This is a genomic window from Gilliamella apis, from assembly GCF_002142155.1.
In the GTDB taxonomy this organism is placed as follows: domain Bacteria; phylum Pseudomonadota; class Gammaproteobacteria; order Enterobacterales; family Orbaceae; genus Gilliamella; species Gilliamella apis.
This window is the reverse complement of the sequence record NZ_NASD01000001.1, coordinates 1-57,671: the sequence shown is the minus strand read 5'-3', so window position 1 is coordinate 57,671 and position 57,671 is coordinate 1. Positions and strand designations below refer to the sequence as shown.

Sequence of the window (57,671 nt, the reverse complement as noted above, 5' to 3'; positions counted from 1 at the left end):
CTGGCACACCAATTTTAGCGCTTGACGTTTGGGAACACGCTTATTATTTAAAATATCAAAACCGTCGTGCTGATTACATCGGTGCATTTTGGAATGTTATTAACTGGGATAAAGTAGCTGAATTATACGCAGAAGCGAAAAAATAAGCTCATTTAAAAATATCACATTATAAAATGACGCAATACGCGTCATTTTTTATTTATTATTCATTTACATTATTATCAATGATGTAAACAAATTGGTAATTGCTAAGTTATACTTAAATCCGTTACAATGTAGGATTAATTAAAAAACTTAAAAAATTAACAAAACAGCATAATATGTTTGAAATTAATCCTATCAAATCGAAAATAGCCGAATTAACCGAGCGAACAGATGTGATTCGGGGGTATCTTTGACTACGATCTCAAGAAAGAACGTCTTGAGGAAGTCAATGCTGAATTAGAACAATCGGAAGTTTGGGCAGATCCAGAAAAAGCACAAGCATTAGGTAAAGAACGAGTAATGCTTGAAGAGATCATCAATACCATTAATTCATTAGATCAAGGACTTGATGATGTTGAAGGCTTGCTTGAACTTGCTGTTGAAGCTGAAGATCAAGATACTTTCGATGAAGCAAGTCTAGAACTAGAACAATTAGAAAAAAAACTAGCTGGTTTAGAGTTCCGTCGAATGTTCTCAGGTGATTATGATAGTGCTGATTGTTATTTAGATATCCAATCTGGATCTGGTGGCACTGAAGCACAAGATTGGGCGGAAATGCTACTTAGAATGTATCTCCGTTGGGCTGAATCAAAAGGATTTAGTACCGAAGTGATGGAAGTATCAGATGGTGATGTAGCCGGCATAAAATCGGCCACCATTAAGGTATCTGGTGATTATGCTTATGGTTGGTTACGTACCGAAACTGGCGTTCATCGCTTAGTACGCAAAAGTCCATTTGATTCAGGTAACCGACGTCATACATCATTTGCATCAGTATTTGTCTATCCAGAAATTGATGATAATATTGATATTGATATCAACCCTGCCGATCTACGTATTGATGTTTATCGCGCATCTGGTGCAGGTGGTCAGCATGTTAATAAAACTGAATCTGCTGTTCGTATTACCCATGTGCCAACAGGGATTGTGACTCAATGTCAAAACAATCGCTCTCAACATAGTAATAAAGATCAAGCGATGAAGCAGCTCAAAGCGAAACTTTATGAGCTGGAAATTCAGAAAAAGAATGCCGAAAAACAGCAGATGGAAGAAAATAAATCCGATATTGGTTGGGGTAGTCAAATCCGTTCATATGTACTTGACGACTCAAGAATTAAAGATTTACGTACCGGCGTCGAAACCCGTAATACTCAAGCCGTTTTAGATGGTGATTTAGATCAATTTATTGAAGAAAGCTTAAAAGCAGGTTTATAACCCTGTTTGGTGATAAATAAAAGGTAATATTATGTCAACACAGCAAGAGCAACAAAACCATATTGAAGAGTTAAACAACGAGCTTACAATACGTCGTGAAAAGCTAGCTGCAATTCGCGAACAAGGCATTGCTTTCCCAAACGATTTTCGTCGTGACGCAATTTCAAGCGATCTTCATAAATTGTATGATGATAAAACTAACGAAGAGCTAATCGAAAATAAAATTATCGTTACTGTTGCTGGTCGCATGATGATGCGCCGTATTATGGGAAAAGCATCATTTGTATCACTACAAGATGTGACTGGACAAATCCAACTTTATGTCACTCGTGATGATCTACCAGAAAATTATTATAACGAACAGTTTAAAAAATGGGATCTTGGTGATATTGTTGGTGCTAAAGGTTATTTATTCAAAACCAAAACAGGTGAGCTTTCAATTCATTGTCAAGAAATTCGCTTATTAACAAAAGCACTACGTCCATTACCAGATAAGTTCCATGGCTTAGCCGATCAAGAAATGCGTTATCGTCAACGTTACCTTGATTTAATTACTAATCAACAATCACGCGATACCTTTATTGCTCGCTCTAAAGTGGTAACTGAAATTCGCAACTTTATGCTTGAAAACCACTTTATGGAAGTCGAAACACCAATGATGCAAGTTATCCCTGGTGGGGCATCAGCTAAACCATTTATCACTCATCACAATGCGCTTGATCTAGATATGTACTTACGTATTGCGCCAGAACTTTACTTAAAACGTTTAGTTGTTGGTGGATTTGAGCGTGTTTTTGAAATCAACCGGAATTTCCGAAACGAAGGCGTATCACCAAGACATAATCCAGAATTCACAATGATGGAAATGTACATGGCTTATGCCGATTATAAAGATTTGATCGTATTAACCGAAGCATTATTCCGCCGTTTAGCTATCGCAGTAACGGGTGATGCAGTTGTACAGTATGGCGAGCATACATTTGATTTTGGAAAACCATTTATCAAAATGACAATGCGTGAAGCAATTTGTCATTATCGTCCAGAAACGAATAATGCCGATTTAGATGATTTTGATAAAGCATGTGCAATTGCCAAAGATGTGGGTATCAAAGTAGAAAAAGGCTGGGGATTAGGTCGAGTTGTAACTGAAATTTTCGAAGAAGTTGCTGAAGCTAACTTAATACAACCAACTTTTATCACCGAATATCCAGCTGAAGTATCACCACTGGCTCGTCGTAATGATGAAAACCCATTTGTCACTGACCGCTTTGAATTTTTCATCGGTGGACGAGAAATTGGTAATGGTTTCTCAGAACTTAATGATGCAGAAGATCAGGCGCAACGTTTTGCCGATCAAGTATCACAAAAAGATGCTGGTGACGATGAAGCAATGTTCTATGATGAAGATTACATTACTGCATTAGAACATGGTTTACCACCAACTGCAGGCCTAGGGATCGGTATTGACAGAACTGTAATGTTATTTACCAATAGTCATACTATTCGCGATGTCATTTTATTCCCAACAATGCGTCCAATTAAATAACGGTTGTTACTTACTATTAAACCAAACTCACTTATTGAGAAATAAGTGAGTTTTTTATTTTTCAAAAACCCCTTTCCTCAATTTTTTTTAAAATAGCTTTACTATTTGGAAGTTATTACTCACTTACGTTTGTAAACAACATACGGTAAATCAAATCTATTTTATTATGCAAAAATAATAGTTATTAAGTTAATCCTAACGCTTAAAATTAGAATTTGATCAATGTACTCTTAATATTTTTTATAAAAGTTAGTACTTGCTGACTAAAATAATTATTTATTAAGTAAAACGTAGAGATATTATAGAGTAGTAAAAAAAGGAAATATGATTAGCCGTTAATCGATTTCATGATTAACGGCCAGAATGTTTATCTTAGTTATTGGTTTTAGTTTGTTGCGGTAAGATTAAATTTAACACAATGGCTAGAATCCCACATAAACTAATACCCTGTAATGCATAAGAACCAAAATCGAAGATCATGCCACCAATACCAAATACTAGTACTAACGAGACGATACACATATTCCGTGATATAGAAAGATCGACTTTATGTTTAATTAAAATATTAATACCAACCGAAGCAATTGAACCAAATAACAGCACCATGATTCCACCCATTACGACAGTTGGAATTGAGCTTAAAAATGCCCCTATTTTACCAATGAAAGACATTAAGATTGCCCAGATTGCAGCCCATGTCATTACTTGTGTTTTGAAATTGCGGGTTAAGGTTACCGCACCAATTACTTCGGCATAAGTAATACATGGTGGCCCACCAAAAAATCCTGCTGTTGTAGTAGCCAATCCATCACCCAACAATGTCCGTTGTAAACCAGGTTCACGAGTATAATCTTTACCTGTTACAGCACCGATTGCCATAATATCCCCCACATGCTCAATAGTTGGAGCAATGACAATAGGAATCATATATAAAATAGCTTGCCACTGAAACTCGGGAAATGTGAAATCAGGTACTTTAAACCATGGGGCATCAATAACCGGTTGAAAATTGACAATACCAAAAGCACATGAAAGAGCATATCCAACCACAATACCGGCAATAATCGGAACCAATCTAAAAAAGCCTTTTGCCCAGATAGCAACAATTAAAGTGGTTAACAAAGAAGCCATGGAAATAATAATAAGTTGATAGTTTTCGGCTTGAAGTCCACTATCTTTACCCATAGCCATATTAACTGCAACGGGAGCTAATGATAAACCAATCACCATAATAATTGGCCCGGTCACCACCGGTGGTAAAATCCGATCGATAACTTTATTACCATTAATTTTGACCAGAAAAGCAAAAAACATAAATACCAAACCAGCAGCAACCAATCCGCCTAAAGTTGCCGGTATTCCCCATTGAGCTACACCAAAAGAAATTGGTGCAATAAAAGCAAAAGAAGAAGCTAGAAACACCGGTACTTTATTTTTGGTTGCAAGTTGAAATAACAATGTACCAACACCGGCTGTAAATAATGCTACATTTGGATTTAAACCAGTTAACAGTGGTACTAATACTAAAGCACCAAAAGCGACAAACAGCATTTGAGCACCAGTAAAAATATCTTGCCAATCAGGTTTTAATGGTGAAGTATCTTTTTTAATTTCATTATTATTAATTTTAACCACGTTTTCCTCTCTTCTTAAACTTCTTTTTGCTAATAGCAAATTAATTATTAAATAGCAGACATAAAAAAACCGGATAAACCGGTCTAAAAATTGAGATTTTATTTCGTGCCAAATATTTTGTCTCCGGCATCGCCTAGCCCAGGTAAAATATAGCCTTTATCATTTAATCTTTCATCAATTGATGCCGTATAAAGTTCAACATCAGGATGAGCTTGTTCTAATACTTTAATACCTTCTGGCGCAGCAACTAAAACCAACACTTTGATATTTTTACAACCAGCTTTCTTAAGTAGATCAATAGTTGCCACCATTGAACCACCGGTTGCTAGCATTGGATCAACAACTAACGCCATTCGTTCTTCAATATCAGAAGTGAGTTTTTGGAAATAAGGAACCGGTTCAAGTGTTTCTTCGTTACGATAAAAACCAACAACACTGATTCTTGCACTAGGTATGTGTTCTAATACGCCATCCATCATACCTAAACCAGCACGTAGAATAGGAACAACAGTAATTTTTTTACCTTTAATACGTTCTACTTGCACAGGGCCACACCAACCTTCAATGGTTACGGTTTCTGTTGGTAAGTTAGCGGTTGCTTCATAAGTTAATAAACTACCAACTTCACTGGCAAGGTTTCGGAAATCTTTTGTGCTAATATCGTGTTCACGCATTAAGCCAATTTTATGGCGAACTAGAGGGTGTTTTACTTCAACAATTTTCATGGGGGCCTCAGTGTTATTCTTTGATGATCTAATTAGTAGGTATAAATAACCACTGAGAGGCAATTTTAGCATAGATATCAAATCATGAAAACCTGAAATCCATCCAAACCGAATCTATAACTTGATAATGATATAAATTTTAGAAAATATTTTAAAATTAATTACAAACTTTCACCATCAAGATATTCAACAGGTAAATCGATGACCTTTTCAGCAATATTTTCACCATTTATACGTTTCAAGAGTAATTCCGTAGCAATTTTTCCCATTTCAATTCTTGGCGTATGAATGGAAGCTAATTTAGGATTCATATACTGGCCAATTTTATGGCCATGAAAACCAACAATCGCTATTTGTTTAGGTATTTCAATACCAATACGCTGACATTCAAGTAATACACCTAAAGCCAAATCATCATTGGTACTAAAAATACCATCAACACATGGATATTCCTTTAATATCTGATGTAAAAATCTCGCCCCTAAATCATAAGATGAGGCTTCTTTAGTGGCTAATGTTTTAGGCATTAATCCTGCCTCTTGCATGGCTTTTTCATATCCTTGTTGCCGAATGATACTACGTTGATCTTGTCTTGCACTAAAATAGACAATGTGACGTCGTCCTTTATTTATCATGCGATGAATCATATTTTTTGTAGCCGTAAAATTATCAAATCCAACCGCCATATCAATGCAAGGCGACACGCTGTCCATAATTTCCACTACTGGGACACCTGAAATTTCAATCATCTTTAAGGTAGCTGGATTATGTATCCTTTCGGTCAAAATTAATCCATCAATATTATAAGACAGCAAAGAACGGACTCGTAACTCTTCTTTATCAGCGTTATATCCGGTGTGAGTGATCATGGTTTGATAACCTTGCACATCGGAAACCATCTCAATACCTTTTAAAATATCAGCAAAAACTTGGTTAGTTAACGAGGGAAATACAACTCCAATAGCATGACTTTTGGCATTTGATAACATATCAGGAGCTTTGTTAGGAATATACCCGAGCTTATCAATAGCTGATGATATTTGTAATTGAAGTGATTCTGATACAAGCTTAGGATCTCGCAAAAAGCGACTTACTGTCATTTTGCTGATCCCAACTAAATTAGCAATTTCCTGTAAACCTGGACGGCGTTTCTTATTACTACTCATTAACTTTTTTCCGGTAATCGTGGTTGCCAATCGATAGGCGTTTTACCATGCTGTAAAATAAAATTATTGGCTTTTGAAAAGTGTTTACAACCAAAAAATCCACGATGAGCCGATAATGGTGATGGGTGTACCGCCGTTAACACATGGTGTTTTTGACGATCGATAAATTGACCTTTTTTCTGTGCAGGTGACCCCCAAAGTAAAAACACGACACCTTGTAAATGCTTATCGATCGCTTCAATAACATGATCAGTAAAGGTTTCCCAACCTATTTTGGCATGAGAGTGAGCTTGACCTGCTTCAACCGTTAATACGTTATTGAGTAATAAGACACCTTGAGTAGCCCAATAGCCTAAATAGCCATGATTAGGTATCGTGAATCCTTCAATATCAGTTGCTAACTCTTTATAGATATTTAATAACGAGGGAGGCGGTTTGATTCCGGGTAATACAGAAAAGGATAAGCCATGAGCTTGATTTGGGCCATGATAAGGATCCTGCCCTAGGATCACTACTTTAATATCACTAAATGCAGTAAAGCGAAAAGCATTAAATACATCGTGCTGGGGTGGGTAAATAATTTTACCTTGTGCACGCTGCGTTGCCACAAACTGCATTATATGTTGAAAATAGGGCTTCTCTTTTTCAGAGCCAATAACATCATTCCATGTTAATTGATTACTCATATTTGACCTTTACAATTGTTTTATCTAGTTCAACACTGGATTTATTGATGATATTAATTATACCTAAAAATACCAATAAACCTACTGATAATCAATGATGAGAAAAGTACTCTTCATTCAACAGTAAATAAGCGTTCAATGAATAAAAAGACGCATAAAAATAACTTGTTTAATATAAGATCATCAAAATATCACTTAAATTGCAAGTGACAATAAAAGATTACCTTTTAATAAATATAAAGTTATTTGCAAAAATTGAGTAAACCTATACGATCAACGGTAAAACTTATTAGATTAATAGCTTTTTTTGATTTTAATCAAATTTTGAAAGTGCTATATTACTTATAAATAGTTTAGGACAATAAGGTCCAGATCCATTAGGAGGATTTAAAAATGATTACAGGTATCCAAATTACTAAAGCAGACAATCAAGCACTACTTAACTCTTTCTGGTTGTTAGATGATTCAACAAAAGAAGCTCGTTGTGTTGCTGCAAAATCAGTTTACAAAGAAGATCAAATCGTCCCAACTGCGGAACTTGGTCAATTCGAATATCGTGAAGTTCCATTAGATGTAGCACCAACAATTAAAGTTGAAGGTGGTCAACATTTAAATGTAAACGTACTTCGTCGTGAAACATTAGAAGATGCAGTACAACATCCAGAAAAATACCCACAATTAACAATTCGTGTTTCTGGTTATGCAGTTCGTTTTAACTCACTAACTGCTGAACAACAACGTGACGTTATTGCTCGTACATTTACTACTAAAATGTAATTTACAGAGTATAAAATAGTGTAAATTAGATTAACCCAGTTTAATACTGGGTTAATTTTTTTAATAGAGATAATTTTGTTTTATCTTTTCTCTCTCGCTTTCTGTTATTTTTAACGCTTTAGTTAAATATTCCGCAATTGAGCCGAATCTTGTACGCATTTCATCAAATGCAGCTTCAAGGTAACTACTACGCGCTTCCATCATAGAATACAAAAAAGCTAATATTTCAGCATTATCGGTCTCTTTTTTATATTTCTCCATTCTACGCATATTACGCGAATACCTTAATTCACTTGTCATTGCATAATCTAATAATATAGTTTGTTCATCAACACCTAAAATAGCTAATATAATAGCTATACCGAAACCGGTTCTATCTTTACCTCCTCGACAATGTTGTACTATCGCTAAGTTTCGGCTATCTAAAATAATATCAACAAGTTCTCTATATATTTTGGCGGTTTCAGGATTACGGATAAAATCACGATTTTGTTCTTGCATAATTAGCCCAGAACCATCAATAACCATTTTGCCATTTTTGCTTTGACTTAAACTAATGAGTTCCTGTATTTTTTCATGATCATTACTAGCCTTAGCAGCTAATTCTGCTGAAGATGCATCGGGAATTAAACGAAGTGTATTTAGCTGATTATTCCACAAGCGATTGGGTTGTTTGCTGTATTCCTTTTCATTACGATAATCAATAATAGTATGAAAATTTGCGGTATTTAAATATGCGATATCCTTATCTGTCAAATTATGTAAATGATCTGAACGATAAAGATAACCCCATCTAACAGTTTTACCATCACCAGTTCTATAGCCACCAATATCACGAAAATTATTTGCACCTTCCAATGGTAGAACACGTTCAGCTGTCACATAATTTTGACCATTAATATCAAGGATAAAATAGCAACGCCTATCATCAAGAATATCTAAATCAATGCTTGATTGTGTTGTTTGGGTAAGGATAGTTTTTTCTGCATTTTTTATATCAGCACTATCACTCAAATAAATTTTTACCTCATGCGACTTTGGTGGTGATTGCCAACTTAGACGCACACGGTTTGGTAATAATCGTTCAACTGCATTAACTATAATATTATTGTGCATCTATTATTTCTCCGTTGCCGCTTGTTCAATACTAAGTTTTTGTTTATCCATGTAATGAACAAATGGAAAGTAAACTAACATAGCAACAACTAACAATACCACATGCCATATTGCCATTTGCCAACCACCAATCATAAATCCTTTAATAATTTCAGGCGTTCCAGCCGTTGGTAGAGGCATACCATTAACACGAGGAATAATACCAATTAATGTAGCAAAATAAGATAAGCCCACATTAATTGTTCCAGCAAAAATCAACGGTAAAAATAGAATTGGATTTAATACCATAGGTAAACCAAATTTATAAGGCTCACTAATACCAAAGCAACCAGGTATAAAGCCAATCTTACCTAAACTTTTCATTTGTTGGCTCTTACAGCGTACTAATAAAATAGATAATGCCAAATAACGCGGTCCTTTTTGTGCATTAATAAATGTCATTGTGACAATAAATGGTAATGCCTGACCTGCTTGAAATGCTTCTAAATTAGCGATATCAAAAGGATAGAATAAGGCATATAAGATAGCCGAAGTCGCCATTGAACCGTGAATACCAAAGAACCATAAAAATTCCGCTAAAAATACAATTAATAACGCTGCTGCTAAACTTGCACCTAAGCCTTGAAGCGGTACTTGAATTATGGAATAAATTAAATTATGTACATTATCAAATTCGGTAAGACCAACTAACGCATTAATTAGAGCAAAGACTAAGGCAATAATAAATGCGGGAATAAGACTGGAAAAAGATTTTGAGACAAAATCAGGTACTGACTCAGGCATTTTTATCGTTAGTTTACGATTAAGTAAGAAAATATAAAAACGTGTAGCAAATAATCCTACTAACATCGCAACAATCATTCCTCTTGAACCAACATACAAGAGATCAATGGCTGCAATACCGTTGGTTTTCATTGGAGTGATAAAAAGGAAAGCCATTAGCCCCATTAATGCAGCTAAAATACCATCTTTTTTATGTAATTCTGCCATCTTATACGCAATAGCCACTACGACATAGAGTGAAATCACGTTCATGGTGACTACTGAAGCAACTTTAAAAGCGGATTTCAATCCTGTTGCCACTAATACTGCCTGATAAGATTCTATATTTAAACTATTTAAAACCGCAACAATCGAGCCTACCATCATGACCGGTAATAGCATCATCATGCCACTTGAAACAGCTTGCACAGAATAGCTTGATTGAATAGAGCCAATAACTTTTTGCAATTTTGCTCTAAAACTCATTAATGTTTCTTTATTATTTATCATAATAAAATCTCTCTTATTAGCTGATTCCATTCTCTAAAATTTCTAAGGCTGTTTTTAATACCTTTTCACCATTCATCGTTCCATAGTCTAGAGAATCAATAACCACTATCGGGATGTCATACTGTTTTTTTAAGTTTTCATAGATATACTCTATTTGCGGTCCTAACATAATAATGTCCAGATCATCATATTGATCTAATTCAGTTTCGCTTACTGCATTAATATTGACATCAATACCGATCTTTTCCGCAGACTCTTTCATTTTTTTGACTAACATACTGGTAGAGAATCCACCCATACAAGCTAGCATAATGTTATAAGTCATATTAATTACCCCTTTAATTATTTATCTTTTAATATTTCTATAATTTCAATGGCTAAGTCTCGCATTGAAATTGCATTCATTAAGTGATCTTGAGCATGAATAATCAGTAACGAAACTGGAATATGATTACCCTGAATCTCGTTTTGAATTAATTCAGTCTGTGTTTTATGCGCAATAGCTAAAAATTTTTTTACTTCTTCAATTAAACTATCGGCTTGTTCAAAATTACCTTTACGAGCAGCCCTAATTGCTTTTAGGCAGCGACTTCTTGCATCACCGCTATTGGTAATTAGTTGCATTACAATCTCTTCATACTCATTCATTAATTTTTCCTCAGTTTTATATATTTCATGTAATAAATAACAGCAATAACCGTGCCAAAACAAAATAAATTAAAAATAATCAATAATTAATTTTTTAAGTTACTAATGTGTTTTTATGTGTTTTAATACACATTAAGGAATAGATTTGCTAAAACACATTAGGATGTGAAATGTTAAGAATTGAGATTATTTTCCAAAAATTACAGGAATTAACGCTAAAAAACAGTGAAGGAGTTACTACTTCTAAACTTGCCACATTACTGAATTATTCTCGGGCAAATGTTAGCCACGAATTAAATCAGCTTATTAAGCAAGGAAAAGTGGTTAAAGATAAAGGAAAACCAGTCAAATATTCTATTGCTAAATCTTCGATAAAAACCGAAAACAAACCAAATTTCAAATTTGGTGAATTCAAAAATTTTATCGAATCTAGCACCAGTTTGCATACCTTGATTGAACAAGCTAAAGCAGCTATATTTTATCCTCCTCATGGTATGAATATTTTAATTACTGGTGAGACAGGAGTTGGAAAATCACTGTTTGCCGAACTGATTTATAACTATGCTAAAAGTGTCAATAAAATTAGTCCTGATGCGCCATTTATCCACTTTAATTGTGCTGATTACGCTTCAAATCCACAATTACTTTTAACCCAATTATTCGGCTGTAAAAAAGGTGCCTATAGTGGTGCAATCGATGATCGTGAAGGTTTAGTTGAAAAGGCGCACACCGGACTGTTATTTTTAGATGAAGTTCACCGTTTACCACCAGAAGGACAAGAAATATTTTTTACTTTTATTGATAAAGGCCTTTTTAGACGACTAGGTGATACCGTAGAACGAACAGCACAAGTTCGCATTATTGCCGCAACGACAGAAGATCCGAATTCAGCATTATTGCGTACATTTACTCGTCGCTTTCCTATGAATTTAACCATTCCGCCTTTAAGAGCAAGAACTTTTGAGGAAAGATTTAATCTAATTCAAAATTTCTTTAATACCGAATCGGCACAATTAAAAGAAAAAATTGTCGTATCAAGTAATGCCCTTCGCGCTTTGTTAGGCTATAACTGCCCTAATAATATAGGGCAACTTGAAGCTGATATTCGTTTCATTTGTGCAGCCGCCTATGCCAAACATATTTCCTACAGTAATTCAGAGTATATTTATATTAATAGTGCTCTATTACCAAATCATATCAGTGAAGCATTATTGATTGAAACACAACATCGCCAAACGTGGAATAAAATCATTGGTATTAATCGAAAAAATATTATATTTCAGGGAGAAGATAATAAGATCCTATATGAAAATAATAAATCTAATGATATCTACGATATCGTAAATCGAAAAATCGCTGAATTAAAAACACAAGGTAGGGGAAATTTCGAACTCGAAGAAGAAATTGAACAAGAGATTCAGGATTATTTTTATACCTATATTTATAATAATACTAAAAAATATGATAAGAATAAGTTGAAAAATATAATTTCAACTAAAGTATTACGTTTAACTGAAGCCTTAATTGAACAGGCTGAAAACAGTTTACAGTGCAGCTTTAATAATCGTATTTATTATAGTTTAGCTAACCATATCGAACAGACATTAAAGCGAATAAATAGCAATCAAAAGATTAGTCATCCGCAATTAAATAAAATCCGAACGAATTATCCAAATCAATTTAATGCTGCACTTGATTGTCTCACAATGATTGAACACATTATGGATACGACACTGCCCATTGATGAAGCTGCTTATCTGGCCATGTTTTTTATATATGGTACTAATAATCCTATTTTACCTTCAAATAATGTGCAAATTGTCGTTATTGCTCACGGAGATAAAACCGCAACGTCAATCACGAAAACAGCACATGACTTACTTAACATTGAATATGCACTTGCTTTTGATGTGCCACTTGATGAATTGCCACAAAAAATTCTCGAAAAAATTATTAACCATATTCAATTAACTAAAAATAAATCAGACATGCTATTACTGGTTGATATGGGATCTTTGAAAAATTTTGGTGAAGAGATAGAGGCAAAATGTAATATTAAAACCAAAACAATTCAACTGGTTAGTACTTTACATGTGATTGAGGCAATTCAAAATGCAATGAATGGATATTGCTTAGAAGAAGTATATGAGAATGTCTTACAAATTCATATGCTTAATCAAGCACCATTAGTATCAGCACCGCAAGAAGAGAGTTTAGTTAATAAAAAATTAGCCATTTTAATTATTAATGTGCCGAATAAAAGTACCAATATCACCATAGATTTATTAAATAATGTACTTTCATATCGACAAAATATCTTAGACATTATTGCACTTAGTTTATCTCACGAAGATGATAAATTATTTAAAGAAATCGAAGAAATTCAGCAAAGCCATACGATTGTTGCTATAGTGAGCCCATTTAACTTTAATACTTCAATAAGCCAATTCGATTTAACATCATTAATTTATCCGGACAATATTAAGAAATTACAGCAATTAATTGATATTGAAACCATTTACTCTTTAATCGAAAAAACACTTTCGAATATTTTATCCAATATTGAACCACGCGATTTACTAACCGATATTAAGCATTTTAATGAAAATATAACCCGTAAATTTAATATTAGAGTATCAAATAATACTTTGATTGGACTGGTTATGCATATTGCTTGTATGCTTGAACAGATAATTAATGGCGAGCAGAGCAAGGTTAAATTTATTGATAAACAAAATTATATTCGTAAGTATAGGAATGAATATTCAATTATTAAAGATGAATTAGTTGTCTTCGAAGAAAAATATAAAATTACCATTCCTGAAGAGGAGATCTGCTATATATTAAAATTCTTTAACCACCTTTAGAAAAAATGGCAATATGAAGCCATACTCCTGATATGACCTGATCGATAAAGCCCGTAATATCACGGGCTGTTATGAGGTTATTTAAAAATTAGGCCTGTTTTTTGCCAACAAAAAGATGAGCAAATTAATATTAAAGATAAAGTATAGGCCAATATAGGCTTTTTTCTTTATCTTCACAAGCTGTTACCTTATAACTCACTCACATTAGAACAATAGCGTTATGTTATTGCGTATGTTCTCACAACTAAAATGTAACTTTATAGTTTTAATTAAATTTAATATAAAAAGGGATAATATAAATATTATCCCTTTTTATATCAGATTAGTAACATTTCATATTGCTAGATAAATTTAAATTTTTATTACTTTAATACATTTATTAATTCGGATATATCAGCTCGTTCCATATAATTAGCATTAACATAAGCAAAATAAACCTTTTTATCTTGCCCAATTAAATAAGTTGCTGGTATTGGTAATGTATAGCTATCATCGCCATTAAAATCCAATAAATTAGCACCTAAACTATTATATAACTCTCTAACTTTTTCAGGTAATGTGAATACTAAACCAAACTTATTAGCTATGTTATTTTTAATATCTGATAGTATCGTTATCGACATCGATTTTTCTTGTTTTAACTGTGCGCTAATTGCAGCTTTCTGTGGTGAAATAGCAATAAAATGCATATTTTTAACTTGCTGAATTAGCTCTAAATTATTTTGAAAATGTTCTAATTCTTTTACACAGAACGGGCACCAACTACCTCGAAAGAAACTAATAATTACGGGTTTGGTTTCCAGTAATTTGTATAAATTGATTTCTTGATTATCAGTTGATATTAGTGAAAAGTCTGGTGCAATATCTCCACATTGTAAAGAATGACTATCTAGTTTTTCACTTAACATATCTGCTAATGAGTTATCCAGAATATTTTGTACATCTTGGGGTAATTGGGTAATTAAATCTTGTCTTAATGTTTGTAAATCTTCAATTAGTTTCATTTAACGACTTCCTTTCTTGATACATTTTCATGAATTTGGCTTAATACCTTTTTGAATATAGCAACATCATTATCAGATAAATTATTAGTTATTTTTTCTATCCAAAAACTGTGCTCTTTTAACGTTTCCGTCAATAAATCCATTCCTGCTGGGGTTAAACAAATAATGGAAATTCTTTTGTCATTTTCATCATTTCTTTTTGATACTAGCTCATCATTAATTAGAGAACTAACAAGTGTTGTTGTTGAAGCTTTAGTTATCCCTAATAATTTAGCAATTTCTTGCAAAGATAATTCTTGGTATTCTTTTAATAAAACTAAAATAATTAATCGACTTTCTGAGAGATGATATTTTTGAAGACGTTTGGCACACTCTATATCAATTAGATTAGCAACAGATAACAACGTAAAGCATGTTCGGATCTTTTCTAAATCTACCGTGTTTTGTTTCTTCAAAATATTGCAAAAAGATAAATAGCGATTTTCAAGCTGCATACTTTATATCCATAAAATTAGTTAGCCACCTTACTAATTTAATATGCTAATTAAGATATGGTTTAATGTCAATAAGGAATATTGAATAATAAAGAAAAATATACGATATCTGAAAACAGTAATAATGTTATTTAAAAAAGCAGAATAAAAAAATCGAGCCATTATTTGGCTCGATTGTATAATCAATAATGAAGGTTATCCAAAAAACTTCTTCACTTTATCAATAAAGCCTTTTTCTTTTGGACTGTGTTTTGAGTTTTTATCGGATTTAAAACTTTCGCCTAACTCTTTTAATAACTCTTTTTGTTTGCTAGTTAGATTAACTGGTGTTTCAACTGCAACATGGCAATAGAGATCACCTACAGCACTGCCTCGTAATGATTTAATGCCTTTTCCACGTAATCTAAACATTTTACCGGTTTGTGTTTCGGCCGGTATGGTTAGGCTAACTTTACCGTTCAGGGTTGGTACTTCAACCTCACCACCTAGTGATGCTAACACAATATTAATTGGAATTTCACAATGTAAATTAGTGCCATCTCGCTCAAAGATTGCATGCGGTTTTACTTGTACTTGTACATATAAGTCACCAGCAGGTGCACCGTTTAATCCAGCTTCACCTTCACCTGAAAGTCGAATACGGTTTCCTGTATCAACCCCAGCAGGAATAGTAACAGAAAGTGTTTTAGTTTTTTGAACGCGTCCTTCGCCATGACATTTTTTACATGGATTTTTAACCACTTTTCCACGCCCATGACAAGTCGGACACTCTTGCTGCACAGCAAAAAAGCCTTGCCGCATTTGCACAACACCAGCACCGTGACAGGTATTACAAGTTACAACATCTGAAGCTTTTTCAGTTCCTTGACCATGGCAAACATCACAATTTACCCAAGTTGGTACTTTAATCTCTTTGCTTACACCGCTAGCAGCTTCTTCTAATGTTAATGAAATATTATATTGTAAGTCATTACCACGCGATGCTGCTTGACCTCGTCCTCGGCCACCACCGAAGAAATCACTGAAGATATCATCAAATGCAGAACCGCCGCCAAAACCACCAAAACCGCCGAACCCACCTGCGCCACCTTGCCCTTGTTCAAAAGCAGCATGGCCATACTGATCATAAGCAGCTTTCTTTTGTGGATCGGTTAAGATTTCATAAGCTTCTTTAACTTCTTTGAATTTTGCTTCAGCTTCAGCTTTGTTATCCTGATTTTTATCCGGATGATATTTCATGGCTAGGCGTTTGTAGGCTTTTTTTATCTCAGTTTCACTGGCATTTTTACTCACGCCTAATGTTTCATAATAATCTTTCTTCGCCATAATTAACCTTTAAATTTAATCATTATATAAACAACTAAACGGGCTTGAGTTACCTCGCGCCCGTTTAATGTTTTACATGTTTAAAACTCGTTGCAATAACTCATTAAAAAACATATTAGTTAATGCTTATTTTTTTTCATCATCAACTTCTTTGAAGTCTGCATCAACAACATCATCTTGTCCTGCAGCACTTCCGCTATTTGCTTGACCTGCAGATTGATCTGCTTGAGCTTGTTGTTGAGCTAACTCAAGTAATTTTTTTGAAGCCTCCATTAATGCATTAATTTTAGCTTCGATCTCTGCTTTGTCTTCACCGCGAGCGGCATTTTCTAAATCACTCACAGCACTTTCAATAGCTGTTTTATCATCAGCTGATAATTGATCACCAGCTTCAGTCACTTGTTTACGAGTTGAGTGAACAAGATGATCTGCTTGGTTACGAATTTGAGCTAATTCTTCAAATTTACGGTCTGCATCAGCATTTGCTTCAGCATCATTTACCATTTTTTGGATCTCTTCTTCACTTAATCCTGAAGAAGCTTTAATGGTAATGTTTTGCTCACGACCAGTATTTTTATCTTTTGCTGATACATGCAAAATACCATCAGCATCGATATCAAAGGTTACTTCGATTTGTGGCATACCACGTGGTGCAGCTTGAATACCATCAAGGTTAAATTGACCTAATGATTTGTTGTCACTTGCACGTTTACGTTCACCTTGTAATACATGGATAGTTACAGCTGATTGATTATCTTCAGCAGTTGAGAATACTTGACTATGTTTTGTTGGGATAGTCGTGTTTTTCTCAATCAAGGTAGTCATTACACCACCCATTGTTTCAATACCTAATGATAATGGTGTTACGTCAAGTAATAATACATCTTTAACATCACCACCTAATACACCACCTTGTACTGCGGCACCAACAGCTACTGCTTCATCAGGGTTAACGTCTTTACGTGGTTCTTTACCAAAGAAATCTGCAACAGCTTTTTGAACCATTGGCATACGTGTTTGACCACCAACTAAGATGACATCTTTAATATCAGAGACACTAAGACCGGCATCTTTTAATGCTGTTTTAACAGGTTCCATTGAACGTTTAACTAAATCTTCAACTAATGATTCAAGTTTAGCGCGAGTCACTTTGATATTTAAGTGTTTTGGCCCACTTGCATCAGCCGTGATATACGGTAAGTTAATATCAGTTTGTTGCGCTGATGATAATTCAATTTTCGCCTTTTCAGCAGCTTCTTTTAAACGTTGCATTGCTAATGGATCATTTTTAAGATCAAATCCTTGTTCACGTTTGAATTCGTCAACTAAATAGTTGATTAAACGTGAGTCAAAGTCTTCACCACCTAAGTGAGTATCACCATTTGTTGCTAATACTTCAAATGTTTTTTCACCATCAACTTCATCAATTTCGATAATTGAGATATCAAAAGTACCACCACCAAGGTCATATACAGCAATAGTACGGTTACCAACATCTTTATCTAAACCATAAGCTAACGCTGCTGCGGTTGGCTCGTTGATAATACGTTTTACATCTAAACCGGCAATACGACCAGCATCTTTGGTTGCTTGACGTTGTGCATCATTAAAATAAGCAGGAACAGTAATAACTGCTTCTGTCACAGGCTCACCAAGATAATCTTCTGCAGTTTTCTTCATTTTCTTTAATACTTCAGCAGAAATTTGCGGTGGAGCAATTTTTTGACCTTTAACATCAACCCAAGCATCACCATTATCAGCTTTAACAATTTTATATGGCATAATACCAACATCACGTTGTACTTCAGCATCTTCATAACGACGACCGATTAAACGTTTAATTGCAAATAATGTATTTTGTGGATTGGTTACGGCTTGGCGTTTAGCTGGTTGACCAACTAAGATTTCACCATCTTGAGTGTAAGCAATGATGGAAGGGGTTGTGCGATCACCCTCGGCATTTTCTAATACTTTTGCTTGACCATTATCCATTACTGCAACACATGAATTTGTTGTACCTAAATCGATACCAATAATTTTACCCATAATCTTTTCTCCTCAAACCTGTATTTTATTTCTTATATATAAGACTGAAAACATCGTTTTCAAGTCCCATTTTAGATAAAGAAATGTTTTTGTTTTCACATAAATGGGAACAATATTATTAATATCAAGGGGTGATACAAAATTATTTTTTACAAAATCTTGATTATCAGCTTTTCAACACTTATTATTGCCGCTCTTTTTTACTAAGATTAATTTATAGGATCCTTATGGAACAAATAAAACTTGCAAATCCAGGTCCACTTGGACTAATGGGTTTTGGTATGACTACAATTTTATTAAATATTCATAATGCAGGATTTTTTCCAGTTATGACGGCAATCGTTTCTATGGGTATTTTTTATGGTGGATTAGCCCAAGTAATCGCAGGAATTTTAGAATTCCGTAAAGGAAATACCTTCGGAACAACCGCGTTTACTTCATACGGTTTCTTTTGGATTGCTTTAGTTGGTATTTGGTACTTACCTACTTCACCAGCAACTGCACCTACCGATGCAACTTTTTTAGGGATTTTTCTAGCACTGTGGGGGATTTTTACCGCATTTATGTTTATTGGTACATTAAAAGCTAACCGAGCATTACAATTTGTTTTTGCCAGCTTAACCATTTTATTCGCTCTATTAGCAATTGGTAATATTTCTGGTAACCATGACATTATTCATATTGCTGGTTTTGAAGGCATAATTTGTGGTGCGAGTGCAATTTATCTTGCGATGGCTGAAGTTCTAAATGAACAATTTGGTCGTACAATTCTACCTATTGGTGCAGCAAAAGGCGCTACACATTAGTTCATCATAATTCTGATACCTACTCAATTCTATCGGTAGGTATCAAGTTCTTTTCCGCAACAATCCATTATCATTTTTCATTCATCAATGCTCGGCATACATCTCGTAGCGATTGTGTATGTTTTTCTAATCTTTCATCAGATAAATAATTATCTTTAGACGAGTGAGCATTTTTTATAAGAATTTTATTATCTTCATTTATATGACCTGATGTGATCATAATGTAATTAGATAATTGAGTTTCAATACTCCCATCATGAAAATGAACATCCGCTATATTTAGATCAGATCCTTGTGGTTTAAAAAAAACTAAATCATCACCGTTCGCAATACTATCCAAGAAAATAAATTTTTTATCTTTGATTTGTTTAGCATAGCTTTCTAACATTTTTAAACCATATTGGCCACTATTGCCGCCATCATAAAGAACAAAAGCAATTTTTTTCTTTTCTTTTTTATCTAACTTATTAATAAGATTAATAATAGTAATAATACTTGATGAATTACAAACGAAATTTTTAGTGTTTGGAATGCCACTTTTAAATTTGGCAATTAAGAAAAACAATAGCACTGTTGAAACTATAGCTGAAATGCCAGAAACACTAAAAAAGCCATTAATCCGGATATCAGGTAAAAAAACGAGGTAATTTAATATTAATGATGCAATGAATAAAAATATAAACGGAGCGAGCGACACTAATAAAGTAAGTCAGCTTACTAAATTGTGATTGAAAAGCATACGTTTTCTGCAAATTAAAATTATTGATGCCTGTATCGTAATTAGTACAAATAACGACCTCTGCTTTATTAAGATCGCCGATATAAGCATTATAATAATTTTGATAACGTCTAGTTGCTAATTTTAATTTAGATAGTTTCGCATCCACTTGATAACCTAATGGCGCTAATTCCTTAGATATTACCCTTAAAAAAGAGATTTTCTCTTTTGGATTAAACCTTTTACCAAATATGATGCCATATCGTAAAATCAGATCTTTCAATATTTCCATTATTAATAAACTATTTTTATATAAAGTTAGACAATATAGTTAATATGATTTTTAAAATCATATTAACTATAAATAGATTAAGATAAAAATTAACTTAATAACATTAAATTAGTTATTACATTAATAGTCATCATCATTTTCATTGTTGTTTGATTGAGATATGTTGGCAATGGCATCTTGAATATTTTCATGCCCTGCCTCGATACATTCGGCAGTAAGATCATTCAAGGACACAGAATCCCTATTACATACTGCATTAATTACCATAGGCAGACTCATACCAGTAATGACTCGAACATTCATACCAAGCTCATTCCATTGCGGAACGCATTGCATCGAAGCATTATATGGAGATGCACCATAAAGGTCGACAAAGATAAGAACACCATCGCCAGAATCTAAAGATTTTGAACAATTGAATAAATCAGTTTTTAACTGATTTATATCTTGCCCAGGATTAAGTGATAATGATTCAAATTGGCTTTGTTCTCCAACAATCATTTTCACACTGTCTTTTATTCCCGCCGCCATACTTCCATGGCTAACTAATAAAACACCGATCATGTTATTAATCCTATATTATTCAAACATTTTAATTACTTCACTTAAAGGTACTTTCTTTAATGAAGGCGTTGCTTGGCAATAAATATCCATATTCGGAAAACTATTTTGTAAATCAATTAATAAATCGAGTTGCTCTTTATTAATCGATACTTCTTTAATGATTGAGGTTGCCCCTGGAACCAGTGGTAAACCGCCAATATTAAGATTAGTTACAGGTACGCCAGATTTAATAATTTTATACATTACTTCAATATTTTTAGTAATTAAAATAACGTTAAAATCATCATATTGACGATCATTCCAATACCTAACCGCACCATCTTCTTTTAATACTCTAATTTTATGACCAGTGCTGGCACCTGCGCCAAGAATAATATTTTTGGTGAATTCATCATTTGCCGAATAATCATCTGCAACAAATAAAGCATTAGCGCCGGCAGCTTTTGAAACATTTGTTGCGACTTGTCCATGAATCAGACGACTATCTACTCGAGCTAAAACAACTTTTCCCATAATTTAAAACCTCTATTATTATTTATATTTAATTATTTTTATAAAATACCAATTGCTGCTAAAACACCAAGAATAACTGTTAGCCCAATTAATGCTTTTGTTACTTTCAAACCTTTCTTAGAAAAATAAAAGTACAGTCCCATTACAACAACAAGCGGTAATACTCCAGGTAGAATCTTATCCAATGTATCTTGTATAATGAAATCTTTACCAGATAAGGTAAATTTTAAACTTGAAGAAACTTTAATATAGCTTGCAGCTAAAATACCCATCATAAATAGACCTAAAATAGATAAGGCTTCTATGATCATCTGCATCTTATTACCAACAACTTCTGTTGCCGCATTTCTACCTAATTTAAATCCTAATTGGGCAAAATAGTAACCAACAAATAGTTGATATAAAACAAAAGCAACAAATGGGAATAACGCACCTATTGCTAAACCTTCTTGCGCCCAAGGTAATGCGATGGCAATAAAAATATATTGTATAGTACCCGAGTCAATCGCATCCCCAATACCGGCCAAGGCTCCCATTAAACCGGCTTTAGTGTTATAAAGCACATCATTGTCGATACTAATCGGTTTGTTTTGATAAACTTCATCAGCACGCACCGCTTCTAATGAAGCCATAATTCCTGAAATTGTTCCACCACCCCACGTAATTTGAGTATTAAAAAATAACAAATGCCGTTGATAAGCAGCAGCTAATTCACTTTTTGATTTATATAACTTTTTAAGAATTGGCATTAATCCCCACATTAATGATGCCGCAAGATAACGGTCAAATGAGTGTGGAATTTCATTGGCATAATACCAACGTAACCATGCAAATGTGATATCTTTTTTAGTAATCGTTTCTGGCTTTAGATCAATACTTTCTTGTACTATTTCTGTCATTATAAAATTCCTCTTTCTAATTTATTAATCAAATAACTAATGATTAATAATCATCGTCATCAACTTGATTGTTATTATTTGAATTATTTCTAGGTTGATCTACAGCAGAATTTACTGCTTCATTTTTTGCAAGAACAAAAATAAACGCAACTATTGCACCAACTATTGCGTAAGTTACCATGGTAATATTTAGTGGTTTGGCAATAACCGCCATGAAATAGGCAAGTAAGAAGAAAATGATGTAGCTTTTTTTACCAATAACATAAATGGTTAACGCAATACCCACAGCAGCAAGGCCACCACCAATTACATTAAGAATATGGAAAACTAGTCCTCCGGCATTCGATTTAATCACATCAGCAATAATCGGTGCCCCAAAATATAACGCAACAAACATAAACGGTACGAACAATGCAAAGCTACAAATTATTGGTAACACAATGATAGAAAAGGTTAACCCTTTGCTATTGGCTTCTTCGGCATATTTTTCCGTTAATTTCATTATCATAGTATTAAAGAAAAATCTTAATTGATATAAGTAAGATCCTAATAAACCTACCGGTACTGCCACAGCAACAGCGGCTGTAGGTTCCATTTTACCCAACAATGCGACGGGAACAGCAACTGCTGTTGCTATAGCTGGTTCTGATGGCATTTGCCCACCAGGTGAAAAAACACCCATATAAATCAACTGAATAGCTGCTGTTGTTATCATTGCATTAGGAATGTCATTAAACACAATCCCAACGATTAAACCGGTCATCATTGGTGTAAATCGCAACGTTAACGTAGCACCACCTAGACCCCGAGACATTACCATTGCAACCCATATTGATATAATAGCTGCTTGAAGAAACGTTACATGCATTTCTTGCATATATAAACTCCTTACTATTTTTATAATTAATTAGTTAGTTTAAGTTAAATGATTAAGAAACCACCGATTGTAGTTCTAAGTTATTAACAAAATTTTCTACATCTTGTACACATTTTTCCCCCATACCTTGCAGACATTCAATTGCATAAGCAGAAGTATGCGGCGTAACAAGAACTTTAGGATGTTTAACTAAAGGATGATCACTGTATGAAGGTTCAACATACATGACATCTGTTGCGTGACCAGCTACAGTGCCATTATCGAGCGCATTTAAAAGTGCAGTTTCATCAATTAATTCGGCTCGAGCAGTGTTAGTTATATAAACGCCTTTTTTCATCAAAGAAAATTGCGGCGCTTTTAAAATATGATAACTAGTTTCATTTAATGAGGCATTTAACGAGATGATATCTGCATTTTGCAGTAAATAATCTAACTCAACAATTTCAATATTATTTTTGTTAGCCCAATCGACATTAACTTTTGGGTCAACCACCAATAGGCGAGCATTAAATCCATGTTTGAAAATTTCTGCCACGCGACTACCAATGTTGCCACAGCCAATAATACCAATTACTTTACCCGTAACATTGATACCTAAAAAAGAGGCTCTTTTCTTCCATTCATTTGACTTAACCGCTTCTTGTGATTGAACTGTTTGTCTAATTAATGCAAGTAAATTAGTCACTGCATTTTCAGCAACAGCATCACGTTCAACCAAAGGAGGTACGATAGTAACTATTGTGCCATGCTCTTTGGCAGCAACAACATCAACATTATTAAATCCGATGCCATGACGGGAAAGTAATAGTAGCGGTTGTTTTTTGTTATCAAAAAACTCTTTGTTAAAAAAAGGACGGACACTGGCAATAACAATATTAAAATCTTGCAATGCTTCAGCTAATTCCTTCCCTGGAATATTATTTTCAAAAGTAAAATGTTTTACTTCACCTATTTTTTCTAATCTTTCTAGATGATTAGGAAAATATTTTCCAAAACTACTTGAGTTGATTATAGCGATTTTATAATTTTTCACTCAATGCTCCTAATTCATGATTTATATACTTATATAAAGTTATTTATAGGAATATAAATATTATTTTATTTCCATTCAGCCACAATGTGACTGGTAACATTTAGTATAGTTTATAAACTTTTTAAAAAAGTGAATTTAGATCACATATTTAATAAAAAATTATTTTCTATAATTATTAGAGAGCAAGCTGAATAAATAAGAAAGGAAAATTGGAGAATAATTGTTTGAATATATTAATTATTTTCATAATCGCATAATCTAAATATGAAAATTTTTAACAAATTATTTAGATATAAAAAAAGGGCATAATGCCCTTTTTCAGATTGAATTAGTTAATACTACTTTTTATAAGCATCATTATGTACACCAACCGCTGCGCGGCCTGATGGATCATTTAGATTTTTAAATGACTCATCCCATTCGATCGCTTTAGCTGTTGAACAAGCTACTGTTGGACCACCAGGTACGCAATGTGCAGCACTTTCAACTGGGAATAATTCATCAAAAATTTCACGATACATATAAGCTTCTTTTGAAGCTGGAGTATTGTATGGGAAACGGAATTTTGCATTTTCCAACTGTTGATCGGTAATTTTGCTTTCGGCAATCTCTTTTAAGGTATCGATCCAACTATAACCTACACCGTCAGAAAATTGCTCTTTTTGACGCCAAACCACTGATGCTGGTAAATAAGATTCAAATGCTTCACGAACAATGTGTTTTTCCATTTTACCGTTACTACCACACATTTTATCTTGTGGGTTAATGCGCATAGCAACATCTAAGAATTTTTTATCTAAGAATGGTACCCGAGCTTCAACGCCCCAAGCAGCCATTGCTTTATTAGCACGCGCACAGTCATACATATGCAGTGCCGCTAATTTACGCACAGTTTCTTCATGGAACTCTTTAGCATTTGGCGCTTTGTGGAAATAGAGATAACCACCAAATACTTCATCAGCACCTTCACCTGATAGAACCATTTTAATACCCATAGCTTTAATTTTTCTTGCCATTAAGTACATCGGTGTTGAGGCACGAATCGTTGTTACATCATAAGTTTCAATGTAATAAATTACATCACGAATTGCATCAATACCTTCTTGGATGGTGAAGTTAATTTCGTGATGAACAGTACCTAAATGATCGGCAACTGCTTGGGCAGCTTTAAGATCAGGTGCACCTTTTAAACCAACCGCAAACGAGTGTAATTGTGGCCACCATGCTTCTGATTTTTCATGATCCTCAACTCGACGCGCAGAAAACTTTTTAGTAATCGCTGAGATAACTGAAGAATCAAGTCCACCAGATAGTAAAACACCATAAGGAACATCAGACATAAGATGGCTTTTTACTGACTCTTCTAATGCTATACGAAGTTCATTGATATCTGTCTTATTATCTTTGACATTATCATATTCCATCCAATCTCGTTTGTAGTAGGTTTTAATTTCACCTTCAGTGCTAGATAAATAACAACCAGGAGGGAAAGCCTCAATAGTTTTACAAACTGGGACCAATGCTTTCATTTCAGAGGCAACATAAAATGTGCCGTTTTCATCATATCCCATATACATTGGGATAATACCGATATGATCACGACCAATAAAATAGGTACCTTTATTAATATCATAAAGGATAAACGCAAACATACCTTGTAAATCATCAAGACAGTTAATACCTTTTTCTTGATATAAGGCTAGGATAACTTCACAGTCAGATCCTGTCTGAAATTCATAACGATCTTTGTACTGATTTCGGAGTTCTTGATGATTATAAATTTCGCCATTTACCGCTAAAACTAGGGTTTTGTCTTTATTATAAAGCGGTTGAGATCCTGTATTAACATCTACAATTGATAAACGTTCATGAGCTAAAATAGCTTTATCAGAAGCAAAAATACCAGACCAGTCAGGTCCACGATGACGTTGTAGACTTGATAGTTCTAATGCTTTTGTTCGTAGTTGTTCTGGATCTGATTTAATATCAAGAATACCTAAAATCGAACACATTGATTTTCTCCATTTAAAATCGCCAAAGCGATACTATTTACAAATAAAACTTATTTTAAATATTATTACAAGCAAAGCATAAAAATAACAGCATACACATTATTGGTTAACAATTAAAGTACAATATCATTATACTTTTTCTATTACTGTAAAAGTTGACTATTATTTTTTTAACCATTGCCCTTGTTGTTTAATATATTGACCAGCTGGTGTTTTTTCTTGTGCTTTAGTTCCTGCTCTATTTTGAACTTCTACTAATGGCACATTACTTTGAGCTGATACTTTTTGATACTCTTGTTTACGAGCCTGATTAATTAATTGAGCAATTTCGCTAGCATTACCTTCATTTTTGACCACGCCTAGGTAACCATCAGCTTGTTCACCAACCAACCCATTAGCTTTGGCTTGACTTAATTCATTAATTGCCTGATCTAAATTTAAAGCAAAAACTGGTAAAGCTAATATTATTGATAATAATGCTATCGTTGCTTTTTTATAGATATTCATAATAACCCCCTTATTAAATACATCATATTAAATTGTATTAAATATGTGTAAAATTTATTAAAAAATCATCTTATGTTCCGCAAGAGTAATTTTTTAGATTCATGACATTATTTGTAAATAACGACCGATAATAATATTAATTTAGTATAAACCTGATTTATTGATAATGTTATCTAAGGCTTTATCAACTTTAATATTAATTTCATGATCAATCTTAACATTCAAATTGATATTAATTGGTTCATTTGGCGCTTGTACCTTGACCGTTGGTGTACAGCCAATTAATACTGCGCTACACACGATAATAGTAATCATATTTTTTAGCATAATATAGCCTCTTATCTATCAAGATTTCCTTTTCAAATACGCTTCAATACGTTTTCGTATGGGTTCGTTAATCTGATCGGAAAGTTGTAAACTTATCAACAATTTTGCAATATTTTCTTCAAGATTAATATTTAAATTTACTGCTTTACCATTCTCAACATCTCGGTTACTGCCTTGGATATTTAATCCTAACTTAGCAATCTCATTAGCATAATTAACCGTACCTGATAATTTAGTATAATGAAAATTTTTAATAATATCAGTGAGAATTTTCATATTAGGATTGGCTTGTGCATAATTTTGCAATGCTGAATTTTCAAACCGTAAAAAGCCCTCATTAACCGTTACTAATTGACCATTTTTGATAATAACTTCGGTCAAAGCAGTGCCTTTTTTAGTAGAAGGCAATAAAGTAATCGGTAAAACACCATCTATCGCCCCTTCTCCAGCTAAGCCTTCGGCGGGATATTTTGTAAAAATATCTTTTAACTGTATCTTTTTTAACCTTAAAGTAAATTTTTGGGGTAATTTTGCTAAATTCAATTGCCCTTTATCAAGAGAAACAGAGCCAGAAAAAATAGCTGCTTGTGCTAATTGCCATTTTACAACTCCTTTATTTGGTGCAGCTAAAGATGCTGAATAACTTCCAGCTAATTTTATTTTTTCAAAAATAACACCAATATTCACTTGTTGAATGGTTAATACTGAAGTTGTAACAGTAAATTGATTATTGTTAAATAAAAGATTTATATCCCCCAAGGCGGATTTAAATTCGCTAGCTTTATATATGCCGTCAAATTTATTAATTGTTAATGTTGATTTGACGTTAACTTGATTTGTTTTAAATGGGATAGGCAATGCTGCATCAAGAGTTAATTTTCCGATCAATGGTTTAATAATTAAATCATCAGAGAAGTTCGCTTTTTCAATATTAACTTGTGCTTTATCGGTACTCTTTAAAGTAAATAGCTTATCGGTTAAAACACCGCTGAATGGTAAAGTTAAACTACCTTTTTCAATACCAAAATACGATAAGGATGTGGTCAAAACACCATTTTCAATTTCAATTGATGAATTTAATTGATTAAATGAGATATCAGCAGCAAGCGTTGCCATATCCTGAGTGTTACTGGCTAAATTGAGTTGCAAAGTATTTTGATTTTTAACTACTGCAACTTTCAGATTAAATAACTCACTATCTTGCTGGTGTAATGTTAAATGTTCAATGTTAATATTTGTTGGTAACCAGGCAATGATTGTCGAGATCAATGAAGGTTCAAAAGTAGATTGATCAAGTTTTTGTAATTGATCATCAGCAACCTTCGCTACAGCTTGTGTATTGGTTAAATCGGCTTTTTGCCAATAGATATCGATATTTTTAGCGCTTAGCTGTGACCATGATATTTTCACATCGCTCGCCGTTACTGATAATTGTGATGGCTGAACAATATTTAGTTCAGCAAAAGATAAACCATCCCAGCTGATGTTAATACCTTGCCAGTCTATCGAAAGATTATATTCATCCTTAAATGCTAACCAATAACGCCATCCAGATAAACCTACTATGATTATAATCAACAGTATAAACGACGGAATCCAATAACGTTTCTTTAAGCGAGCCATAATAAACTCTCAACAAGATAAAGTGAATCGCCGAGTTATTATCGGCGATTAAATGAGATTATGCTTGAGTTTGTTCTCTGTTAGCAATATAAGCCAATGCTTTATCTATTCGGGCTAAGGTGCGTTTTTTTCCAACCGCATAAACAGTAGCATCAACTGAAGGTGATTGACCAATTCCGGTTACAGCAACCCGAAGAGGCATACCAACTTTACCCATACCAACCTCAAGCTCTGCTGCTGTTGCTTCAATGGCATGATGAATTTTATCTATTTGCCAATCAAAATCAGAAATTGCTTCAATTTTAGCCTTAACCACTTCTAATGGCTCTTTGGCAACAGGGCGCAAATGCTTTTTAGCAGCATCAGCATCAAACTCAGCAAAATCTTGATAACAATAGCAACTTGATTCAGCCATTTCTTTCAATGTTTTACAACGTTCGCCAAATAATTTGACGATGGTAATCAAATCTGGGCCTTGAGTTAAATCATAACCTTGTTGATTCATATGCCAAACTAAATGTTGCGCGACATAATCAGCATCTAAATGATTAATATAATGATGATTTAACCAAAGTAATTTTTCAGTATTAAATGCACTTGCCGACTTACTGACTGCATCTAAAGAAAAGTAACTCACCATTTCTGGCACCGAGAATATCTCTTGATCGCCATGAGACCAACCTAGTCTAACTAGATAATTTAATAATGCTTCTGGCAAATAACCATCATCACGATATTGCATAACACTTACCGCACCATGACGTTTAGATAATTTTTGCCCATCATCACCTAAAATCATCGATACATGACCATATTCAGGCAGTGGAGCCCCTAATGCTTTTAAAATATTAATTTGTCGAGGGGTATTATTAATATGATCTTCACCACGAATAACATGGGTAATTTCCATGTCCCAATCGTCTACCACGACACAAAAATTATAAGTTGGTGACCCATCAGTACGACGAATTATGAGATCATCAAGCTCTTTATTGGCAATTTCGATCGGTCCACGAATTAAATCATTGAATATCACAACGCCATCAACCGGATTAGCAAAACGAACAACATGCGGTTCGCTATGGGAATGTTGTTTTTGCACTTCATCACAGCGGCAATGACCATCATAACGCGCTTTTTCGCCTTTAGCCATTTGCTCTTCACGCAATTTTTCTAGGCGCTCTTTTGAACAATAACAACGATAAGCCGTTCCATTCGCCAACATTTCGTCAATCACTTGATTGTAACGATCAAAGCGTTTAGTTTGAAAATATGGGCCTTCATCCCATGATAATTTCAACCAATTCATTCCTTCCATAATCGCTTCAATCGCTTCTGGCGTTGAACGCTCAAGATCGGTATCTTCAATACGTAATACGAATGCACCTTGTGCATGGCGAGTATATAGCCAAGAATAAAGTGCTGTACGGGCACCACCCACATGTAAGTAACCGGTTGGGCTCGGTGCAAAACGGGTTTTAATTTTCATGAAATAATCCTATTAATAACAAAAAAGAACACTCAAACGTCAATTCGTTGCTCGCGCTCTTCTTTATTTAAACTCTTCTCATAAATGAGAAAAGTACTAACATTTTGTAATAAATTCAATTTAGTTGATTATTCTAACATGCCAAAAGGTTTCGGCAAGCCATCGCTAATAGCATAAAATTAACAGCTATTTTATAAAAGTATTGAATAATTAACTATATATTTTAGTATGAAAATCAAACTATAACGTATAAGTTAATTTTAATAAAAAGATTAATGCGCTTCATCCCAATTATTACCAATACCAACATCAACTTTTAACGGTACTGAAAGTTGGTAACAATTCTCCATAATTGATTTAATCAACGCACTATATTCACTCACCAACTCTTCTTTAACTTCAAACACCAGCTCATCGTGTACTTGCATCACCATTCTGATATTACCTGTCGGTTGTTTTTTTATCCACTCACTCATTTTAATCATAGCGGTTTTGATGATATCTGCAGCAGTACCTTGCATAGGTGCGTTAATTGCCGCACGTTCAGCACCGCGTTTTTCAATACCATTGCCAGAAATGATTTTTGGTAAATATAATCGTCTTCCGGATAGAGTTTCCACATAGCCTTGTTGCATTGCCAATTGGCGTGTTTCTTCCATATAAGTTTGTACGCCAGGATAACGTTCAAAATAGCGATCAATATAGGATTGTGCTTCTTTACGAGGAAGATTAATTTGTTTCGATAATCCAAATGCACTCATACCATAAATCAAACCGAAATTAACTGCTTTTGCACGTCGTCTATCTTCGGCTGTAATATCTGCCTCTGGTTTAGTTAATACTTCACTCGCGGTGACCCTATGAATATCTTTATCATTAGCAAAGGCGCTAAGCAGACTTTGATCTTGTGATAAATGCGCCATAATGCGCAACTCTATTTGCGAATAATCGGCTGAAATAATCTTATAACCATTTGGTGCAATAAATGCTTGCCGAATTCGCCGCCCTTCTTCATTACGTACTGGGATATTTTGCAAATTCGGATCATTTGATGACAACCGCCCTGTTACCGTACCTATTTGGTTGTAATTTGTATGAATTCGATGGTCTATTGGACTTACCATCAGTGGTAATTTATCAGTATAGGTATTTTTCAGTTTTGCCAAGCTACGATAAAACAAAATTTTACGCGGTAAAACATACTGCTCAGCAAGTTCACTCAACACATCTTCACTAGTTGATGGATCACCTTTTGGTGTCTTTTTTAAAACAGGTAACTGGTGTTTATCAAATAAAATAGCTTGAATCTGTTTTGGTGACGAAGGATTAAATTTTTCACCTGCTAGGAAATGTAATTCGGCCTCTAATTCTAGCATTTTTTTATTTAATTCAATGGAATAGTCATTTAACTGTTTAGTGTCAATTAACACTCCTGTCCTTTCCATATCGGCCAACACAATCGCCAATGGCATTTCAATATCGGTAAATAACTTGCTGAGCTTTTGGTCTTTTTCCAGTTCAGGCCATAGTTTCTGATGAAGTTGCAGAGTAACATCTGCATCTTCAGCGGCATATTGCGTAGTTTTTTCAACTTCAATAACATCGATAGTGACTTGTTTTTTGTCAACCTTGGTTAATTCATTATAAGTAATAGTTTTAAGATGCAAATAACGATTTGCCATACTATCCATATCGTGTCGTTCATTACTATTTAAGACATATGACTCCAACATTGTATCATAAGCAATACCTTGCACATGGATATCATAATTAGCTAACACACTATAATCAAATTTGGCATTTTGGGCGATTTTCTTAATTGCGGGGTCTTCTAATATTGGTTTTAATTTAGATAATACCTCATTTAATGGTAATTGATCTGGCACACCAAGATATTGGTGATTAATTGGAATATAAGCAGCTTGATGAGGTGTAACGCTTAGCGATATGCCAACCAATTTAGCATGAAGATGATCAACATTATCAGTTTCTGTATCAAAAGCAAACTGCTTACAGTTAGCTAATTTACTGATCCAATCATCTAATTGCTCATGGGTTAATATACATTGATAATCTGTATCAATCTTATCTTTAACGGTATCGTTTTCCTGTGAAAATAATGACATATTTTCAATATCATTAGCAGTTAGTTTTTGTTTTTTTAAAAAATTACCCGCTATTAATTCTTTTTGCCAACGATGAAAACCATAATAAGCAAATAATTCGACTAATTTATTTACATCAATATCTGAAACAAGTAGTTGTTCATTGGTAAAATCTAATGCTACATCAGTTTTAATGGTAGCTAATAGATAAGAAAGCTCAGCATCCTTTTGATTGTCTATTAATTTTTGCTTTAATGATTTAGCACCTCGAATCGATAAATTTTCAATATCGTCTAAATGGTCATAAATATCTTGTACACTATCAAAAGCCGTTAATAAAGCTTGTGCTGTTTTTTCTCCAATCCCAACTACACCAGGTATATTATCGGAATTGTCGCCTCTTAATGCTAAATAATCTATAATTTTTCCTGGTGGCACACCAAATTTATCCATGACTCCTTGCGGATCAAGCACCGTATTATTCATGGTATTAATCAGTGTAACTTTATCACTCACTAATTGCGCTATATCTTTATCGCCAGTACTAATGAGTACCTGAAGATTTTCTTTTTCTGCTTGTCTGGCTAAAGTCCCGATCACATCATCAGCTTCAACACCTTCAATGCAAAGTAATGGTAAACCCATCGCTTTTAAAATGGTGTGAATTGGTTCAACTTGTGGCTGTAAATCTTCCGGCATCTCGTCACGTGTTGCTTTATATTCACTATAAATTTCATTACGAAACGATCCACCTTTAGCATCAAAAACTACCGCAACATGGGTAGGATTATATTGATTCATCAAGCTACGAATCATATTAACAACACCAAAAATTGCCCCAGTCGGTTCACCATTGGCATTGGTTAAAGGCGGACATGCAAAAAAAGCCCGATAAAGATAAGAAGATCCATCAATTAAAATAATTGGCGCATTATTTGGCATAAATAGTTACCCAAATGTTATTCAATTTAATAACCATAAGTATAACCTAATTAACAACAATATTCTTGTTGACTCCGATAATATAGTGTAAAAATAATTCAGATAATAACAATCTTTTATTCAATCCAATTAATGAAAATTACTGTATATCACAATATGAGTAATATATAATGTGACATCTATTTTCGCCTGAGTACTAAATAAATGACAGAATTAAGTCCCGCTGCACAAAAAGTCAAAGAGGCATTAGCAGCTAAAAATCTTGAAACCCCATCATGTCGTTTAGCTATGGAAAATAGCGAACGGAAAGCTAAAATAGAAGCGCACTTCCGAGAAATCATGAAACTCATGGAACTTGATTTGCATGATGATAGCCTTAGCGAAACGCCACACCGCGTTGCCAAAATGTATGTTGATGAGATCTTTTCCGGACTTAACTACCATAACTTTCCCAAAATCACCCTGATTGAAAATAAAATGCAGGTTGATGAAATGATCACTGTTCGTGATATTACTTTAACCAGTGTTTGTGAACACCATTTTGTCACCATCGATGGTAAAGCGACCGTTTCTTATATCCCGAAAGATAAAGTGATCGGTCTATCAAAAATCAATCGAATTGTTCAGTTTTTTTCACAACGCCCACAAGTACAAGAAAGATTAACCCAACAAATTTTGGTTGCCTTGCAAACACTACTCGGTACGGTCAATGTTGCAGTATCAATTGATGCAACACACTTTTGTGTAAAAGCCCGAGGCATTAAAGATTCAAATAGTTTAACCACCACTACTGCGTTAGGTGGCGGATTTAAAACTAATCCAAGTACTCGACAAGAGTTTCTAAGAGCATTAAAACACTATTAATCAATCACAATATTGCTGATACCGCCATAAAAAGGCTAATTGTTATTACGTGCATCTTCAAGAAAGATTGGTATAATTGGCAGCTATTTTAGTGAAAACATAATAATTAACTAACACGCTTTAATGAAGATAATCCGCGGTATTGAGAATTTAAACAATGAATTTACTCAATGTGTAGTTACATTGGGCAACTTTGATGGTGTGCACTTAGGACACCAACAATTAATAAATCATTTAATAGAACAAGGTAAAAAATTAAACTTACCCACAGCGGTCATGTTATTCGAGCCACAACCATTAGAATTCTTCAGTAAGCAGGCACCAACTCGCTTAACTTCATTTAAAGAAAAAGTGCAGTTAATTGAAAAACTCGGTATCGACTATATTATCGCGGTTCCCTTTACCCAAACCTTTGCCAATATGTCAGCTAATGCATTTATTCAAGATTGGTTGATTAAGAAATTGAGTGCTAAATATATTGTTATTGGTGATGATTTCCAATTTGGCCGTGACCGCAAAGGCGATATCAATCTGTTACAACAATATACTCAAAATAACCATTTTTTGGTTGAAAGTATGCCAACCTTTGTTTGGAATAATTTAAGAATCAGTAGTACAGCTGTTCGTGAAGCACTGTTTAATAGTGATTTTGAATTAGCTCGTTGCCTTTTAGGTCGTGATTACGCCATTCAAGGTAGAGTGGTGCATGGTAATGCATTAGCAAGACAATTAGGATTTCCAACCGCCAATATTCATTTGAATCGAAAAAAACCTGCTTTACAAGGGGTCTATTTTGTCAAAGTCAAAAACTGTTGTAGCAATCAATATTATCATGGCATTGCCAATATCGGTATTAGACCAACCATTGAAGGTAAAAAAGCAATTTTAGAGGTGAATATATTTGACTTTTCAGGTGATATTTATGGACAATATTTAGACGTTACCTTTGTCTGTAAATTACGCGATGAGAAAAAATTTGACTCTTTAGCAGATTTAAAACAACAAATTTCACAAGATGTTTGCACTGCGAAACAGATCAGTGCAAAATTAACCAATTAAAAAGTAGTATCAACAAAAATAACTGGAATAAATCAGCATGACAGACTATAAAAACACATTGAATTTACCGGAAACTGGATTCCCTATGCGAGGCGATCTTGCTAAACGTGAACCAGCTATGTTGCAAAATTGGTATGATAAAGAACTTTATCGCAAAATCCGTCAAGTAAAAAAAGGCAAAAAATCTTTTATTTTGCATGATGGCCCTCCTTATGCAAACGGAAAACTTCATATCGGTCATGCCGTTAATAAAATAATTAAAGATATTATCATCAAATCTAAAGGTTTAAGTGGTTATGACTCCCCGTATATTCCAGGATGGGATTGTCATGGATTACCGATAGAACAAAAAGTTGAAGAACAGGTTGGTAAACCAGGCGTAAAAGTGACACCAGCTGAATTTCGCCAAATTTGTCGTGATTATGCGGCTTCACAAGTTGAACTACAAAAAGCTGATTTTATTCGTATGGGTGTACTTGGCGATTGGCAAAATCCATATCGTACAATGAATTATGATACTGAGGCGAATATTATTCGGGCTTTAGGTAGAGTGATCGAAAATGGTCATTTAGTCAAAGGGGCTAAACCGGTTTATTGGTGTACCGACTGTATGTCAGCCTTAGCGGAAGCCGAAGTTGAATATTATGATAAATCATCACCGGCAATTGATGTCAAATTTAAAGCAACTGACAATCAAGCAGTAGCAAACAAATTCGGGATTAATACTGATTTAACTATTTATGCGGTTATCTGGACCACCACACCATGGACATTACCTGCTAGCCGAGGAATTGCGCTTAATGCAACGGTAGAATATCAATTAGTCCAAATCAACGATAAAGAGTGCTTAATTTTAGCTGCTGATTTAGTTGAATCAGTCATGAAACGTGCTGATATCACTGATTGGAAAATCTTAGGTTCTTGCCAAGGTGATGCGCTTGAATTATTACGTTTCAAACATCCATTCCTCGATTTTGATGAGCCAATTGTACTTGGTGAACACGTTACTGTTGATGCGGGTACTGGTGCTGTTCATACCGCTCCAGGTCATGGTGCTGAAGACTTTATTGTTGGTCAAAAATATGACCTTGAAGTAGCCAATCCGGTTGGAGGTAATGGTTGTTATTTACCGGGTACTGGTGCTGGTTTAGATGGTTTATTCGTTTTTAAAGCCAATAAAGTAGTCATTGAGCTATTAAAAGAACACAATGCGCTATTACACTTTGAAAATATTGAACATAGTTACCCATGCTGTTGGCGACATAAAACACCGGTAATTTATCGTGCAACACCACAATGGTTTATCAGCATGGATAAACAAGGTTTACGTGCTCAATCGCTAAAAGAGATTAAACAAGTTCGTTGGATCCCGGATTGGGGTCAAGCTCGAATTGAAACAATGGTGGCAAATCGTCCTGATTGGTGTATTTCACGTCAACGTACATGGGGTGTACCAATGACGTTATTTGTACACAAAGAGACTGAAGAGTTACATCCAGACACACTACAGTTAGTCGAAAAAGTCGCTAAATTAGTTGAGCAAAATGGTATTCAAGCATGGTGGGATGCCGATATTAAAGATCTATTAGGTCCCGATGCCGATGATTATCGCAAAGTACCAGACACGCTTGATGTATGGTTTGATTCAGGTTCAACATTCTACTCAGTTGTTGGCGTACGTCCTGAGTTTGAAGGACATGAAGCGGATATGTATTTAGAAGGTTCGGATCAACATCGTGGTTGGTTTATGTCTTCGTTAATGTTATCAACGGCAATTGATAACAAAGCACCGTATAAACAAGTATTAACACATGGCTTTGTGGTCGATGGACAAGGTCGTAAAATGTCTAAATCGCTAGGTAATATCGTTACACCACAAGAGGTAATGAATAAATTAGGTGCCGATATTCTACGATTATGGATTGCTTCAACCGATTATTCAGGTGAAATGAGCTATTCAGATGAAATCATCAAACGTGCAGCTGATAGCTATCGTCGTATCCGTAATACTGCGCGTTTCTTATTGGCTAACTTAAATGGTTTTGATCCAGCTAAAGATATGGTTAAACCAGAAGATATGGTAGTACTTGATCGCTGGGCAGTCAGTGTGGCAAAAGAGGCTCAAGAACAGATCATTCAGGCTTATGAAAACTATGATTTCCACAAAGTTGTACAACGTATTATGCAATTTTGTTCAATTGAGATGGGGTCATTCTATTTAGATATTATCAAAGATCGACAATATACGGCGAAAAGCGATAGTATTGCGCGCCATAGCTGTCAAACGGCGTTATATCATATTGCGCAAGCAATGGTTCGTTGGATTGCACCTGTTTTATCATTTACTGCAGATGAAATTTGGCAATATCTACCAGCAACAGAAAAATCAGAATTTGTGTTTGAAGATGAATGGTATAACTCTCTCTTTACCTTAGCGGAAAGCGAAACATTGAACAGTGCTTATTGGGCTCAGATCTTAACTATCCGTAGTGAAGTCAATAAGGTCTTAGAACAAGGCCGTAATGATAAAGTTATTGGTGGATCGCTTGAAGCTGCTGTTACACTTTATGCCAATAGCGAAATTGCTACGGCACTTGCGAAATTAGAAAACGAATTACGTTTTGTATTACTGACGTCACAAGCAAGTGTTAAACCGTTAGACAGTGCATCACAACAAGCAGTACAAAGTGATATTCAAGGTCTTAAAATTGAGCTTGCTAAAGCACAAGGCGATAAATGCCCTCGCTGCTGGCATTATACTGTTGATAACAATCCTACCACTCACTTATGTAAACGCTGTGAAGAAAATATTCATGGCAATGGTGAAGTAAGACATTTTGCTTAACCACTAACAGTTAGTGATAGGAATAGAAAAGAGCTATAAAAATAATCTTATAGCAATTAACTAAGTACATTTACCGCCGACGATTGTCGGCGGTATTATAATAATGAGCATAGACTATATGAAAAAAGATAACGGACTTTACTGGTTATTATTAGCGGTAGTGGTTTTTGTTATAGATATCGCAAGTAAATTTTGGATTGTGAAGAATTTTTTCCTTTTTGAATCAGTAAATCTACTCCCCTTCTTCTCGATAACGTATGTCCGCAATATTGGTGCCGCATTCAGTATATTTGAAGGCCAACGCTGGATACTGGCAGCAATTGCCTTTATTGTCAGTACAGTAATTGTTTATATGCTATATCGCAATAAGCATAAACAAAAACTAGAAAACTTCTCATTAGCATTAATTTTAGGTGGTGCGTTAGGCAACCTATTCGATCGCCTATATCATGGTTTTGTTGTTGATTTCCTAGATGTTAATTTTGGTGATTGGCATTACCCAACTTTTAATATTGCCGACTGTGCTATTTGTTTAGGTATTGGAGTCTTTATCCTAAGCAATTATGTAAAACCGAAAAAGATGGATTAACATGCAGATTATCCTCGCTAATCCACGTGGTTTTTGTGCTGGTGTAGATCGAGCAATCACCATCGTTGAACGAGCAATCGAACTGTTTGGCGCACCGGTTTATGTGCGCCATGAGGTCGTTCATAATCGCTACGTAGTTAATCGTCTTAAAGAGTTAGGCGCCATATTTATTGAAGAAATCAATGAAGTACCTGACGATAGTATCCTTATTTTTTCCGCTCATGGCGTATCTAAAGCGGTTCGAGATGAAGCTAAACGTCGTCAACTACGGATATTTGATGCAACATGTCCTTTAGTTACCAAAGTTCATATGGAAGTTGCTAGAGCAAGCTATCGAGGAGAAGAAGTTATTCTTATTGGTCACGCGGGTCATATTGAGGTCGATGGTACTATGGGGCAGTATAGCAATCCTGAAGGTGGTATTTATTTAGTTGAATCCATTGAAGATGTGCAGAACTTGCAAGTAAAAAACGACCAGCACCTCTGTTTTACAACCCAAACAACGTTATCCGTTGATGATACTGCTGAGATAATCTCAGCTTTAAAAAATCGCTTTCCGAATATTCGCAGCCCTCGTAAAAACGATATCTGCTATGCAACCACCAATCGGCAACAGGCGGTTAAACAGCTATCATCTCAAGCCGATGTGGTTTTAGTGGTTGGTTCGAAAAACTCGTCAAACTCAAACCGATTAGCTGAACTGGCAAGGCGAAACAGTAAACATGCTTATTTGATTGATTTCGCATCCGATATTAATTTTGAGTGGCTAGTTAATGCTCGAACTATCGGTGTAACAGCTGGAGCATCAGCGCCAGATATTTTGGTTAAGCAAGTTATCGATCATCTAAAAAGTCTAGGTTGTACATCATTGGTTGAAACCGAAGGAATTTCAGAAAATATCACCTTTGAAATTCCAAAAGAATTACGCATAGAGGTAAAATCAACTAACTAAGAAGAATGGGTTAGTTGCTTAAATTTTTCTAATAACTGCTCTTGGCTTTCGACACAATCTGGATCAGCAATAATCGCATTTTGAATCGGACAAACTCTCTGACAAGTCGAATGATCATAATAACCAACACATTCAGTACATTTATTTGGATCAATTTCATAAGTATCAAACCCCATTGAGATAGCCTCATTAGGGCACTCGGGTTCACACATATCACAATTAATACACTTTTCGGTTATTTTTAATGCCATTGCTATAATATCTTTAACCAGTAAAAAAATTGGCGCCATTATAACGCAGCCTTTGAAAGATTGTTAAGATTAAAGCTATAAAGGCATTGATAGTACATTTTATAACCATTTGTCGTGAGCGCGTGGTTGAACGGCTTAAAGCCTTGCTTCAAGCTCGCTCTTCCACGCGGAAAAACCTTGCAAATCAAATTTATCTTGTAATACATAACCCCATTGTGTTTTTATTGCTTCCGGAAATTTTCCCAATACTTTTGCATTAGGAAATCCCGTTACAATAAGTTTTTCATTATTTAACTTCTTTATCGTTTCTACTCTTAATTTTAGATCTACACCTAATAGCTCACAAACTATATAAGCAGATTGCTCATATAAGTTACAAAATAACCCATTTCCTATAAAACACGCTCGATTTGGTTGTCGAGTTAATAAAAGTTTCTTTTCTATAAGCATAAAACTCCTAACAATTAAAATTTCTTATGGTGTTATACATCCTGTTCCTACTTGGTGAAATCCTGGATTAAAATAATCATAATTATAATAAGAATTTCCTATAGCAAATCCACCGCTAAATCGAAGTCTCGAAGGATTTGTTTCTACCGCCCAACCAGCGGTACCACCAACAAAATCACCTTCGGAATAATAATTTGACCTTAGATTTCCCCATTCGCTGGTTAATCCACCAGTTATATTATTGTTTTTATCCTTAAAACTTATCTTTCTTTGATAATGACTACCACCAACACCGCCATTAGTATATTCACGAACATAAGGCGTCCTATAGGTTCCAGTTGGTAATGTTCCATTACAAATATTTTTGGCATCGCTATAAATAACAAAAGTGACATCTCCAATATACCAATGACCAATTTTAAAGTTATACAGTAAATTACTTTTACCTTTATCTGCATAAAAATTAAACGTTGAAGGGCTGAAAGCATCACCTCCATTTTGAGCTCGGCTAGGGCCTTTTAACGTCACTCTAACCACATGCGTTTTTATTTGATCATTCTCTGGCGTGAGTTCCAAAATTACACCTGAACCATCCTCTGAATGCATGGTTGATCCATTAATATTTATGAACTCTTCTGCCGTGATACCTATCAGCTTAAATTTCAAATATAAATTGTTTGCACCTACAGTTGGAAAATTACTTTCCGGATTATTTATATCTTGCAATTTAAATCCATTTAAAGGATCCCATTGCTCTGTTGGACCAGCATAAACTCCATCCCCAAATTCTAAATTTGGCTGTGCAAAACAAACTTTCGGTTCGACCACTTTAGGATAAAAATAATAAGTATGACTTTTATCATCGATAGTGAGTTGACGGGGATCACCATATTGAGTTTGAACAACCCCCTTGTGGAGCTCGACAGTTAATGCATAAGGAGCATTACACCCTGATAACACTTGCTTTGGATTAGATTTAACTGAATTAGTAATATCTCGACCAAAAGCATCTTTCCAAATTACAGTAAGATTACCTTTTAAACTAGCCTGCTTTGCTGTCAATGGAATTAACTCATCACCATCAGCATCCTGCCAAAATGCATACGGCGCTATTACTAACTGGTCAAATTCTATTTTCGGATAATTATTATTTTGGGATGGCAATGCAACAAAGGTTTCAATACTTTCAAACGTATCTGTTGCCTCTAACATTATGGGTTCATCAACACTTGAGGTGTCAACTACCGCATCTGGATAAGCTTCATGCTCACTCGGGATATAAGAGGTACCATTAGATACTTTTACTCTTAATAACCCTAATGCGCTTGAACCATATTCTTTGGTTAAACCATTATTAAAAGTTAAATGCGGTAATTCACCTTGTATCTTTTGGGAAGTCATCGCTGTTAGCGCATAACTATAATTAGGAATAAGGAAAAGGACTAAACTGAATAGTACTACCTTTAATTGATAAGTTTTAAATTGGCTGGCTGGCTGGCTGGCTGGCTGGCTGGCTGGCTGGCTGGCTGGCTGGCTGGCTGGCTGGCTGGCTGGCTGGCTGGCTGGCTGGCTGGCCTTTAAACAACTGTATTTTAACATAAAATACTCCTATATATCCATATATTTCGTTGTTTTTTAATCTATATTTAATTTTACTATATGGTTATTTTGAATAAGTATAAATAACAAAACTAAACCCTGCAAGCAAAGAATTTTAAGGATTTGTAAAGGTGATTATATAGTTCGGTATAAAATAATTTTTTAACTCGATATTAATATTTCATTGTAATTTTATTTATAGTTTGCCTTTATGATTATAATTGATTTTCAATTGTCTCTATTAATTGTGTTTATTAACACATCAAAACCAATTAATTTTCATAAAAATTACAATTTATTGTCTTTAGTTATCATCGCAAATTAAATTAATACGTTACAATGCTCAAAAAAATAACAAAAGAAATAAAAGGATGAAAAGATTGGCAAAATTCTTAAGAGTTAAATCCATCGTTATTACGGTTATTGGTTTAGTTCTGCTGTACATAGCAAAATTAATTTTGTTTCCTGCTGAACCAAATATTAATTATATAACTTCAACGGTCACTAAAGCGAATATTGAGAAAACTGTACTTGCTGACGGCACTATAAGTGCTTTCAAACAAGTTAGCGTTGGTGCGCAAGTTTCTGGGCAAATTAAAAAATTGTATGTTGAGCTCGGTGATGAGGTTAAACAAGGTGATATGATTGCTGAGATTGATGATCTTAAGCAAAGCAATGATCTTAAACAATCCGAGGCGTCTCTTAACAGCTTAGAAGCCCAACGAACCTCGAAGCAAGCAAAATTAGTCAATTATCAATTAACCTATGATCGTCAATTAAAGTTGGTTAAAAAAGGGGTTGGCGTCCAATCTGATTTAGATTCTGCCAAAGCAGATCTTGATGCAATTAAAGCCGATATTGCTGCCCTTGATGCAGATATTGTTAGTGCTCAAGTTGCAGTTGATACTGCAAAAGTCAATTTAGGCTACACTAAAATACGCGCACCAATTGATGGTGTTATTGTTGCTATTCCAGTTGATCAAGGACAAACCGTAAACTCGGTACAAAGTGCACCTACTATTGTTAAAGTTGCCCAACTGGACAAAATGACTATTGAAGCACAAATTTCAGAAGCTGATGTTATCGGTGTTAAAAAAGGAATGCCGGTTTATTTCACTATATTGGGACAACCAAACAAACGTTTTGATGGACTAACATTGCGGGCAATTGAACCAGCCCCTGACTCAATTAATACTGAAAGCTCAGCAAATTCAAGTACGTCATCGACCACCAAAAGTGCAATTTATTATAACGGCTTATTAGATGTTGATAATCCTGATCATATTTTACGTATTTCTATGACTGCTCAAGTTTATATTGTGCTAGCAGAAGCAAAAGATGTCCTTGCCATTCCATCGCAAGCTATCCAAAAAAATACTGGTAAAAATAAAGCGATTGTTTATGTTCTGAATAATCAAAATAGTATCGAAGAGCGAGAAGTTAATTTAGGGATTAATAATAATATTAATGTTGAAATCAAATCAGGTCTTAAAGAAGGAGAAGTTGTCGTTGTGAGTAGTGCAAATGGTGCAACATTTAATCCAAATAACAAAGGACCAAGGATAAGATTCTAAGATGACCAACAATAATACTCCATTAATAAAACTTGAGAATATTATTCGTGAATTTCCGGCTGGAGATTCTACGATACAAGTCCTAAAAAGCATCAACTTAACCATTAATGCCGGAGAAATGGTTGCCATTATAGGGGCCTCTGGTTCTGGTAAATCGACGTTAATGAATATTCTTGGTTGTCTTGATAAGCCAACCGCGGGAATTTATTCAATTGGTGGCCGAACAACGAGTCAATTATCGCCGGATGAATTAGCTGAGTTACGCCGTGAACATTTTGGCTTTATCTTTCAACGTTATCATTTATTAAATGCCTTAACCGCACAAGGTAATGTAGAAATACCGGCAATTTATGCTGGTGTGACCAATGAACAACGGCAAAGTCGTGCCACCAACATTTTATCTCGTTTAGGCCTTGCCGATAAAATAAATAATAAACCCAATCAATTATCCGGTGGCCAGCAACAACGAGTAAGTATTGGACGGGCATTAATCAATGGCGGACAAATTATATTAGCCGATGAACCAACAGGTGCTCTTGATCGTAAAAGTGGTTTAGAAGTCATGGCTATTTTACGTGAGTTACATCAACAAGGACACACTGTCATTATCGTTACTCATGACCCCAATATTGCCCAAAGTGCTGAAAGAATTATTGAAATTAGTGATGGCAATATTATTTCCGATTCAATTAATCCTAATTATTGCCCTGAACAAGCTAATAATCGACAAGTTAAGCAAATCGAAATAACCAAAACTCAAGATAATTTTTCAGCTAAATATTACCGTTTTCGCGATGCGTTTAAAATGGCAATATTATCTATGTTGTCGCAACGATTACGAACTTTCTTGACTATGTTGGGTATTATCATTGGTATTGCTTCTGTCGTATCTATGGTTGCTTTAGGAGAAGGAACGAAGCAGAAAATACTTTCCAATATTAATTCATTAGGTACCAGTACTTTAGAAATTTACGCCGGTAGTGGTTTTGGTGATCGTAATGCCGATAAAATTACCACACTACGATCATCGGATGCTGATTTTTTAGCTCAACAAAGTTTTGTTCATAGTACCACTCCAAATCTTTCTACTAGTGTCTATTTCCGTATTGATAATTTAGCGGTTACTGGGACAGTTAATGGTGTCGGCGAGCAATTTTTTGCTGTACGTGGCTATACAATCAGTAAAGGTATTGCCTTCGATGAAACAGCGGTCAGCACTTCTGCACAAGAGGCGGTAATTGATGAAAATACCGTTAAAAGATTATTTAGCGATCAAGAGCCAATAGGTAAAATTCTAATGGTTGGCCAATTACCGGTTAGAATCATTGGGGTTGCGACCAAACAACAACAAGGATTTGGTAATAATGAAAGCCTTAATATATGGTTACCTTACACGACGGTAATTAATCGTATGGTTGGGCAAACATCATTAAAAAGTATTACTGTTCGAATAAATGATAATGTAGATTTAAATATTGCCGAGCAAGCGATTAATAAAATTATGTTGCAGCGTCATGGTAGTAAAGATTTCTTTATCTTTAATTCAGACAGTGTAAGAGAAACCGTTAATTCTTCTGCTTGGGTATTAACTTTGCTGATCTCCACTATCGCATTAATTTCTTTGATTGTTGGTGGTATTGGAGTAATGAATATTATGCTGGTATCTGTAACCGAAAGAACTCGGGAAATTGGTGTCCGTATGGCAGTTGGGGCACGTTCTAGTGATATTTTGCAACAATTCCTAATTGAAGCTGTGTTAGTGTGTTTAATTGGTGGAACATTAGGTATCGTTCTATCATTTATTATCGGTTTTGTTTTTAATTATTTTGTTACCTCATTTGCCATGAGTTTTTCTATCATTTCGATTATCGCAGCGTTTAGTTGCTCAACCATGATAGGTATTATTTTTGGCTATGTTCCGGCAAAACGAGCTGCAAAACTTGATCCAATTTATGCGTTAGAAAGAGAATAGAAACTTTTTGCTAAAATAAAATCCCTTTGTCGTAATACCAACAAAGGGATTTTGATATTTTTAGAAAACCGTAAAAACATTAAGTGATAATTATTTGGCTTGCTCTTGACTTTCAGCCTTATCTTTTTCTACGTCTACATTCGGATCTAAATCAACTAAATAAGCAGTTACTCTTGCATAGTCTTTGATATAATCAGTACTATTACTGGCATTAAGACCACGTGAGTTGACAAAAAACTTGCGATTAACCACTACCATTGGAATTGATTCTGGGCTTAATTGTTTAATTGAATCAGTTTGTTGTGCCATAAAAGCTTTAACTAAAAAACTTTTTTGGGTTTTCTCAAACTTTTCAGCATCAACACCTAAACTGGCAAAAACAGCTTTAATATCATCGACAGTTTTTATACTACGATCGGTTTGCACTGCTTTATATAGCGCATCAGAGGCTTTATCTTCAATACCTAAAACATTAGCAATAGCCCATGCCTCAGCAAGCTCTTTAGCTAAAGGACCAAAGTTTTCCAAATGGTAACGTCTAAATTTTGCATCTTTAGGCAAAGCCTTAGCAATCATTTCTGGCGTATGATATTCACTTTCAAACTTGAAACAGCTAGGGCAATTGAATGAAAAGAATTCAACAACTTCTTTATCCGGAGATGGCTGAAATGGCAAAACACCATATTGTTTGCCACTTTCAATCGGTGCTGGCTGTGTAGCAGCACTTGCCGTAGCTGGCTGAGTATCATTTTTACTAGTTGCTGGTGCTTCATCAGCAAAACTGGTCATAGAGGTTAGTAATACTCCAATTGCAATAAGCGTTTTTTTCATTTAATTGATTCTCCTTATTCTTCAATAATTCCGCGTGCCTTTAATAATGCGGTTTTAAAATCATCTTCATAATCTTTTTTTAATCCAGGTATAGCTTCGTTTTTATCTGAATTACGCATTTTTAAATGATAAATTAAAACTTCATCACTAAGATCTTTAAGATCACCATCAAAACCAGCTTCCTTTCCTAATTTATCTAAAAGTTGCAATAAATTAAGATCTGAATCGTTTTCCCAAGCTGGTTGTAATAATTCTATTAACTCATCAATACGATGACATTTCATAATAAATACCTTATTTAATATTCAACTAAGTTGAAGACGATGATATAAACCTTTATGTTAATCTTCTTCGTTACTATCTATATATTAAAAAGTATCTATTATATACTCGACTTTAAATTTAAATAGTGCATTTACAAAGATTCATAAACTAGTGATATATGTTATTTGCGACTAAAAAATAACTTTGCTATATAGTAATGCTATTTTGTTTTTTAGCAATGTAAAAGAGAAAGAATTTATGGAAAAACCGCCAATTACTGGCATTATTTTAGCTGGTGGCCAAAGTAACCGTATGAATGGTAAGGATAAAGGCTTGATGTTATTAGCTGGTAAACCTCTTTACCAATATGTCATTGATCGAATTAAGCCACAAGTCGATTTGCTAATGATTAATTGTAACCGTCATGTTGAGCAATATCGTTCGCTTGGTTATCCAGTATTTTGTGATGATTTGCAGGGATTTCTAGGACCTCTTGCCGGAATTTATAGTGGCTTATTACGCAGTCCCACTACTTGGAATTTATTTGTTAGTTGTGATACCCCTTTTTTACCCGATGATCTCATCACTCGTTTAGCAAAACTCACTACAACCCATCAAGCTATCTATCCTTTTGATGGCAAAAATGACCACCCAACCATTTTATTAATTAATAAATCCATCGCCCCACAATTAAAAAAATATTTAGAAGAAGGCGATCGCAAACTGATGTTATTTTTACAACAGATTAATGCCATTGCCGTAGATTTTAGCGACAATCCAGTCAGTTTTACCAATATTAATACATTAGATATGCTGGAAAACGCCAATTTTATGATCAAAGCAAATAACTAAATCATTCAAACAACTATATCAAGTAACCAATCGGTAATTTTAAACTATAAAAAACCCCTTTCCTCAAAATTAATATTTTGTTTAGTTCCATATTATTGTTCATTAGTATTTTTAATACAATTAGTTGATTTGCTGATCACAAACTTAGTTCACATCTAAACACATTTTCTATTCTGTTGAATTTTCAATCTATTTATATTAAATCACAGCATAACAAAAAAGGGATTTTTAGCTATTTAACAGCTTCAAATCCCCTTTCCTTAGATGTTTTTATTTCTCAATTTAGATAACAACAAAGCTAAACTTACCGATAAAAAAGCGCCCTATTCGTTTTTAAGCAGCTTAGCTAACTGATTAGCAAAGTTTTCTATTTCAACTTCTTGAGTTGACCATGAGGTACAAAAACGTAAGCAAATATGTTCTGGATCACTTTGGCCTAAATTATCCACTTCATAAACAGAAAGAATTTTTTGCGCTAATTGATTAGGTAACAGAACAAATAGTTGGTTAGTTTGTGGTTTAGCAGCAAAAGTAAATCCAGCTTTTTCAAATAGGGTTGTGAGTTTTTCAGCCATACTATTACTATGTTTACCTAAGGAAAGATAGAGGTTATTTTGCATCAATGCTTTAAATTGTATGGCTATAATCCAACTTTTCGCTAAAATTGCCCCTTTCTGTTTCATATTAAAGCGGAAGTCATGATTAATGTTATGATTATTAAATACTAACGCTTCACCGGCAAAAGCACCAACTTTGGTACCACCAATATAAAATGCATCGGTATATTGGGCTAAGTCAGGAAAAGTAATGTCATTATCTTTAGCAGCCAATGCCATTGCTAAACGCGCACCATCTAAATAAAGGTAAAGATGATTTTTTTGACAAAATTGATACAGATTTTGTAACTCTTGCTTGCTATATATAGTCCCTAATTCGGTGGTATTAGAAATATACACCAGTTTTGGTTGTACCATATGTTCATCACAATGATAATCTAACACTGGTTTGATTAATTCTGGCGTTAATTTTCCATCTTTGGTTTTAACCGTCACCACTTTATGCCCGGTTGCCTCAATTGCGCCAGTTTCATGCACATTGATATGCCCTGTTTCAGCAGCGATCACCGCTTGATAAGGTTTTAAAATATGCGAAATTACCGTCAAATTGGTCATGGTTCCACCGGCCATAAAATGGATATCAGCATTCGGTGATTTTAATATTTCTCTTATGTGATTGATGGCATCATTACAACAATCATCTAAACCATAACCACTCAACTTTTTATTATTAATATCGATAAATTCTTTTAATAAATCAGGGTGCACTGTTTGATTATAATCATTTAAAAAATCATACATACCATTGCCTTTAATCTTGTATAAAATAATGTAATATCTACTTTTAAATATAACATGTTAGTGGCAAGAGTCTATGAATAGTAAAAAAATTATTGGCATATCTGGATATAGTGGGTGTGGTAAAACCACATTGCTAAAAAAGATTATTCAGTTAATGGTTTCACAAAATATTAAGGTAGGTTCATTAAAACATGCCCATCATGATATTGAATTAGATATCCCAGGTAAAGATAGCTATGAGCTACGCAAAGCTGGGGCGCAGCAAACGATTATTGCTTGTGATAAACGTTATGCATTGATTGAGGAAACACCCAATAACCCCGTTGACTTAAAAACACTTATTAACCATTTTAGCGATGTTGATATCATATTAGTTGAAGGATTCAAAGATGAGCAAATTCCCAAAATCATGTGCCATCGTAATACAATCGCGAAACCACTATTTATTGATGATTTTACCATCGCCGTTGCCAGTGATGAGCAATTAAATACATCTGTACCTGTATTAGATATTAATGAGCCAGAACAAATAGTTAACTTTATAAATAATTATTTATTTAACGGTTAATATAACCTATCTTACTTAACGACTTTTGTATTAGAATACTGTTTACTCAACCATTTTTAATTAGTGGTATCTGGACTAATATGAAACTCACATTAAGGAAAACGTTAAGCATAATAACAAAAATCGTGATTGGATTTATGCTAGTTTCGGTTTTTATTATTTTATTAATGCGCTGGGTTAATCCGTTTGGTTCGATGTTAATGGTTGAAAGAAAAATCGCTCATTGGAATATCACTCAGCAACGCACCTGGAAAGATTGGGATCAGATTTCAGATAATATTAAAATTGCAGTTATTGCCGCCGAAGATCAAAATTTTGCCGATCATTGGGGTTTTGATTTTAAAGCCATTAATCGGGCACTAATTTATAATCAAAAAAATAGAAAAATCCGTGGTGCTAGTACCATAACGCAGCAAGTAGCAAAAAATATTTTTCTATGGCCATCGCGAAGTTGGATCCGTAAAGGTATTGAATCATGGTTTACCGTTTGGATTGAGCTTATCTGGTCAAAACAACGTACACTCGAAATTTATTTAAATAGTGTGGAATGGGGTGAAGGTATTTTTGGTATTGAAGCTGCTTCTCGACACTATTTTAACGTCAGTGCTAGTCAATTAACACCGTATCAAGCTAGTTTATTAGCGGCTACACTACCAAATCCAAGAAAATGGAGTCCGGCCAATCCTGATGATAAGATACAAAAAAAGGCCGAATGGATCCGCGGGCAAATGAGTAATTTAGGTGGTAAAAGTTATCTAAAACAGCTTAACTAATATATTTCCTTACATAAAATTTTTAATATATTCAGGTACTACTTGACTGGCCGGACCGTAAATTTTAGTCTTAAATAAGTTTTCACCTAAACTAGGTTCTAAGTTAAGTTCTACCGTTTTAACGCCAAATTGATTAGCCATTTGCACAAAACCAGCGGCTGGATAAACATTTCCTGAAGTACCAATTGAAATAAAATAATCAGCTTTCGACAGCGCATCATAGATTTCATCCATTTGTAGTGGCATTTCACCGAACCAAACAATGTGTGGACGAATTAAGTGGTTATCTTGATAAATTACATCATCATAACAAGCAAAAACTTGCCCTGTTTTTTCATTACGCACTTTTAATAATTCACCATGCATGTGGATGATATTTTTGGAACCGGCTTTTTCATGAAGGTTATCCACATTTTGTGTAACAATTAGTACATTATCCGTGCCTAATTTCTGTTCTAATTGTGCTAAGGCAAAATGAGCCGCATTGGGTTTCACCTCAGGATTTTGTAACTTATTGCGTAGCATATTATAAAAATTATGTACAGCAATCGGATCACGCAAATAACCTTGGTAGGTGGCAACATCATCCACATTATGACCTTCCCACAATCCATTTTGGGCGCGAAAAGTTGATAAGCCAGATTCAGCAGAGATACCGGCACCTGTTAAAATGACTATTTTAGGTGTTTGCAACATATTTGTTTGCCTTTTATTAATAAGTTAAATCATCTACTATAATTAAACATCATTATTGACTATATTCTGTGGTAAATATATGTAAAGCGGGTTTGCTTAACTTTTGATATTGGCTATAAGCCGTTGCTACTTTAAGCCTTGTTTCATCTTTTGCTTCACCATTCAACCAACTACTAATCATAGCATGAATACTATAAGCTTCAGGAGCCATACGGTGCAAAGTTAAAATAAGAGGAGTAATACCTAATCGAGATAATGGCGGAGTAAAATATTTCTGACTTTTACAAGCAAATACGGCTGCATAGCGTGATTTTTGTTTTTCTTGTTCTGCTTTTGACAAGGTATACCAACGCCAACTATCGGGTAAATAATTACGCCATGACCACTCCATTAATGCATCATGACCAACATAAACCACTAAATTGGCTTTAGCTCCAGCCTCAATTTTGGTTTTATTGATTAAAAATGACGCTGACTGTTTTCCTGCTGAGTAACTAATAAAATCATCTACTGTATCATTGATATATTTACCATCATATGCCTGAGCAATAAGGTAGACATCCTTGCTTTGATGTTTATAAATTATCTCCTCTAATATCTTGCCATTATTAGGTTTATTAACTTGAATAACTTGCCACTCTTTTTGTTTAGCAAAATACGTTTTAAAACCAAAAGCAGCGCCCCAATAAAGATTATTTTTCGGATCTTGGCCATTACCAATTGCTGCGGGTACTGGAGCGATAGCCTGATATTTATTATCACATAATGCCACCAGCACATGGATCACTTTGGGTTCAGCCAAACATGAAAATGATAACATTAGCAATCCAAATGAGAGAAATGCAAAATACTTTTTATATTTTTTCATTGATAGTGATTATCCATTTATCAACCAACGGCTACAATGCGTTTTTTATAACTTATTCGCAACAATATTTTGATAGTTAATGATATTTTATTCTAATTCACTATCTTTACATACTAATAATTATAATTAATAATCAATTATTACTAGTAACGAGACAATATTATGGAGTATTAGAAATGAAAACAATTGGATTAATTGGTGGCATGAGTTGGGAAAGTACCGTTACTTATTATCAAGTAATTAATCAATTTATTGGCAAATCCCTTGGTGGATTACATTCAGCTAAAACTCTGTTATATAGTGTCGATTTTCAAGAAATAGAAAGCTGCCAAGCAAATAATGAATGGGATAAAAGCGCAATTATTTTAACTGATGCAGCTAAAAGATTAGAATTAGCCGGTGCTGACTTTGTTATTATTTGTACTAATACGATGCATAAGGTTGCAGACCAAATTCAAAAAGCAATTACAATTCCTATCATTCATATTGCTGACGTGACCGCCAAACATTTGATTAAAGATAAAATAAAATCAGTTGCATTACTTGGTACCAAATACACCATGGAGCAAGACTTTTACAAATCAAAACTAATTGAAAAAGGTTTAAATGTTTTAATTCCTGATGAACAAGATAGAATCATCATCAACGATATTATTTATGATGAACTTTGTCTTGGGCAAATTAAACCAGAATCTAAACAAGCTTATCTCAATATTATAGATAAACTCGTTAAGCAAGGCGCTGAAGGGGTAATTTTAGGCTGTACTGAAATTGGTTTATTAATATCCCAACAAGATTACGCCATTCCTTTCTTTGATACAGCCCTATTACATGCTCAAGAAGCTGCATGGTTAGCGATTCATTGATCGCAAAGCAGTATAGGCAGAATTACACTCTCTCTTAGTTGATTCGGGATTTTTTTCTATCAATTGTTTGAAATGATTTATAGTATTTTCCAATGATTCTTCAGGATCAGCTGGGAGTTTAGATGATAATTGTAATTCGTGAACTAATTTTAGATAGCGATCACATTCAATAACACCAGTATTAATGGATACATCAGAAGGTGTATTTTTAGCATTATCATTACAAGCAACTAAACTAACAGCAATTAGACTAAGTAAAATAACTCTCAGCAAATTATTTAACATTTTTATCCCTCTTATAAAAGCTAACTTCTTGGTGATTATCTATTTAATCTTAAATTATAGTGTATAAAAAGAGTTTAAATATAACTATTTTATTCAACTAGTTATTTTAATTCTTAACTTATTTATAAACTAATTTAAATTCAGCATATAAAAAAGCCCCACTTTAACTAAAGTAGGGCTTATATGTTATTAATAAAAGCAATTATGCTTCAATCGCTACACGTAATTTTTTCATGGCATTTTTTTCAAGTTGACGAATACGTTCAGCAGAAACGCTATATTTATCGGCCAACACTTGCAATGTTGATTTACTGTCATCGGCATCTAACCACCGTGCTTTGATAATATCTTGGCTACGTTCGTCTAATTGAGACAAGGCATCATGTAACTTGTCAGTTGCCTCATTTTCCCAATTATCGTTTTCGATTGATTTTGAAAAATCAGAATTACCATCTTCTAAATAAAGCGCTGGTGCGACAATTGAATTATCATCGTCATCATTATCAATATCAAATGACATATCTTGCGCTGACATACGTGATTCCATCTCTAAGACGTCTTTACGACTTACACCTAGTTCATCAGCAACCATATCGACTTCAGCGCTATTAAACCAACCTAAACGTTGTTTATTCTTTCTTAAATTAAAGAATAATTTTCTTTGTGCTTTGGTTGTAGCAACTTTAACAATACGCCAATTTTTTAGTACATATTCATGAATTTCAGCTTTTATCCAATGTACTGCAAATGATACTAAACGTACACCCATTTCAGGATTGAAACGACGTACGGCTTTCATTAAACCAATATTACCTTCTTGAATCAAATCGGCTTGTGGTAGACCATAACCAGAATAACCACGCGCAATATGCGCAACAAAACGCAAATGAGACAAAATCAATTGTCTTGCGGCATCCACATCATCATGATAATAAAGGCGTTCACCTAAAGACTTCTCTTCCTCTGCAGTTAGCATCGGATAAGTATTTATCATACGAAGATATGATTCAATATTTCCTTGTGGGATTAAAGCACCTGCTTGCATTTTTAAATCAGTACTCATTTAATTCCCCCTTAAATTAAACTAATTTTGCTACATTTTACATTAGTAACAATTTAAAATCTTTCTATAAACTTAGACCACCAAAATGTGATTTAGTTCACATTTTTATCATTATATTTGCAGTGAAGCTGCTTATAAAAATCGTAAATAATTAATCTACAATTATGAAGCTATTACCGTTTTATTCAAATACTTTTTAGTGGCAATAAATGCTGAAAACCAGCCAATAATGATCGAAAATAAAACAATTAACAAACTTTCTTCCCATGAAAGTCCATTTATATTAATCATTGTTCCAAAAACATCTGATACATGCAACATGGTTGAATCTATTTGAAGAATAAATACTTTCGATAGAATCAATGCCAAAAGCGCACTAATCAATCCAGTAAAAATACCATTATATAAAAATGGTCGTAAAATAAAGCCTTCAGTCGCACCAATCAATTGCATAACAATAATTGTTTGCCTACGGGCAAATATATTTAACCGAATACTATTACCAATAACCAATGATACGGCAATAACCATAAAAATTGATATTGTCCACACTATCGATTTTACCATATTGGTCAATGCGGTTAATCGAGTAAACCAGCTATCATCAAGTTGCACATCATCAACACCCGCTATTGTTTTTAACTGTGTTTGCAGATCATGTAATTTATCGGTAGATTTGGCTTCTTCTATTGGAAAAACAATAGCAACTGCTGGTAATGGATTTTCATCGAGTAGGTCTAGAGCATCATCAAATCCAGACCAAGTTTTAAACTCTTCTCGTGTATTTTCGCGAGAAAGATAAGTTACATTTTCAACTTCAGCAATAGCCTTAAATTTATCAATTAAATCATTAGTTTGTTCCGAATTTAAAGTTTTATTAATATAAACTGTTAAATTGGGCGTCGGATACCACTGTTCCGCCGCTTGATTGGCGTTCTTCAATAATAAATAGCCTATAGTCGGCAAAGTAATTGATATAGCAATAACCAAAATTGTCAGCAAAGAAGCAAATATATTTTGATAAAAATAGTTAAACACATTATGCCATGCGTAGCTGATCTGCCTTTGCCAGCGGCCCAAAAAGCTATTGTTGTTGGTTTTGTTTTTTTGTTTAGATGGTTTAACCTTCGCATTTATCATCAACTTTTAACCTCTAAACGTCCTTGATTCAAATTTAGTATTCGATGATGTTTTCGACGTATCAACCCCATGTTATGGGTTGCCATTAACACAGTTACACCGGCTTGATTAAACTCTTCAAATAATTTCAAAATATCTTTTGAGAGTTTGTCATCTAAATTACCAGTTGGTTCATCAGCAAGTAAAACCGTAGGTCGATTGACGATTGCTCGAGCTATCCCCACTCGTTGCTGTTCACCGCCAGATAGCTGTATTGGGTAAAATTTCATTTTATCAATCAAACCAACTTTATCTAATGCCGCAGAAACTCGTCTTTTAATTTCTTCAACAGGTTTACCTAAGATAATTAATGGAAAAGCAACATTATCATAAACAGTATGATCGAGTAATAGTTGATGATCTTGGAAAATCATACCAATGGTACGACGCAGAAAAGGCATTTGATTTTTTTTCAAACTGGAAACATCAACACCATTCAGTAATACCTTGCCGTCATTAGCTTTTTCTAATCCACAAATCAAACGCATTAATGTACTTTTACCCGCGCCGGAGTGACCGGTTAAAAAGGCCATTTCTCCTTGCGCTAAAGTAAATGTTATATTTTGTAAAGCTGGTTTACCACCCGAATAAACTTTACTAACACGTTGAAATTGGATCATGAGTTATCTCTATTCTTCCGTTTCGTCAAATAGGGCATTAATAAAATCATCAGCAACAAAAGGTCTTAAATCTTCAATTTTTTCACCTACGCCGATATAGCGGATCGGAATATTAAATTGATCAGCTATGCTAAATATAATGCCACCTTTTGCGGTACCATCTAACTTGGTTAATGTCATCCCTGTTACGCCAACCGCTTCATTAAACAGCTTTGTTTGACTAATTGCATTTTGTCCTGTCCCAGCATCTATAGTTAACATAATTTCATGCGGTGCTGTTTCATCTTGCTTTTTAATTACTCTGACTATTTTTTTCAATTCGTCCATTAAATGAGATTTATTTTGCAAACGACCAGCAGTATCGGCAATTAAAACATCGATATTTTTTGCTTTTGCAGCCTGAATAGCATCGAAGATTACCGATGCTGAGTCAGCATTAATATGCTGAGCAATGACAGGGATGTTATTACGTTCACCCCAGACTTGCAATTGTTCAACCGCGGCAGCACGAAAGGTATCGCCAGCGGCAAGCATCACTGATTTGCCTTGTTGTTGAAATTGACGGGCTAATTTACCAATGGTTGTCGTTTTCCCAACACCATTGACACCAACCATTAAGATAACAAAAGGTTTATGACTTTCTATATTAAGTGGTTGCTGAGCACCATCTAAAATAGATTTCATTTCATTTTTTAATAGATCATGTAATGCATCCGCATCTTTTAATTCTTTTCTTGACGCTTGTTGTGTTAACGAGCTAATCAATCTTTGTGTGGTATCGAAACCGACATCAGCAATGATCAACTGTTCTTCTAATTCTTCAAACAACTCATCATCGATCTTTTTGCCTTTAAATAAGCTTAGAAAACCAGATCCAATATTTTGTTTAGTTTTAAAAAGACCTTTCTTTAAACGAGAAAAAAAACCTTCTTTCTTTTGTTCAACCATAAATAATCTATCCTACGATCAATATTAATGATCATTTTATCTTATTTTACAATAAAGCCCAAAGGATTCGATCAAAGAGAATCATATAATTGATCCTTTTGATCTTTCAAAAAATATAATTCTTTTAGAATTGTCTGTTAAATGTAGTTAGCGGAGATAAAGATCACCAGTAGCAACCGATCGCCATTCGCCTAAAGGTAACTGATGAGTGAATAAATTATATTTGCCAATCTGAACACGAATTAAGCGTAAACAAGGGAATCCAACCGCAGCACACATTCTTCTAACCTGTCGATTTTTTCCTTCTGTTATGGTAATACTTATCCATGAAGTAGGAATAGTTTTGCGTTCTCTAATAGGGGGTATTCGTTGCCATAAATTAGTCGGCTCTGCAAGTGATGTCACGATTGCTGGAGCAGTATAAAACTCTTTCAATTGCACACCACTAGTTAATTTATCTATGGCTTGTCGATTTATTAATCCTTCTACCTGCACCCAATAAGTTTTAGGTAATTTAAATTTTGGTGAGCTAATTTTTGCTTGTAGTTTACCGTCATTAGTAAGCAGCAATAAACCTTCACTATCGGTGTCTAAACGACCAGCAGGGTAAAAACCAGGTAAAGCTATATAATCTTTTAATGTTTGATATTTTTCATGTGTAGAAAATTGTGTCACAACATTAAACGGTTTATTAAAAGCGATTAATGAACTCATCTCACCCTCAGAAGAATTTTTAACTATTCTTAGAATGCAAAAAAGCCCAGCATCGCTGCTGGGCTCGTATATTTAAAAGTCTGGCGGCACCCTACTCTCACATGGGTAATACCCACACTACCATCGGCACTACGGCGTTTCACTTCTGAGTTCGGCATGGGGTCAGGTGGGACCACCGCGCTATTACCGCCAGACAT

The 57,671-nt window shown here is 34.4% G+C and carries 55 protein-coding genes, 1 rRNA gene and 1 pseudogene (1 of these 57 running past the window's edge); 17 read left to right on the top strand and 40 right to left on the bottom strand.

Features of this window, described 5'->3' with window-relative positions; all coding sequences use genetic code 11:
- The 3 genes from B6C84_RS00285 to lysS form a co-directional block, all read left to right on the top strand.
- Positions 1-146: the 3' end of a Fe-Mn family superoxide dismutase gene (locus B6C84_RS00285; protein WP_086321148.1), read on the top strand. The gene continues 481 nt to the left of window position 1, outside the view; only the last 146 of its 627 coding nucleotides appear in the window; its start codon lies beyond the left edge, outside the window; its stop codon occupies positions 144-146.
- A gap of 174 nt (positions 147-320) precedes the next feature.
- Positions 321-1,419 (top strand): peptide chain release factor 2 gene (gene prfB / locus B6C84_RS00280; RefSeq protein ID WP_108720917.1). Its coding sequence is split into 2 segments (ribosomal slippage): positions 321-395 and positions 397-1,419, totalling 1,098 coding nucleotides; the frame shifts between segments, so codons are not numbered across the junction.
- 31 nt (positions 1,420-1,450) lie between these two features.
- Positions 1,451-2,965, top strand: coding sequence for a lysine--tRNA ligase (gene lysS / locus B6C84_RS00275; protein ID WP_086353725.1), 1,515 nt, complete (start codon positions 1,451-1,453; stop codon positions 2,963-2,965).
- 372 nt (positions 2,966-3,337) lie between these two features.
- On the opposite strand, the gene B6C84_RS00270 is transcribed toward lysS, so the two are convergent.
- The 4 genes from B6C84_RS00270 to ung all read right to left on the bottom strand — a co-directional run bounded on the left by B6C84_RS00270 (position 3,338) and on the right by ung (position 7,177).
- On the bottom strand, positions 3,338-4,576 hold the full coding sequence (locus B6C84_RS00270; RefSeq protein ID WP_065651417.1) for a uracil-xanthine permease family protein: 1,239 nt from the start codon (positions 4,574-4,576) through the stop codon (positions 3,338-3,340).
- Positions 4,577-4,698: 122 nt separating this feature from the next.
- Complete coding sequence (upp, locus tag B6C84_RS00265) at positions 4,699-5,325, bottom strand: uracil phosphoribosyltransferase (protein ID WP_034902911.1); 627 nt, start codon at positions 5,323-5,325, stop codon at positions 4,699-4,701.
- A 161-nt stretch (positions 5,326-5,486) separates the two neighbouring features.
- A complete protein-coding gene (gntR, locus tag B6C84_RS00260) occupies positions 5,487-6,491 on the bottom strand; it encodes a gluconate operon transcriptional repressor GntR (RefSeq protein ID WP_065614755.1) in 1,005 nt (334 codons plus the stop codon).
- Positions 6,491-7,177 (bottom strand): uracil-DNA glycosylase, encoded by a 687-nt coding sequence (gene ung / locus B6C84_RS00255; protein WP_065577924.1) that lies wholly within the window; start codon positions 7,175-7,177, stop codon positions 6,491-6,493. Before ung ends, gntR begins: the two co-directional genes overlap by 1 nt.
- A gap of 393 nt (positions 7,178-7,570) precedes the next feature.
- Here ung and grcA point away from each other — a divergent pair, with 393 nt between their 5' ends.
- Entirely contained in the window at positions 7,571-7,954 is a 384-nt protein-coding gene (grcA, locus tag B6C84_RS00250) for an autonomous glycyl radical cofactor GrcA (protein WP_034902904.1), read from the top strand.
- Between the two features lie 60 nt (positions 7,955-8,014).
- Here grcA and B6C84_RS00245 read toward each other — a convergent pair whose 3' ends face one another.
- The 4 genes from B6C84_RS00245 to B6C84_RS00230 are packed head-to-tail and all read right to left on the bottom strand — an operon-like array spanning position 8,015 to position 10,990.
- Positions 8,015-9,070: a tyrosine-protein phosphatase gene (locus tag B6C84_RS00245; protein WP_086353724.1), complete on the bottom strand. Its 1,056-nt coding sequence runs from the start codon at positions 9,068-9,070 to the stop codon at positions 8,015-8,017.
- 3 nt (positions 9,071-9,073) lie between these two features.
- Positions 9,074-10,342: a PTS sugar transporter subunit IIC gene (locus tag B6C84_RS00240; protein ID WP_165755127.1), complete on the bottom strand. Its 1,269-nt coding sequence runs from the start codon at positions 10,340-10,342 to the stop codon at positions 9,074-9,076.
- A 16-nt stretch (positions 10,343-10,358) separates the two neighbouring features.
- On the bottom strand, positions 10,359-10,667 hold the full coding sequence (locus tag B6C84_RS00235) for a PTS sugar transporter subunit IIB (RefSeq protein ID WP_065651389.1): 309 nt from the start codon (positions 10,665-10,667) through the stop codon (positions 10,359-10,361).
- A 17-nt stretch (positions 10,668-10,684) separates the two neighbouring features.
- Positions 10,685-10,990 (bottom strand): PTS sugar transporter subunit IIA, encoded by a 306-nt coding sequence (locus B6C84_RS00230; protein WP_034902898.1) that lies wholly within the window; start codon positions 10,988-10,990, stop codon positions 10,685-10,687.
- A gap of 170 nt (positions 10,991-11,160) precedes the next feature.
- Between B6C84_RS00230 and B6C84_RS00225 the strand changes: the two genes are divergently transcribed.
- Positions 11,161-13,857: a sigma-54-dependent transcriptional regulator gene (locus tag B6C84_RS00225; RefSeq protein WP_086353722.1), complete on the top strand. Its 2,697-nt coding sequence runs from the start codon at positions 11,161-11,163 to the stop codon at positions 13,855-13,857.
- A 362-nt stretch (positions 13,858-14,219) separates the two neighbouring features.
- Here B6C84_RS00225 and B6C84_RS00220 read toward each other — a convergent pair whose 3' ends face one another.
- The 4 genes from B6C84_RS00220 to dnaK form a co-directional block, all read right to left on the bottom strand.
- On the bottom strand, positions 14,220-14,861 hold the full coding sequence (locus tag B6C84_RS00220) for a peroxiredoxin-like family protein (RefSeq protein ID WP_086321144.1): 642 nt from the start codon (positions 14,859-14,861) through the stop codon (positions 14,220-14,222).
- A complete protein-coding gene (locus tag B6C84_RS00215) occupies positions 14,858-15,355 on the bottom strand; it encodes a MarR family winged helix-turn-helix transcriptional regulator (protein ID WP_065614761.1) in 498 nt (165 codons plus the stop codon). Before B6C84_RS00215 ends, B6C84_RS00220 begins: the two co-directional genes overlap by 4 nt.
- Before the next feature lie 195 nt (positions 15,356-15,550).
- Positions 15,551-16,681: a molecular chaperone DnaJ gene (gene dnaJ / locus B6C84_RS00210; RefSeq protein WP_065614762.1), complete on the bottom strand. Its 1,131-nt coding sequence runs from the start codon at positions 16,679-16,681 to the stop codon at positions 15,551-15,553.
- A 126-nt stretch (positions 16,682-16,807) separates the two neighbouring features.
- Entirely contained in the window at positions 16,808-18,727 is a 1,920-nt protein-coding gene (dnaK, locus tag B6C84_RS00205) for a molecular chaperone DnaK (RefSeq protein WP_034903492.1), read from the bottom strand.
- Between the two features lie 227 nt (positions 18,728-18,954).
- Between dnaK and satP the strand changes: the two genes are divergently transcribed.
- Positions 18,955-19,533: an acetate uptake transporter gene (gene satP / locus B6C84_RS00200; RefSeq protein ID WP_034903495.1), complete on the top strand. Its 579-nt coding sequence runs from the start codon at positions 18,955-18,957 to the stop codon at positions 19,531-19,533.
- 70 nt (positions 19,534-19,603) lie between these two features.
- Here the strand turns inward: satP and B6C84_RS00195 are convergent, their stop codons facing one another.
- The 13 genes from B6C84_RS00195 to polA form a co-directional block, all read right to left on the bottom strand.
- Positions 19,604-20,104 carry an FHA domain-containing protein gene (locus B6C84_RS00195; RefSeq protein ID WP_086353721.1) on the bottom strand — a complete coding sequence of 167 codons (501 nt, stop codon included), beginning with the start codon at positions 20,102-20,104 and terminating at the stop codon, positions 19,604-19,606.
- A 55-nt stretch (positions 20,105-20,159) separates the two neighbouring features.
- Positions 20,160-20,543, bottom strand: a complete 384-nt coding sequence (locus B6C84_RS00190; RefSeq protein ID WP_086353720.1) for a hypothetical protein — start codon at positions 20,541-20,543, stop codon at positions 20,160-20,162.
- Between the two features lie 120 nt (positions 20,544-20,663).
- Positions 20,664-21,107 carry a PTS sugar transporter subunit IIA gene (locus B6C84_RS00185; protein ID WP_065651396.1) on the bottom strand — a complete coding sequence of 148 codons (444 nt, stop codon included), beginning with the start codon at positions 21,105-21,107 and terminating at the stop codon, positions 20,664-20,666.
- Between the two features lie 15 nt (positions 21,108-21,122).
- The gene (locus tag B6C84_RS00180) at positions 21,123-21,620 is read right to left on the bottom strand and encodes a PTS sugar transporter subunit IIB (protein ID WP_065577934.1); all 498 of its coding nucleotides are present in this window, start codon (positions 21,618-21,620) and stop codon (positions 21,123-21,125) included.
- A 38-nt stretch (positions 21,621-21,658) separates the two neighbouring features.
- Positions 21,659-22,519, bottom strand: a complete 861-nt coding sequence (locus B6C84_RS00175; protein WP_065614764.1) for a PTS system mannose/fructose/sorbose family transporter subunit IID — start codon at positions 22,517-22,519, stop codon at positions 21,659-21,661.
- Between the two features lie 43 nt (positions 22,520-22,562).
- Complete coding sequence (locus B6C84_RS00170) at positions 22,563-23,396, bottom strand: PTS mannose/fructose/sorbose/N-acetylgalactosamine transporter subunit IIC (RefSeq protein ID WP_086321142.1); 834 nt, start codon at positions 23,394-23,396, stop codon at positions 22,563-22,565.
- Between the two features lie 52 nt (positions 23,397-23,448).
- Positions 23,449-24,429 (bottom strand): D-isomer specific 2-hydroxyacid dehydrogenase family protein, encoded by a 981-nt coding sequence (locus B6C84_RS00165; protein WP_065614765.1) that lies wholly within the window; start codon positions 24,427-24,429, stop codon positions 23,449-23,451.
- A 338-nt stretch (positions 24,430-24,767) separates the two neighbouring features.
- Entirely contained in the window at positions 24,768-26,441 is a 1,674-nt protein-coding gene (gene asnB / locus B6C84_RS00160; protein WP_086321141.1) for an asparagine synthase B, read from the bottom strand.
- 162 nt (positions 26,442-26,603) lie between these two features.
- Entirely contained in the window at positions 26,604-26,948 is a 345-nt protein-coding gene (locus tag B6C84_RS00155; RefSeq protein WP_065577938.1) for a YdbL family probable chaperone protein, read from the bottom strand.
- Between the two features lie 141 nt (positions 26,949-27,089).
- Entirely contained in the window at positions 27,090-27,275 is a 186-nt protein-coding gene (locus B6C84_RS00150) for a YnbE family lipoprotein (RefSeq protein WP_173795303.1), read from the bottom strand.
- Positions 27,276-27,293: 18 nt separating this feature from the next.
- Positions 27,294-28,898, bottom strand: a complete 1,605-nt coding sequence (locus B6C84_RS00145; protein ID WP_086321140.1) for an intermembrane phospholipid transport protein YdbH family protein — start codon at positions 28,896-28,898, stop codon at positions 27,294-27,296.
- A gap of 58 nt (positions 28,899-28,956) precedes the next feature.
- Complete coding sequence (gene gltX / locus B6C84_RS00140; RefSeq protein ID WP_086321139.1) at positions 28,957-30,387, bottom strand: glutamate--tRNA ligase; 1,431 nt, start codon at positions 30,385-30,387, stop codon at positions 28,957-28,959.
- A gap of 272 nt (positions 30,388-30,659) precedes the next feature.
- Positions 30,660-33,434, bottom strand: coding sequence for a DNA polymerase I (polA, locus tag B6C84_RS00135; RefSeq protein ID WP_086353719.1), 2,775 nt, complete (start codon positions 33,432-33,434; stop codon positions 30,660-30,662).
- A 204-nt stretch (positions 33,435-33,638) separates the two neighbouring features.
- On the opposite strand from polA, the gene folE reads away from it, so the two are divergent.
- From folE to ispH, 5 genes are all read left to right on the top strand, one after another.
- Positions 33,639-34,298 carry a GTP cyclohydrolase I FolE gene (folE, locus tag B6C84_RS00130; RefSeq protein WP_065614770.1) on the top strand — a complete coding sequence of 220 codons (660 nt, stop codon included), beginning with the start codon at positions 33,639-33,641 and terminating at the stop codon, positions 34,296-34,298.
- Between the two features lie 123 nt (positions 34,299-34,421).
- On the top strand, positions 34,422-35,357 hold the full coding sequence (ribF, locus tag B6C84_RS00125; protein WP_086321137.1) for a bifunctional riboflavin kinase/FAD synthetase: 936 nt from the start codon (positions 34,422-34,424) through the stop codon (positions 35,355-35,357).
- Between the two features lie 37 nt (positions 35,358-35,394).
- Positions 35,395-38,202, top strand: coding sequence for an isoleucine--tRNA ligase (gene ileS, locus B6C84_RS00120; protein WP_086353718.1), 2,808 nt, complete (start codon positions 35,395-35,397; stop codon positions 38,200-38,202).
- A 118-nt stretch (positions 38,203-38,320) separates the two neighbouring features.
- Positions 38,321-38,791 carry a signal peptidase II gene (gene lspA / locus B6C84_RS00115; RefSeq protein WP_086353717.1) on the top strand — a complete coding sequence of 157 codons (471 nt, stop codon included), beginning with the start codon at positions 38,321-38,323 and terminating at the stop codon, positions 38,789-38,791.
- Between the two features lies 1 nt (position 38,792).
- Complete coding sequence (ispH, locus tag B6C84_RS00110) at positions 38,793-39,743, top strand: 4-hydroxy-3-methylbut-2-enyl diphosphate reductase (RefSeq protein ID WP_086353716.1); 951 nt, start codon at positions 38,793-38,795, stop codon at positions 39,741-39,743.
- On the opposite strand, the gene B6C84_RS00105 is transcribed toward ispH, so the two are convergent.
- The 3 genes from B6C84_RS00105 to B6C84_RS11640 all read right to left on the bottom strand — a co-directional run bounded on the left by B6C84_RS00105 (position 39,740) and on the right by B6C84_RS11640 (position 42,043).
- On the bottom strand, positions 39,740-39,994 hold the full coding sequence (locus B6C84_RS00105) for a YfhL family 4Fe-4S dicluster ferredoxin (RefSeq protein WP_065614797.1): 255 nt from the start codon (positions 39,992-39,994) through the stop codon (positions 39,740-39,742). The genes ispH and B6C84_RS00105 overlap by 4 nt on opposite strands.
- 135 nt (positions 39,995-40,129) lie before the next feature.
- Positions 40,130-40,444, bottom strand: coding sequence for a hypothetical protein (locus B6C84_RS00100; protein ID WP_086321134.1), 315 nt, complete (start codon positions 40,442-40,444; stop codon positions 40,130-40,132).
- Positions 40,445-40,468: 24 nt separating this feature from the next.
- Positions 40,469-42,043, bottom strand: coding sequence for a PT domain-containing protein (locus tag B6C84_RS11640; protein ID WP_086353715.1), 1,575 nt, complete (start codon positions 42,041-42,043; stop codon positions 40,469-40,471).
- Positions 42,044-42,414: 371 nt separating this feature from the next.
- Here B6C84_RS11640 and B6C84_RS00090 point away from each other — a divergent pair, with 371 nt between their 5' ends.
- Together B6C84_RS00090 and B6C84_RS00085 are read left to right on the top strand one after the other, a co-directional pair.
- Complete coding sequence (locus tag B6C84_RS00090) at positions 42,415-43,617, top strand: efflux RND transporter periplasmic adaptor subunit (RefSeq protein ID WP_086353714.1); 1,203 nt, start codon at positions 42,415-42,417, stop codon at positions 43,615-43,617.
- Between the two features lies 1 nt (position 43,618).
- A complete protein-coding gene (locus B6C84_RS00085) occupies positions 43,619-45,589 on the top strand; it encodes a MacB family efflux pump subunit (protein ID WP_086353713.1) in 1,971 nt (656 codons plus the stop codon).
- Between the two features lie 90 nt (positions 45,590-45,679).
- On the opposite strand, the gene B6C84_RS00080 is transcribed toward B6C84_RS00085, so the two are convergent.
- Together B6C84_RS00080 and B6C84_RS00075 are read right to left on the bottom strand one after the other, a co-directional pair.
- Positions 45,680-46,420 (bottom strand): DsbA family protein, encoded by a 741-nt coding sequence (locus B6C84_RS00080; RefSeq protein WP_065577950.1) that lies wholly within the window; start codon positions 46,418-46,420, stop codon positions 45,680-45,682.
- Positions 46,421-46,434: 14 nt separating this feature from the next.
- Entirely contained in the window at positions 46,435-46,704 is a 270-nt protein-coding gene (locus B6C84_RS00075; RefSeq protein ID WP_065577951.1) for a YihD family protein, read from the bottom strand.
- Between the two features lie 238 nt (positions 46,705-46,942).
- Here B6C84_RS00075 and mobA point away from each other — a divergent pair, with 238 nt between their 5' ends.
- The gene (mobA, locus tag B6C84_RS00070) at positions 46,943-47,536 is read left to right on the top strand and encodes a molybdenum cofactor guanylyltransferase MobA (protein ID WP_065651408.1); all 594 of its coding nucleotides are present in this window, start codon (positions 46,943-46,945) and stop codon (positions 47,534-47,536) included.
- A gap of 323 nt (positions 47,537-47,859) precedes the next feature.
- On the opposite strand, the gene B6C84_RS00065 is transcribed toward mobA, so the two are convergent.
- Positions 47,860-48,894, bottom strand: a complete 1,035-nt coding sequence (locus B6C84_RS00065) for a threonine aldolase family protein (protein WP_086321129.1) — start codon at positions 48,892-48,894, stop codon at positions 47,860-47,862.
- Between the two features lie 73 nt (positions 48,895-48,967).
- Between B6C84_RS00065 and mobB the strand changes: the two genes are divergently transcribed.
- Both mobB and mtgA read left to right on the top strand, forming a co-directional pair.
- Positions 48,968-49,462, top strand: a complete 495-nt coding sequence (gene mobB, locus B6C84_RS00060; protein WP_065577954.1) for a molybdopterin-guanine dinucleotide biosynthesis protein B — start codon at positions 48,968-48,970, stop codon at positions 49,460-49,462.
- Positions 49,463-49,542: 80 nt separating this feature from the next.
- Entirely contained in the window at positions 49,543-50,235 is a 693-nt protein-coding gene (gene mtgA, locus B6C84_RS00055) for a monofunctional biosynthetic peptidoglycan transglycosylase (RefSeq protein ID WP_065614780.1), read from the top strand.
- A gap of 9 nt (positions 50,236-50,244) precedes the next feature.
- Here mtgA and cobB read toward each other — a convergent pair whose 3' ends face one another.
- Positions 50,245-50,931 carry a Sir2 family NAD+-dependent deacetylase gene (cobB, locus tag B6C84_RS00050; RefSeq protein ID WP_086321128.1) on the bottom strand — a complete coding sequence of 229 codons (687 nt, stop codon included), beginning with the start codon at positions 50,929-50,931 and terminating at the stop codon, positions 50,245-50,247.
- A 52-nt stretch (positions 50,932-50,983) separates the two neighbouring features.
- The gene (locus tag B6C84_RS00045) at positions 50,984-51,751 is read right to left on the bottom strand and encodes a hypothetical protein (RefSeq protein WP_086321127.1); all 768 of its coding nucleotides are present in this window, start codon (positions 51,749-51,751) and stop codon (positions 50,984-50,986) included.
- Between the two features lie 224 nt (positions 51,752-51,975).
- On the opposite strand from B6C84_RS00045, the gene B6C84_RS00040 reads away from it, so the two are divergent.
- Positions 51,976-52,665, top strand: a complete 690-nt coding sequence (locus tag B6C84_RS00040; protein ID WP_065577957.1) for an aspartate/glutamate racemase family protein — start codon at positions 51,976-51,978, stop codon at positions 52,663-52,665.
- On the opposite strand, the gene B6C84_RS00035 is transcribed toward B6C84_RS00040, so the two are convergent.
- The 7 genes and pseudogenes from B6C84_RS00035 to rrf all read right to left on the bottom strand — a co-directional run bounded on the left by B6C84_RS00035 (position 52,651) and on the right by rrf (position 57,668).
- Positions 52,651-52,950 (bottom strand): hypothetical protein, encoded by a 300-nt coding sequence (locus B6C84_RS00035; protein ID WP_086321126.1) that lies wholly within the window; start codon positions 52,948-52,950, stop codon positions 52,651-52,653. The genes B6C84_RS00040 and B6C84_RS00035 overlap by 15 nt on opposite strands.
- A 202-nt stretch (positions 52,951-53,152) precedes the next feature.
- A complete protein-coding gene (rpoH, locus tag B6C84_RS00030; RefSeq protein WP_065577959.1) occupies positions 53,153-54,013 on the bottom strand; it encodes an RNA polymerase sigma factor RpoH in 861 nt (286 codons plus the stop codon).
- A gap of 162 nt (positions 54,014-54,175) precedes the next feature.
- Positions 54,176-55,153, bottom strand: a complete 978-nt coding sequence (ftsX, locus tag B6C84_RS00025; RefSeq protein ID WP_086321125.1) for a permease-like cell division protein FtsX — start codon at positions 55,151-55,153, stop codon at positions 54,176-54,178.
- Entirely contained in the window at positions 55,153-55,812 is a 660-nt protein-coding gene (ftsE, locus tag B6C84_RS00020; RefSeq protein WP_065577961.1) for a cell division ATP-binding protein FtsE, read from the bottom strand. Before ftsE ends, ftsX begins: the two co-directional genes overlap by 1 nt.
- A gap of 9 nt (positions 55,813-55,821) precedes the next feature.
- Positions 55,822-56,745 (bottom strand): annotated as a pseudogene (gene ftsY, locus B6C84_RS00015) (signal recognition particle-docking protein FtsY); the annotation flags it as partial.
- A 162-nt stretch (positions 56,746-56,907) separates the two neighbouring features.
- Complete coding sequence (locus B6C84_RS00010) at positions 56,908-57,474, bottom strand: pseudouridine synthase (RefSeq protein WP_086321124.1); 567 nt, start codon at positions 57,472-57,474, stop codon at positions 56,908-56,910.
- Positions 57,475-57,552: 78 nt separating this feature from the next.
- Positions 57,553-57,668: ribosomal RNA gene (rrf, locus tag B6C84_RS00005) — 5S ribosomal RNA — on the bottom strand.
- Positions 57,669-57,671: the final 3 nt, after the last annotated feature.

What these genes read in the sequence shown, in the direction of transcription:
- lysS (WP_086353725.1), top strand. Translation starts at nt 1,451, where the DNA reads ATGTCAACACAGCAAGAGCAACAAAACCATATTGAAGAGTTAAACAAC.
- upp (WP_034902911.1), bottom strand. Translation starts at nt 5,325, where the DNA reads ATGAAAATTGTTGAAGTAAAACACCCTCTAGTTCGCCATAAAATTGGC.
- gntR (WP_065614755.1), bottom strand. Translation starts at nt 6,491, where the DNA reads ATGAGTAGTAATAAGAAACGCCGTCCAGGTTTACAGGAAATTGCTAAT.
- ung (WP_065577924.1), bottom strand. Translation starts at nt 7,177, where the DNA reads ATGAGTAATCAATTAACATGGAATGATGTTATTGGCTCTGAAAAAGAG.
- grcA (WP_034902904.1), top strand. Translation starts at nt 7,571, where the DNA reads ATGATTACAGGTATCCAAATTACTAAAGCAGACAATCAAGCACTACTT.
- B6C84_RS00245 (WP_086353724.1), bottom strand. Translation starts at nt 9,070, where the DNA reads ATGCACAATAATATTATAGTTAATGCAGTTGAACGATTATTACCAAAC.
- B6C84_RS00240 (WP_165755127.1), bottom strand. Translation starts at nt 10,342, where the DNA reads ATGATAAATAATAAAGAAACATTAATGAGTTTTAGAGCAAAATTGCAA.
- B6C84_RS00235 (WP_065651389.1), bottom strand. Translation starts at nt 10,667, where the DNA reads ATGACTTATAACATTATGCTAGCTTGTATGGGTGGATTCTCTACCAGT.
- B6C84_RS00230 (WP_034902898.1), bottom strand. Translation starts at nt 10,990, where the DNA reads ATGAATGAGTATGAAGAGATTGTAATGCAACTAATTACCAATAGCGGT.
- B6C84_RS00225 (WP_086353722.1), top strand. Translation starts at nt 11,161, where the DNA reads ATGTTAAGAATTGAGATTATTTTCCAAAAATTACAGGAATTAACGCTA.
- B6C84_RS00220 (WP_086321144.1), bottom strand. Translation starts at nt 14,861, where the DNA reads ATGAAACTAATTGAAGATTTACAAACATTAAGACAAGATTTAATTACC.
- B6C84_RS00215 (WP_065614761.1), bottom strand. Translation starts at nt 15,355, where the DNA reads ATGCAGCTTGAAAATCGCTATTTATCTTTTTGCAATATTTTGAAGAAA.
- dnaJ (WP_065614762.1), bottom strand. Translation starts at nt 16,681, where the DNA reads ATGGCGAAGAAAGATTATTATGAAACATTAGGCGTGAGTAAAAATGCC.
- dnaK (WP_034903492.1), bottom strand. Translation starts at nt 18,727, where the DNA reads ATGGGTAAAATTATTGGTATCGATTTAGGTACAACAAATTCATGTGTT.
- satP (WP_034903495.1), top strand. Translation starts at nt 18,955, where the DNA reads ATGGAACAAATAAAACTTGCAAATCCAGGTCCACTTGGACTAATGGGT.
- B6C84_RS00190 (WP_086353720.1), bottom strand. Translation starts at nt 20,543, where the DNA reads ATGGAAATATTGAAAGATCTGATTTTACGATATGGCATCATATTTGGT.
- B6C84_RS00185 (WP_065651396.1), bottom strand. Translation starts at nt 21,107, where the DNA reads ATGATCGGTGTTTTATTAGTTAGCCATGGAAGTATGGCGGCGGGAATA.
- B6C84_RS00180 (WP_065577934.1), bottom strand. Translation starts at nt 21,620, where the DNA reads ATGGGAAAAGTTGTTTTAGCTCGAGTAGATAGTCGTCTGATTCATGGA.
- B6C84_RS00175 (WP_065614764.1), bottom strand. Translation starts at nt 22,519, where the DNA reads ATGACAGAAATAGTACAAGAAAGTATTGATCTAAAGCCAGAAACGATT.
- B6C84_RS00170 (WP_086321142.1), bottom strand. Translation starts at nt 23,396, where the DNA reads ATGCAAGAAATGCATGTAACGTTTCTTCAAGCAGCTATTATATCAATA.
- asnB (WP_086321141.1), bottom strand. Translation starts at nt 26,441, where the DNA reads ATGTGTTCGATTTTAGGTATTCTTGATATTAAATCAGATCCAGAACAA.
- B6C84_RS00155 (WP_065577938.1), bottom strand. Translation starts at nt 26,948, where the DNA reads ATGAATATCTATAAAAAAGCAACGATAGCATTATTATCAATAATATTA.
- B6C84_RS00150 (WP_173795303.1), bottom strand. Translation starts at nt 27,275, where the DNA reads ATGCTAAAAAATATGATTACTATTATCGTGTGTAGCGCAGTATTAATT.
- B6C84_RS00145 (WP_086321140.1), bottom strand. Translation starts at nt 28,898, where the DNA reads ATGGCTCGCTTAAAGAAACGTTATTGGATTCCGTCGTTTATACTGTTG.
- gltX (WP_086321139.1), bottom strand. Translation starts at nt 30,387, where the DNA reads ATGAAAATTAAAACCCGTTTTGCACCGAGCCCAACCGGTTACTTACAT.
- polA (WP_086353719.1), bottom strand. Translation starts at nt 33,434, where the DNA reads ATGCCAAATAATGCGCCAATTATTTTAATTGATGGATCTTCTTATCTT.
- folE (WP_065614770.1), top strand. Translation starts at nt 33,639, where the DNA reads ATGACAGAATTAAGTCCCGCTGCACAAAAAGTCAAAGAGGCATTAGCA.
- ribF (WP_086321137.1), top strand. Translation starts at nt 34,422, where the DNA reads ATGAAGATAATCCGCGGTATTGAGAATTTAAACAATGAATTTACTCAA.
- ileS (WP_086353718.1), top strand. Translation starts at nt 35,395, where the DNA reads ATGACAGACTATAAAAACACATTGAATTTACCGGAAACTGGATTCCCT.
- lspA (WP_086353717.1), top strand. Translation starts at nt 38,321, where the DNA reads ATGAAAAAAGATAACGGACTTTACTGGTTATTATTAGCGGTAGTGGTT.
- ispH (WP_086353716.1), top strand. Translation starts at nt 38,793, where the DNA reads ATGCAGATTATCCTCGCTAATCCACGTGGTTTTTGTGCTGGTGTAGAT.
- B6C84_RS00105 (WP_065614797.1), bottom strand. Translation starts at nt 39,994, where the DNA reads ATGGCATTAAAAATAACCGAAAAGTGTATTAATTGTGATATGTGTGAA.
- B6C84_RS00100 (WP_086321134.1), bottom strand. Translation starts at nt 40,444, where the DNA reads ATGCTTATAGAAAAGAAACTTTTATTAACTCGACAACCAAATCGAGCG.
- B6C84_RS11640 (WP_086353715.1), bottom strand. Translation starts at nt 42,043, where the DNA reads ATGTTAAAATACAGTTGTTTAAAGGCCAGCCAGCCAGCCAGCCAGCCA.
- B6C84_RS00090 (WP_086353714.1), top strand. Translation starts at nt 42,415, where the DNA reads ATGAAAAGATTGGCAAAATTCTTAAGAGTTAAATCCATCGTTATTACG.
- B6C84_RS00085 (WP_086353713.1), top strand. Translation starts at nt 43,619, where the DNA reads ATGACCAACAATAATACTCCATTAATAAAACTTGAGAATATTATTCGT.
- B6C84_RS00080 (WP_065577950.1), bottom strand. Translation starts at nt 46,420, where the DNA reads ATGAAAAAAACGCTTATTGCAATTGGAGTATTACTAACCTCTATGACC.
- B6C84_RS00075 (WP_065577951.1), bottom strand. Translation starts at nt 46,704, where the DNA reads ATGAAATGTCATCGTATTGATGAGTTAATAGAATTATTACAACCAGCT.
- mobA (WP_065651408.1), top strand. Translation starts at nt 46,943, where the DNA reads ATGGAAAAACCGCCAATTACTGGCATTATTTTAGCTGGTGGCCAAAGT.
- B6C84_RS00065 (WP_086321129.1), bottom strand. Translation starts at nt 48,894, where the DNA reads ATGTATGATTTTTTAAATGATTATAATCAAACAGTGCACCCTGATTTA.
- mobB (WP_065577954.1), top strand. Translation starts at nt 48,968, where the DNA reads ATGAATAGTAAAAAAATTATTGGCATATCTGGATATAGTGGGTGTGGT.
- mtgA (WP_065614780.1), top strand. Translation starts at nt 49,543, where the DNA reads ATGAAACTCACATTAAGGAAAACGTTAAGCATAATAACAAAAATCGTG.
- cobB (WP_086321128.1), bottom strand. Translation starts at nt 50,931, where the DNA reads ATGTTGCAAACACCTAAAATAGTCATTTTAACAGGTGCCGGTATCTCT.
- B6C84_RS00045 (WP_086321127.1), bottom strand. Translation starts at nt 51,751, where the DNA reads ATGTTATCATTTTCATGTTTGGCTGAACCCAAAGTGATCCATGTGCTG.
- B6C84_RS00040 (WP_065577957.1), top strand. Translation starts at nt 51,976, where the DNA reads ATGAAAACAATTGGATTAATTGGTGGCATGAGTTGGGAAAGTACCGTT.
- B6C84_RS00035 (WP_086321126.1), bottom strand. Translation starts at nt 52,950, where the DNA reads ATGTTAAATAATTTGCTGAGAGTTATTTTACTTAGTCTAATTGCTGTT.
- rpoH (WP_065577959.1), bottom strand. Translation starts at nt 54,013, where the DNA reads ATGAGTACTGATTTAAAAATGCAAGCAGGTGCTTTAATCCCACAAGGA.
- ftsX (WP_086321125.1), bottom strand. Translation starts at nt 55,153, where the DNA reads ATGATAAATGCGAAGGTTAAACCATCTAAACAAAAAAACAAAACCAAC.
- ftsE (WP_065577961.1), bottom strand. Translation starts at nt 55,812, where the DNA reads ATGATCCAATTTCAACGTGTTAGTAAAGTTTATTCGGGTGGTAAACCA.
- B6C84_RS00010 (WP_086321124.1), bottom strand. Translation starts at nt 57,474, where the DNA reads ATGAGTTCATTAATCGCTTTTAATAAACCGTTTAATGTTGTGACACAA.